The following is a 57,671-nucleotide window of genomic DNA, read 5'->3' on the forward strand; positions in this document are numbered from 1 at the left end:
GGTCGGTGAGCGGGAAGCCATTCGCCAGGGCGTGAAGAAGGTCGGCGAACTGCTCGCGCAGCGCGCCAAACGGTCCGGTAACGCGCTGGATGCGAACCTCAAGCTCCACCTGCATGAGCCGGTTCGTGCACGCTTCAGCCTGCAGGGGCTGGAATCGATCGAAGCCGTTCGCCAATCCGGCAAGGAGACCCTGTTGTTCAGCGGCGGGCGTCAGCTTGCCGAGCCGGTGGCGGTCGTGCTGGACGACAACCTCAGCGACGAGCAGATCCTACGCCGCTTCAACGCCTCGCTGGGGCAGGCCGGTATTCGCGCCGAACTGGCCCAGGGCGGCGAGCTGAAGTTCTCCGCACGTGAGTCCGACTGGCTGCGCCTGAAGGACCAGTTGGGCGTTCAGGGCGAAGGCAAGTTGTTCGCCAAGGGCCAGTACAGCCGGCTGCACAGCGAGCAGGAGCAACTGCTGGCGTTTCCGGATGATCTGCGGCTCGATTCGCTGCGCGAGATGCGTCGCGTGCTCGATTCGGTCGTCGCGGCGCTGGACAAGGTATCGGCCATGCGCGAGCAGCTTGGCCACCGCCAGGAGGAAATCCGTGAATTCCTCGCACGCCAGGCCGACGCCGATGAGCAGGAATGGGCGCTCGCCTATGCCCGCTCGGTCTTCGACCTGATGAACCGTAGCCCGTCGAGCTATGCCGCCGTCACCCAGACCGTGGTCGCCCAGGCCAATATCAGCCGGTTCTCCGTGGTCAGCCTGCTGTCCTGATCCTTCGCGGCCCCTTTGGGGTCTCTTCCCCCCTTCCTTCAGCGTCGATCACTTGCCGTCCCCCGCGGCACCTTCGTGCGGCCCGCTTTTTTTTGAGCGTCACTGTCGATTCATCCCTTCTGCGTTCGACTAGAGGTATCCAGTCATCGGTCGCACGGGGATACCGACGTGAAATACCTCTGCCTGATTCATCTCGATCACGATGCCTTCGCCCGTTTGAGCGGCGCGCAGTGCGTGTCGCTGGCCAGCGAATGCCTGGCCTACCGGGACGATCTTCAGCGTGGGGGGCAACTGATCGCGGCGGGATTTCTCCAGCCGCTGCGCGCGGCGACCTCGCTTCGCCTGCGGGGCACCGATCCTTGCCTCGACGCCGGGCCTTGCCTGCCGGCGCGCGACCCGCTCTGCGGCTTCTACCTGATCGAAGCCACCGACCTCAACGACGCGATCAGGCTCACCGCCCACGCGCCCTCGGCCCGCCATGGCTGCATCGAGATCCGAGCGGTGCATGGCGCCGCGCTACCGCTGCCGTTGCACTGACCACCCCGGCGTCGCCGCCGGCGACGCCTTACACCCGGAGGAACGCAAGATGAACACCGCAAACCACGAAGAAGCCCGTATCCGTGAGCTGACCGAGGCGTTCGTCGCCGCAGTGGGCGCCAAGGACCTGGATCGGATCATGGCCGGCTACGCCGACGACGTGATCGCCTTCGATGCCGTCGGGGAGTTGCAATTCAAGGGCGCGCAGCTATACCGAGAACACTGGCAGCGCTGCCTGTCGTTCTGCCAGGGCGAAGGACTCTTCGAGATCCATGACATGGACATTCAAGCCACCGGCGACCTGGCGTTCGGGCACTTTCTCAGCCACTGCGGCGGCCCTAACGAACAGGGCGAGATGCAGACCTGCTGGATGCGCGGCACCCGCTGCTGGCGCAAGCAGGGCGGCGAGTGGAAGGTGGTCCACGAACACTTCTCCGCGCCCTTCGACATGCAGTCCGGCGCGGTGCAGTTCAACCTGCAGCCGGAATCGGGCGCGACATCCAGGGAGCACGCATGAATTTTCTCTGCCTGATCTATTACGACGAAGCGAAGGTCGATGCCATGACCGACGAGCAATGGCTGGCCCTGGTCAGCCGGTGCTTGGCCTTTGGCGAGCGGTTGCGCGCCAGCGGGCACATGCTCGCCGGCGAGCCGCTGCAGTCGGTGCGTACCGCTAAGACACTGCGCAGCGAGGGTGGCGCGTTGTCCGTGGTGGACGGACCCTTCGCCGAAACCAAGGAGCAGCTGGCGGGCTTTTACATGATCGATGCGCCGGATATCGAGGCGGCGGTGGCGATCGCGGCGGAAATTCCGCCGGCTCACCTGGGCAGCATCGAAGTCAGGCCACTGCGCCAACTGCCGCAGCGCTGAGGGCGGGCAGCATCATGGCAGCGAGCACCGTCGAGGCGATCTACCGGCAGGAGTCACGGCGGGTTCTGGCCACCCTGATCCGCCTGCTGGGCGATTTCGACCTGGCCGAGGAAGCGCTTCACGAGGCCTTCATCGCGGCCGTCGAGCAGTGGCCGCGTGACGGTTTGCCCGCCAATCCGCGCGCCTGGCTGGTCTCCGCCGGCCGCTTCAAGGCGATCGACGGGTTGCGTCGGCGGGCGCGCTTCGATGCCTCGCTGGCGGCGCTGGCCGAGCAGCTGGCCGCGCCGGAGCGCGACGTGGATGAGCCTGGCATGGAAGACGACCGCTTGCGGTTGATCTTCACCTGCTGCCATCCGAGGCTGCCGGACGATGCCCAGGTGGCACTGACGCTGCGCGAGGTCTGCGGGTTGAAGACCGAGCAGATCGCGCGGGCGTTCCTCGTCGCGCCCACCACCATCGCGCAGCGCATCGTCAGGGCCAAAAGCCGGATCCGTTCGCTGGGCATTCCCTACGAGGTGCCGGGGGCGCAGGCGCTCGCCGCGCGGCTGGGCAGCGTGTTGCGTGTCATCTACCTGGTGTTCAACGAGGGGTACTGCGCCTCGTCGGGCGATGCGCTGATCCGCGCCGACCTGACCGGCGAGGCGATCCGGCTCGGCCGCCTGCTGACGGAGCTGCTCCCCGAGCCCGAGGCGTTCGGGCTGTTGGCCCTGATGCTGCTACAGAACGCCCGTCAGGCGGCGCGCACTGACGTCCACGGCCAGTTGGTGCTGTTGGAGGAGCAGGATCGCTCGCTCTGGGAGCCGGCCGCGATCGCCGAGGGCGTGCTGCTGGTGACTCGCGCCCTGATGTCGCGGCGTTTCGGCCCCTATTCGCTGCAGGCTGCGATCGCTGCGGTGCATGCCCAGGCCCGGCGTGCCGAGGCGACCGACTGGCGGCAGATCGTCGGGCTCTACGATGTGCTCCTGCAGCTGGAGCCCTCGGCGGTGGTCGAACTCAACCGCGCGGTGGCGCTGGCGATGTGCGAGGGGCCGGCGGCCGGGCTGGCGCACGTCGACGGGCTGCTGGCACGCGGTGAGCTGGACGACTACCACCTGGCCCACGCCGCGCGTGCCGATCTGTGCCGGCGCCTCGGGCGCACCCGCGAGGCCGGGGAGAGCTATCGGCGCGCGCTGGCGCTGGCGAGGCTGGAGCCGGAGCGGCGCTTTCTGCGCCAGCGGCTGGAACAGCTCGCGCGCTAGTCGTCGTCGCTGTCGGTGGGGCGGTAGTCGCTGCGGCTGAGGCCGTGGCGCTGCATCTTTTCATTGAGTGTGCGCCGCGGGACCTGCAGCAGCGCCATTACTTCGGTGATGTTGCCCCGGCACTGCAGCAGCGCGTTGTGCAGACAGCGCGCCTCGAAGGCTTCCATCTGCGCGCTGAGCGACTGGTCGCCTACCGAGGGTGCAACGGCGGGCGCCGTCGAGGCGGTCAGGCCCAGGGCATGGCGTTCGGCGGCGTTGATCAGTTCGCGCACGTTGCCTGGCCAGTCGTGGCCGAGCAGATGCGCCAGTTGCGCCGGGCTCGGCGGCGGCGCTTCCCGGCTGTGGCGCTGGGCGGCGCGCACGGCGAAATGCTCGAACAGCAGCGGGATGTCTTCGCGGCGTTCGCGCAGCGGCGGGATGCGCAGCTCGGCGACGTTGAGCCGGTACAGCAGGTCTTCGCGAAAGCGCCCGCCGCGCACTTCGTCCAGCAGGTCGGGCTTGGCCGCGCTGATGACCCGCAGGTCCACCTCGATGCTGCGGTTCGAGCCGAGCCGCTCGAGGGTTTTTTCCTGCAGCACCCGCAGCAGCTTGACCTGCTGCGCCAGGGGCATGCTTTCCACCTCGTCGAGGAACAGCGTGCCTCCGGCGGCGTGTTCGATGCGGCCGATGCGTTTGCCCTGCGCCCCGGTGAAGGCGCCGCTCTCGTGGCCGAACAGCTCGCTCTCGAAGATGGTCTCGGGGATTGCGGCGCAGTTGAGCGCGACGAAAGGGCCGTCGGCGCGGCGGCTGAAATCGTGCAGCGAGCGGGCGACCAGCTCCTTGCCGCTGCCGGTTTCGCCACGGATCAGGATGTTGACGTCGGTGCCGGCCAGTTCCAGCACCTGGCGGCGCAAGGTCTGCATCGCCCGCGAGACGCCGAGCAGCTGCGACTCGATGCGGCCGCTGCGGGCGAACTGGTCGCGCAGCTGGCGGTTTTCGCAGACCAGGCGGCGCTTGTCCTGCGCACGGCGCACGCTGTCGAGCAGGCGCTCGGGGGTGAAGGGCTTCTCGATGAAGTCGTAGGCGCCCTGGTGCAGGGCCTGGACCGCCATCGGTACGTCGCCATGGCCGGTGACCATGATCACCGGCAGGTCGGTATCGATCGCCACCAGGCGTTCGAGCAGGCTCAGGCCGTCGATGTCGGGCATGCGTACGTCGCTGATCACCACCCCGGCGAAGTCGCGGTCGATCAGCCCAAGCGCTTCGCGCGCGGTGGCGCAGCTGCGCACCGAAAAGCCCGACAGCTCCAGCCATTGCTGAACCGCCTGGCGAATCGCCGCCTCGTCGTCGATGAAAATGACCTGCCCGCTCACGCGCTGCTCCTGCTTGTTGGCTCTAGCCTGTTGATACCGGCCCGCAAGGGGCGAAGCAAGTGTCCGCTCATGTCACCGGCACCTGTGCCGGGGCGGCCGCGAGCCTCAGGGTGAACACTGCGCCCAGTTCGTCGTTGTTCACCTCCAGGCTGCCGCCCAGATCACGGACGATGCCATAGGACACCGCCAGGCCCAACCCCAGTCCCTGGCCGACCGGCTTGGTGGTATAGAAGGGCTCGAAGACCTTCTCCAGGTCGTCGCCAACGACGCCACCGCCGGTGTCGGCGACGCTGATGACCCAGCTGTCGCCCTCGCGGCGGCCGCTGATGCGCAGCTGCCTGCGCTCGCGGCCAGCCATCGCGTCGAGGGCGTTTTGTAGCAGGTTGATCAGGACCTGCTCCAGCCGGATGCCGTTACCGATCACCTCGGCGTCCTTCGGCATCCGGACGATCACCTCCACCGCGTCGCTGCGAATGCGCGGGGCCAGCAGCTGCAGGGCCTGGTCGAGCACGTGGGCCAGGTTCAGCCGTTCGTGCAGGCCGCCCGGGCTCTTGCGGGCGAAGGTCTTCAGGTGGCCGGTCAGCGCCGCCATGCGCTCGAGCAGACCCTCGACCTGCACAAGCCCGTCGCGGACCTCCTCGGTGCGCTGGTGATCAAGCAGCAGGCGCAGGCTGCCGAGCTGCATGCGCAGGGCGGTCAACGGCTGGTTGATCTCATGGGCCATGGCGGCGGACATCTGGCCCAGGGCCGCCATGCGCGCCGCATGAACCAACTCGTCCTGGGCGGTGCGCAGTTCGGCCGTGCGTGCGTGCACCAGCTGCTCCAGCTCGCTGCGGCTGCGCGCTTCGAGACGCCGGGTCTTGCGCCGCTGGGCCAGGAACAGCAGCAGGAAGGCGAGGGTCATCCACACCCCGGCGGCCGCCAGGCGATAGCTACGCACGCTCTCGGCGATGGTCTGGGGCTCCTGCAACAGGTGCAGGGTCCAGCCTTCCTCGACCAGCGACAGATGCTGCCAGAGGTAGTTGCGGCGCCCGTCCGGGCCGTTCACGCGGCGTCGTTCGCTGCTTTCGTCCAGGCGCGCCAGCAACTGGGATTCGAGCGGCTGCAGGTTCTGTTCGGCGTAACGGCGCGCGGCCACCAGGCGCTCGCGGTTGGCGTCGCTGAGCGGGCTGAGATGGCGAAAGCGCCAGGCGGGGCGGTTGGCGAGGATGACGATGTCCAGTGAGTCGGCGACCAGCAGGATGCCTGGCTGGCCAACCCAATCGCGCTGCATCTCTTCGAGCTCCAGCTTCACCACCAGCACGCCCAGGGTCCGGCCCTGCGCGTCCTTCACCGCGTGGGAGAGAAAGTAGCCCGGAATGCCCGTCGTGACCCCCACCGCAAAGTAGCGCCCCGCGCCATCGCTCATCGCGTCGCGAAAGTAGGGGCGGAAGGAATAGTTGTTGCCGACGAAGCTGGTCCACTCGCGCCAGTTGCTCGCCGCAATGGTCAGCCCCTGCGCGTCGAGCAGATAGAGCACGGCCGAGCCGGCGGCCTGGTTCTGCTGCTCGAGACGCTCGTTGAGCAGTTGGCGCAGCGCCTGATCGTCTGGCGACTCGAGCAGCTGCAGGATGTCGCTGTCCAGGGCCAGCAGTGCCGGCACCGAACGGAAGCGCTCGACCAGGGTATGAATCGCCTGGGCATACAGCTCGAGCTGGCCGCGCGCCTCCAGGCTGCGCTCGCTCCAGGCCCGGCGCTCGGCGAATTGCCCGGCCCCATAGAGGCTGATCGCCAGACCCAGGAGAATCAGCAGGGTGATCGGCAGGAACGAACGGCTTCTGGGCAGGACGGGCATGGGCGGCTCGGCGCGGGGGATCGGCGCATGGTAAGCCAAAGCCCCGCCGCCCGCCGAGCGTTGCGCCTTCAGGCCGGGGGATAGAGGTCGGCGCGCGTCCAGGGTAGCTCGTGGGAGCCGTCCGCCAGGGGCTTGCTGGCGAGGATCTGGTGCAGGTTGATCCAGTTGCGGCGGAAGCCGTAGGCACAGCCGGCCAGGTACAACCGCCAGATCCGCAGGGCGCGCTCGGGTACCAGCGCCCTGGCTTCGTCCAGGCGCGCTTCGAGCCGCTGGCTCCACAGCTCCAGGGTCTTGGCGTAGTGCAGGCGCAGGCTTTCGACATCGACGATCTCCAGTCCGGTCTCGCTGATGCAGGCACCGATGTTCACCAGGTGCGGCAGCTCGCCGTGGGGAAAGACGTAGCGGTCGATGAATTCGCCGGCGCCGTGGCCAACGGGCCGCCCGTCGACGTGGCGGGCGGTGATCCCGTGGTTCATCACCAGGCCGCCGGGCCTCACCGCGCCGAAAAGTTGCTTGCAGTAGAGCGGCAGGTTGGCGTGGCCGACGTGCTCGAACATGCCGACGCTGACCACCTTGTCGAAACCTTCGTCGGCGGGCAGGTCGCGGTAATCCATCAGCTCCAGGCGCACCCGATCTTCCAGCCCTTCGTCGGCCACGCGCTGACGCGCCAGGGTGAGCTGCTCGCGGCTCAGGGTGATGCCGAACACCTCGGCGCCGTACTCCCGCGCCGCGAAGCGCGCCAGCCCGCCCCAGCCGCAGCCGACATCCAGCAGACGGTCACCCCGCTTCAGGCGCAGCTTGCGGCACAGATGGCGCAGCTTGGCCTGCTGAGCTTGGTCGAGGGACTCGTTTCCGCTCTCGAAATAGGCGCAGGAATAGACCATGTCCTGGTCCAGCCAGAGGCTGTAGAACGCGTTGGAGAGGTCGTAGTGGTAGGAAATGGCCTTCGCGTCGGTGGCCTTGTCATGCTCTTCGCGCGGCGGTGCGGAGCTGGTGTGTCGCCCCAGCGCCTGAGTGAGTTCGTCGCCGATGCGGATCACCTCGGCGAGGGGCCCATGCAGGTCGATACGCCCCTCGACATAGGCCGAACCGAGCAGATCCAGGCTCGGATGGGCCAGTTGCGGAATCAGGTTGGGGTCGTTGATCGCCAGCGTGACACGTGGCGACGGCCCGAGGTCGAGCTCCTTTCCATCCCAAAGTCGCAGCCGCAGCGGCAAGGCAAGTTCACGCAGAGCGGGAAGCAATGAGGCCAACATGCAGTTCTCCTCCTGGTCACTGAAGAAATCCTAGTCCACGCGCGCGATACGTCAGGCCATCGAGACGAAAGGCGAGAGTTATCGAGCGCTGCGACTGACTGCTCGGCGAAAGACTGATTCAGGCCGTGAGAGTTCCCGGTTGTGGAGTGAAGGATCGGGGAAACTCGCATTGGATTTGCTAGATGTGCAAACTCTTGTTCCGCTCTGGTCGGCACGGCAAACCGCGTCGTTGTCGGTGTGTCAGGTGCGCGTGCTGGCAGTTTTTCGGTTTACGCCGATTTTTTTTGCCCTGTGGAGTTACGGTATAAATGGCGTTTTGCCAACCCCCTGGCGCTTTAATCCTAGCTGCCCGCCTGGAGAAATACATGGATGGTTCTACCACCAATACTTGAATGGCTTAGTACGACACATGGCTATGGTGCGCTATGCACAGTATGGTTGGGTGACAGTTTTGATATTGCTTTCTGGATAGCGAAACACGTAGGTGCACGCGAGAAAGCGAATGGTATGAAACGCCTTTGCGAGCGACAGTTGGGCTTTCTTGAACACGAAGCCTAGTTCGCTACTAATATATGGGATATATGGGATATATGGGAGGAAAACCAAAACAGAATTATGTATGCGTGCAATATCCAGAGGGAGGGTGAAGGTTATCGAGTCATCGCGCAATCGCAGCACGCCGAGATTCTAAAAAATACTGGTCGATGAAATTGCTGATGCTTTTGAAGGCGTGGAGTTGCTAATAAAAGAGCGGACGCCGTTTTCGATGTCGGATTTTCCGTCCTGTTGCTGCATTTAGTACGGGCTAAAGTTGCTGACATAAATACCAGCGCAAGGAGGCGTATATGCCAGAGTTACAGATCGGGGATGTGGCGACATGGTTGGCAACTGTGGTCGCGATTGTTTCCGCAATAGCAGCCACTAGACCATCAAAATCTGCTGACCGCTATCAGGGAGAAGCGGCGCAGCACGCACAGGTAAGCGCAGAATTACTTGAAAAAAGAACATCAGCTGAAGCAAAGCCCGCCTTAACCAAGCGCTAAACGATATGAATCTACTATTTTCCATTGTGATAGCGGTTGCGTTCTTTGCTGTAACAGGCATGGGCATGGAGTTAATGTTAGAAGTAGAGCGCGCATCATTGTGGTATCTGATTCCATTCGTGCTCAGCGTAGTTCTTTTGCTTATCACCTATGAGCTACGCTGGCGAGAAGTGGTGATACACCAAATGACGTTGGCTGGAGTACTTAAAATTGCGGCAAGCGTGGCGCTCAACGTTGTTAATATACTCGGTATACTTGTTTATATTCCCTTGCTGTTAGCAGTCGGCATGGCTCTGGGGTCCCCTGGGGTTGGGGAAGATTGGGAGCGTTGGCTGATTCCAATAGGTGCTTTTCTGTTCGGCCCTCTTTGTATTACCGGAGCGCTCTCTAAAAAACGCCCGTATCTGGGCTTCGTCGGCCTCGCGATTCTAGGATTTGCCGTCGGTGCAAGTGAAATGCTGCACTGATGGCAAACGAGTCGTCACCGCTTGAAAAGAAGGGGAAGATTTATTCTGATGCTAGGCCTGCTCTATAGGAACGTAAATGGCGGAAGGCAGTGGGAGTCGAACCCACCCGGGAACGGCTGCCGTCCCCAACCGGGTTTGAAGCCCGGCCGCACCACCGGGTGCGATTGCCTTCCAAGAGGCGACCGGCTGAACAGCCGGATGCGCAGCCTACCCGAGCTGCGCTGATGATGCCAAGGCGCTGTCGCGGCGGACCTTCCGTTCGTTGCCGAAGCGGCGTGTGAAGCCGATGCGGTCCAGGTGTTCGAGGAGCTGGATGCTGCGCTTGCGACCCAGGCCGATGCGGTCGCGGAACGCGGCGGCGCGGATCACGCCGCTGGCGGCTTCGAGGTCCAGGGCGATTTCGGCGAGGGTTTTGAGCGTCGTCTCCGGGTAGAACAGGTCCTTGACCACCTGTTGCAGCAGGCCGAGGCGGGCCAGTTTGCGCAACAGCAGGCGCATCCGGGCTTCCTCGACGGCGAGCTCTCGGGCCAGGTCCCGCACCCAGGGCGGGTCGAAGCGGCCGGCTTCGAGCAGTGGCCAGAGGCGTGCTTTGAGCGCTTCTTCCTCGTCACTCAGGCGCACCCGGTGGTCGGGGCGATGCAACCAAGGGCCGCTGGCCTCGATCTCTCCGTGCGCCATCGCCTGCTCGAGCAGCGCGATGAACAGCGGCCGCTCCAGTTGCGGCAGGGCGAAGCGGCGCAGGCGGTCGCGGTCCGGGCCGAGTTCGTCGGGCTGCTCTTCGTGAAAGCGCTGCAGCGCCTGGACGAGTTCGGCTTCCAGCTGTTGCCAGCGGCCGCGTTCCAGCAGCCGAGGGCCTACGCGGGTGCCGATCTCGACGGCCGAGTCGGGCAGCTGCCAGCCCTGTCGCGGGCGGTTGAACTGGCGTTCGAGCAGGAGCGGGTCAAGGCCGTTGTCGGACTCGCCGAGTAGGGCAGGCAGCGCCGCTTCAAGGCCTTCGCTGGTGAGCGCTCGCAACTGCGCCAGGCGTGCTTCGCGGCGGCGGTTGCGCGGCGGCGCGAAGGGGTCGAGCACGCGGGCACCGCCCAAGGTGCGCTGGGCCGACTGGTCGCGCAACACGACGCGGTCGCCATGCACCGCATGGGCCGGGGCGTTGAGCAGCAGCTGGGCGAAGCCGCGACCGCCGGGCGCCAGGCTTTCGCCTTCGAGCAGCGCAAGGCGCCCGGTGACGTCCTGGGCACCCAGGTGGATGTGCAGCGGGGTCCAGTGCTTGAGGTCGCGGGCCTCGCTGGGCAGCAGATCGAGTTCGACGTCGAGGCGGGTGGTCGGGGCGTGCAGCATGGGCGCCAGCAGCCAGTCGCCACGGTGGATCTGCTCGACGCTGAGCCGATCGCCGGCGAGGTTCAGGGCGACCCGCTGGCCGGCGCGGGCCTGGTCGGCTTCGCGGTTCTGCGCGTGCAGGCCGCGCACGCGTATGGTCTTGCCGGAGGGGCTCAGGGTCAGCTCGTCGCCTACTCTCACGGTGCCGGCGAAGCTGGTGCCGGTGACCACCACCCCGGCGCCGCTGACGCTGAAGGCGCGGTCGATGGCGAGCCGGAAGTGGCCCTGGTCGGCGCGCGCCTGGCAGGTCAGGGCGCGTTCTACGAGCGCCACGCGCAAGGCGCCGACGCCGGCGCCGGTCAGGCTCGAGACGGGGAAGTAGGGCGTGCCGGCGAGCGGTCCGGGCGCCAGCAGGGCGTCGACCTGTGCCTGCACCTCGGCGATGCGCGATTCGGATACCCGGTCGGTCTTAGTCAGCGCCACCAGCGCCTGGCCGATGCCCAGCAGTTCGACGATGGCCAGGTGCTCGCGGGTCTGCGGCATCACGCCGTCGTCGGCGGCGACCACCAACAGCACCAGGTCGATGCCGCTGGCACCGGCCAGCATGTTGTGCACGAATCGCTCGTGGCCGGGCACGTCGATGAAGCCGGTGAGGGTGCCTTCGCCCAGGGGCGCGTAGAGGTAGCCCAGGTCGATGGTGATGCCGCGCTCGCGCTCCTCGCGGCGGCGGTCGCCTTCGGCGCCGGTCAGGGCCTTGAGCAGGGAGGTCTTGCCGTGGTCGATGTGGCCCGCAGTGCCGACGATCATGCCAGGGCTCCGGCCAGCTCCGGGAGCTGGGCGAGGAAGGCGGCCTCATCGTCGAGCTGGCGCAGGTCGAGCCAGAGCGCGTCGTCCGCGATGCGCCCCAGCACCGGGATCGGCAGGCTGCGCAGGGCTTCCTCGAGCTGGCGCAGGCTGCGGCCCTTCAAGCGCTTTGACTGCTGAGGGCGCAGGCACAGGGCGGCGCTGGGCAGGCGCGCCACCGGCTGGGTGCCGCTGCCGATCATGCCCAGCGCATCGACCGTCTCGACCTGCCAGGCGCTGCCCAGCTGTTGCGCCAGCAGCGGAGCCAGCCGCTGCGCCTGCAGCCGAATGTCGGCCTGGGGCCGGCTGAGCAGGCGCAGGCTGGTCAGCCGTTCGGCGAGGCGATCCGGGTCACGGTAGAGGGAGAGAACGGCTTCGAGGGCGGCGAGGGTCAGCTTGTCGACCCGCAAGGCGCGCTTGAGCGGGTTCTTCTTGATCCGCGCGATCAGGTCTTTGTGCCCGACAATCAGTCCCGCCTGGGGGCCGCCGAGCAGCTTGTCGCCGCTGAAGGTGACGATGTCGGCGCCGTCGCGCAGCGCTTCCTGCACCGTCGGCTCTTTCGGCAGGCCCCAGCGCGGGAGGTCGACCAGGCTGCCGCTGCCGAGGTCTTCGAGCAGGGGCAGCTGATGGCGGTCGGCGATGGCTGCGATCTCGGCGGTGGCGACGCTGCTGGTGAAGCCCTGGACGGTGTAGTTGCTGGTGTGTACGCGCATCAGCAGGCCGCTGCGCGGGCCGATGGCGTTTTCGTAGTCGCGGGCATGGGTGCGGTTGGTAGTCCCGATCTCGTTCAGCTTCACACCGGCTCGGGCCATGATGTCCGGGATGCGGAAGGCGCCGCCGATCTCGATCAGCTCGCCACGGGAGATGATGCCTTCCTTGCGCGCGCCGAGGCTGTTGAGCGCCAGCAGCACCGCCGCGGCGTTGTTGTTGACCACGGTCACCGCCTCGGCGCCGGTCAGCTCGCGGATCAGGCCTTCGATGAGGTCGTCGCGGTCGCCGCGCTTGCCGGTGGCCAGGTCGAATTCCAGGTTCAGCGGGTAGCGCGCGGCATGGGCCACCGCTTCGATGGCTTCTTCGGGCAGCAGCGCGCGGCCGAGGTTGGTGTGCAGCACGGTGCCGGTCAGGTTGAACACGCGCCTGATACGGCTGCGGTGCCGGGCATCGAGACGTTCCCCGGCGCGTCCGGCCAGCATCGCTTCGCTCAGTTCGATTTCGCTGAGCTGGCCCTGTCGAGCCGGTTCGCGCAGCTCGTCGAGCAGCTGGCGCAGGGTATCGAGAAGGGGTTCGCGGCCGTAACGTTCGGCCAGGGGCTGGCACGCGGGGCTGCGCAGCAGGCGGTCAACGGAAGGCAGGCGGAAGACGGTCATGCGCCGAGACTCGGCAGCAGGCTGGAAGGCATTCAGATCACTCCGGCAATGGACCGAAGGATTGTAGGGCAATGTGGGCAGCAAGCCCAACGCAGGTTCCAGGCGGTGCCTGCACGGGGCAGGCACCGCTGGAGATCACTCGCCGCCGGGGGCGAGCAGCAGGTTCGGCGCCTGGCGCTGGAAGCCCTCGGCATCCAGGCGCATGTCCAGCGCCAGGCTCGCGAGGTCGGCCGACAGCGCTTCGGCATCGGCGTCCAGTTCCAGGTAGACCTGCTTGAAGTAGGTCTTGCAGCTCGGGCAGGTTTCGGCCTTGAGCGGGGCCTTCTCGGCGGTGACCTTGTCGGTCTCGAGGCTGACGTATTCCAAACCCTTGGTCGACTCGCAGCCGGTGCACTTGACCCGTACGAAGTGCCACTCGCAGGCGCACAGCGAGCAGACCAGATAGCGCAGGCCGTTGTGCTTGCCACGGTGGCGGATCACCCCGGCCATCGCCGGCGAGCCGCAGCAGGGGCAACGACCGCCGCTGCCGATGTCGGTCACGCTGTCTTCCGGCAGGTCGAGCAGCCAGTGGCTCCAGGCGAGCTGCAAGCCGGCGCCGAGGAAGGGCACCACGGCGGCGGGCACACCATCGTACTGTCCGGCCAGCAGGAGCACCGCCCAGGCGCGGCGCTGTCCTGCGTCGGCTTCCTTGAGTTGTTCCAGCGCCGCCTTGACCTGGGGGTTGTCCGGCGTGGGATAAGCCTTGAGCAGAGCGTCGAGCATGGTCAGCCAGGCGTCTTCACGCACCAGGGTGTCGGCTGCCAGCGGCGGCATGCCGTGCTTGCGGCTCTGCTCAAGGCGATTCTCGTCGCGCTCGGGCATGGCCGGCGGGTTGTCCAGCACCTGCTGCTGGGCACGACACAGGCCAGCCACCAGGCGCAGGTAGTCGCCCAGCGGATTGCCTTCGGCCAGGGTCTCCAGCCGTGCGGCGCGCAGGGAAAAGAGCTTCGCCGGCGGCAGATGGATGAAAGGGGGAGTGGCGGCCGAGGCTGCAATCTGCTCCGGCTCGAGGATCTGACCAGCCACGGAGGGCTCCTTTGAAAATGGATGGAGCCTGATCGTCAGGCTCCATGGATGTTATCAAGGCGGGTTCGGCTGTCATGCCCGTCGGCGTGCCGCCGGTCGCCTGGTGCTCGCCTCCCCGGTGCGGGGCGCGGGCGGAAGAGGGGGAGCGAAGGGCAGCGGGCTGCCCGTCGCGTCCTTTACTTGCGTTCCTGCTTGGTGACTTCGTCGTACCACAGTTCGTGGTGCTTCTTGGCCCACAAGCGGCTGACGCGACCGGACATCATGGCGCCGAAGGAGCCCTTGATCCAGATCGCCGCATAGACATGCACGATGATCGAAAGGACCAGCACGAACGCGGCTGCGGCATGCAGCAGCGCGCTCAGGCGGATCAACTCGATGCCGAACAGGTGGCTGAAGTACGCGCGCCAGATCACCACGCCGCTGACCAGCAGCACCAGCATCGTGACGACCAAGACCCAGAACAGCAGCTTCTGCCCGGGGTTGTACTTGCCGATCGGCGGTACGCCTTCTTCCTCGTTGCGCAGCACCTTGTTCAGGCTGCCCAGCCACTTGCGGTCGTTGCCGCTGAAGTAGTTGGAGCGCCAGAAACGCACCATCAGCCCGAGGAACAGGACGAACATCGCCACACCCAGGAACGGATGCAGGATGCGTGTCCAGGGACCGCCGCCGAACAGGTTGCTCAACCAGAACAGTGCCGGGTGGAACAAGGCCAGTCCGGAGAGCCCGGCGAGGATGAACAGGATCGCCACCGCCCAGTGGTTGCTGCGCTCGTTGGCGTTGTAACGCTGGATATCGTCTTTTCTCATGATTGCCGCTCCTGTGCGCGCCGCCCGGTCAAGGGCGGCGCACACGCCTCAAGGCTGCCTGGGGTCGAAGGTGTGTACTGCCGGGTCCTGTTTCTTGACGACAGGCTCGGCAGGGGCCTCGTGCTCCTCTTCCTCCTCCACGCGCTGGGGTCCGACCCGCACGTAGTGGAAGAAGCCGGCAAGTACCGCGGCGCCCATGGCCAGCAGCGCGAGCGGCTTGGTGACCCCCTTCCACAGGCTGACCATCGGGCTGATGGCCGGCTCGTTGGGCAGGTCGGCATAGAGCGACGGCTTGTCCGCGTGGTGCAGTACGTACATGACATGGGTGCCGCCAACGCCCGCCGGGTCATACAGACCGGCGTTCTCGAAGCCGCGGGACTTGAGGTCCTCGATGCGTTCTTCGGCGTGGTGCTTCATGTCGTCCTTGCTGCCGAAGACGATCGCCCCGGTGGGGCAGGTCTTCACGCAGGCCGGTTCCAGCCCGACGCTCACGCGGTCGTTGCACAGCGTGCACTTGTACGCCTTCTTGTCCTTCTCCGAGATACGCGGAATGTCGAACGGGCAACCGGTGACACAGTAGCCGCAGCCGATGCACTTGTCCTGGTTGAAGTCGACGATGCCGTTGGCGTACTGCACGATCGCACCCGGGCTCGGGCACGCCGTGAGGCAGCCGGGCTCGGCGCAATGCATGCAGCCGTCCTTGCGGATCAGCCATTCCAGATCACCGGCGGTGTTCTCGTGCTCGGTGAAGCGCATCAGCGTCCAGGATTCGGCCGTCAGGTCCGCCGGGTTGTCGTAGGTGCCATGGGTGTGGCCGACCTCGTCGCGCAGCTCGTTCCATTCCGAGCAGGCGACCTGGCAGGCCTTGCAGCCGATGCACTTGGACACGTCGATCAGCTTGGCAACCTCGTCGACCTGGCGGATCGACGGCGGGGTGGTGGTCGTCGCGGAGCGGGCAATGATGTTTTGCGTAGCCATTTATGCCTTCTCCAGGTTGACCAGGAACGACTTCGATTCCGGCGTCTGGGTGTTGCCGTCGCCGAGGTAAGGCACCAGCGTGTTGGCCAAAAAGCCCGGACGCGCGACGCCGGTGAAGCCCCAGTGAATCGGAATACCGACGTGGTGGACCGTCTGGTTGTTCACCTGCAGCGGACGGATCCGCTTGGTCACCACCGCGACGCATTCGATGTAGCCCCGCTTGGAGGTCACCCGGACGCGATCGCCCGCGACGATGCCCTTTTCCTTGGCCAGCGCTTCGCCGATCTCGACGAACTGCTCGGGCTGAACGACGGCGTTCAGGCGGCAGTGCTTGGTCCAGAAGTGGAAGTGCTCGGTCAGGCGGTAGGTCGTCGCCGCATAGGGGTAGTCCTTCGCCTCACCGAGGCTGTCCCACACCGAATCGAAGATCCGCGCAGCCGGGCTGCTGATGACCTTCTTGTTGTTCGGATGCAGCGGGTTGACCCCGATCGGCGTCTCGAACGGCTCGTAGTGCTCGGGGAAGGGACCTTCGGCCATCTTGTCGACCGCGAAGAAGCGCGCAACGCCTTCGGGGTTCATGATGAACGGGTTCACCCCGGCTTCCGGCGCCACGGTCGGACCGTAGTCGGGCACGTCGGTACCTGTCCAGGTGCTGCCGTTCCACCACACCGCCTTCTTGTTCGCCGCCCAGGGCTTGCCTGCCGGGTCCGCCGAAGCGCGGTTGTAAAGGATGCGGCGGTTCATCGGCCACGCCCAGGCCCAGCCCAGGTGCTGCTTCATGTGGTGCGGGTCGCTGTTGTCGCGGCGCGCCATCTGGTTACCCTGTTCGGTCCAGCTGCCGCAGAAGATCCAGCAGCCCGAGGCGGTGCTGCCGTCGTCCTTGAGCTGACCGAAGCCGGACAGCTGCTGGCCGGCCTTGACCACCGCGCCGCTGGCATCGGTGACGTCGGTGACCGCGTAGCCGTTGAATTCCTTGGCGATTTCCTCGGGCGACGGTTCGTGGGCGACCTTGTAGGGCCAATGCAGGTTCAGGATCGGATCGGCATAGGCGCCGCCTTCCTTGCGATAGCGCTCGCGCAAGCGCAGGAACAGCCCGGACATGATCTCGATGTCGGTACGCGCTTCGCCGGGGGCATCGGCAGCCTTCCAGTGCCACTGCAGCCAGCGGGTGCTGTTGACCAGCGAGCCGTCTTCTTCGGCGAAGCAGGTGGTCGGCAGGCGGAACACTTCGGTCTCGACCGAGGCGGTATCGATGTCGTTGAACTCGCCGGCGTTGCGCCAGAACTCGGCCGTTTCGGTCGCCAGCGGGTCCATCACCACCAGCCACTTGAGCTTGGCCAGCGATTTGAGCACGCGGTTCTTGTCCGGCAGCGAGGCGATCGGGTTGAAGCCCTGGCAGAAATAGCCGTGGACTTCGCCGCGCGACATCATGTCGAACATGCGCAGTACGTCGTAGCCGGCACCGCCGAAGTCGAGCTTGGGCAGGTAGTCGTAGCACCAGTCGTTTTCGGCGGTGGCGGCCTTGCCGTACCAGGCCTTCATCAGGCTGACGTGGAACTTGCCGTAGTTCTGCCAGTAGGACGTCTGGCCCGGACGTAGCGGCTTGAGAGCGCGTTTGTCGATATAGGTGCTGAAGTCCTGCTCGGCATCGCCGGCCAGGGTCATGTAGCCCGGCAGCAGGTTCGAGAGCAGGCCCAGGTCGGTCAGACCCTGGATGTTGGAGTGACCGCGTAGCGCGTTCACGCCACCGCCCGGCATGCCGACGTTGCCCAGCAGCAGCTGGACCATGGCCGCACTGCGGATGATCTGCGCGCCGATCGAGTGCTGTGTCCAGCCCAGGGCGTAGAGGATCGTCATGGTCTTGCCCGGTGCCGAGCAGGTGGCGATCTCTTCCCAGACGGTCAGCATCTTGTCCTGCGGCATGCCGCAGATCTGGCTGGCGAGTTCAGGCGTGTAGCGGCTGTAGTGCTGCTTCATCAACTGGAACACGCAACGTGGATGCTCGAGCGTTTTGTCGACCTTGGCGAAGCCTTGTTCGTCGAGCTCATAGCCCCAGGACGACTTGTCCGAGTAGGTGCGCTTGTCCGCGTCGTAGCCGCTGAACAGACCGTCCTCGAAGCCGAAGCCTTCCTTCACGATGAAGGACACGTCGGTGTAGTTGCGCACGTATTCGTGCTGAATCTTGTCGTTGCTGATCAGGTAATTGATCAGACCGCCCATGAAGGCGATGTCGGTACCCGTGCGGATGGGCGCGTAGTAGTCCGACACGGCGGCCGTACGCGTATAGCGCGGATCGACGACGATCAGGCGCGCCTTGTTGTGGGCCTTCGCTTCGGTTACCCATTTGAAGCCGCAGGGATGGGCTTCAGCTGCGTTGCCACCCATTACCAGAACCAGATCGGCGTTGCCGATGTCGGTCCAGGTGTTGGTCATGGCGCCACGGCCGTACGTCGGGGCAAGACTTGCCACCGTCGGGCCGTGTCAGACACGTGCTTGGTTATCGAATCCCACTATGCCGAGGTTGCGAACGACCTTGTGCGTCAGATATCCGGCTTCGTTGGAAGAAGCGGAAGCGGCGAGGAAGCCGACCGAGGTCCAGCGGTTAACCGTCTGGCCCTGGGCGTTCTGGGCGATGAAGTTGGCGTCGCGGTCTTCCTTCATCAGGGCGGCGATGCGGTCGAGCGCCTCGTCCCAGGAAATGCGCGTCCACTCGTTGGAACCCGGCTTGCGCACCTCAGGGTACTTGAGGCGGTTCGGGCTCTTGACGAAGTCCAGCAGGCCGGCGCCCTTCGGGCACAGGGTGCCGCGGTTGACCGGATGGTCGGCGTCGCCTTCGATGTGGATGATGTTCTGCGCGACGTTCTTGCCACCGTCACCCTGACTGTACAGGATCAGGCCACAACCGACGGAGCAGTAAGGGCAGGTGTTGCGCGTCTCTTTGGTGTGGGTCAGTTTGAACTGACGCACCTGCTCGGCGAAGGCTGGCTCAGGCGCCATGCCTAGTGCCGCAAGGCTGGATCCTCCAAGGCCGACGGCGGCGACCTTGAAGAATTGTCGACGGTTCATGTCCATCGAATACTCCTATCGGGCTAAAGGTCGCCGATGCTTTGCCGGCGCCAGAGTGCCATCTTAGCCAATCGCGACAATCGAGTGCGCTAAAAATTCCAAGATGAGAGCAATTCCCGGATAGACAAAAGCAAGGCTTAACGCCTTGAAATAGGGTGTTTTTTCCACGAAAAGCCTATTTCCGGCACGCCACGCGACGAGCGGTTAAGACTAAAGTCTAAAGGCGCGCATAAAAAAACCCGGGCATGGCCCGGGTTCTTGAAGCGTGGACGGATCAGCCGTTCTGACGGATGCCCGCCACCAGCCAGGGCTGGTTCTCGCCCTGGGCGCGCTCCATCCGCCAGCTTTCGCTGAAGGGCTCGCCCTGGTCGAAGCGCGAGGACTTGGATACGCCGATGAAGGTCAGCGTCGCGATGGTCTTGTCGGCCTGATCATCGACACCGTCGAGCTGGATCTGCAGGTCATCGATATAGGTCGACTGGTAGCCTTCGCCCAGCTCCGCACGCTCGCGCTTGAGGAAGTCGAGCAGCTGCGGGGTGACGAACTCGGAGATCTTGTCCATCTCGTTGGCATCCCAATGCTGCTGCAGCGAAAGGAAATGCTCGCGGGCCGCGGCAACGAAGTTCTGTTCGTTGAACCAGCTCGGCGCATTGATCACCGGCGCTGGAGCCACGCTGCTGGCGCTGCCGCCAAAGATCGACTGCTGCGGCATTTCACGCTGCATCGGCGCATGGCCGGCCATGGCAGGCTGCTGCTGGCGACGGCGTGCGGCGAGGAAGCGGAACAGCAGGAAGCCGATGACGGCGAAGATCAGGATGTCCATGAAGTTGATGCCTTCGAAGCCACCCCCCATGAACAGCGCGGCGAGCAGGCCACCGGCGGCCAGTGCGCCCAGCATGCCGAGACCACGGCTGGCGGCCGACGGTTGCTGGCGGCCGGCCTGAGCGCTGTCGGTGCGCTGGGTTTGCGGTTGCGCCTGACGTGATTGGTGGCTCGGCGCGGCGCCGAAGCTCTTGCCGCCACCGAAGCGCTTGGCGTTGGCGTCGAGACTGAGGGTCAGGCCGATACACAGCGCCATGAAAAGGCTAAGCACACGTTGCATTCTGTATTCCCACTGCTGACTAAAAAGGGCTTTACGTATGTCATCCTGCCCAGGCGGCCAGACATTTGACCAGAGGGAGTATGTTACCGGCTTTTGCCTCTCACTCCGCCGGGTCACTCGAGAGCGCCTATTACGCGCTCTGCGCCCCTCGTCGGCGGGCAAGACGACTACGCGTTGAAAATGAAACGGAGCCCTTGGGCTCCGTTTCTCTACAGCAGGCTCAACGCCAGTTGTAGAGCTCTTTCTCGGTGATTTCCTGCATTGGCTTGGCCTGCTCCTGGAACGCCTTCATCGACGCCCAGATGCGCCCGTTCAGTTCGCTCTGGCCGGCCAGAGCGCCCAGCACCTGCTCGGATTGCTCGTACATGGCGTCGAGCACCTCGTCGGGGAAGCGCTTGAGCTGTACACCCTGCTGCTTCAGCTCCTGCAGGGCAATGGCGTTGTGATAAACGTAATCGTCGGCCATGTCCTGGTTACCGGCGCGCGCCGCCTCGGTGACGATCGCCTGCAGATCCGCCGGCAGGCTGTCGAAGGCCTTCTGGTTGATCAGCATCTCGATCACCGCCTGCGGCTCCTGCCAGCCCGGGTAGTAGTAGTACTTGGCAGCCTTGTGCAGGCCGAACGCCAGGTCGTTGTAGGGGCTGACCCAGTCGGTGGCGTCGATGGCGCCGGTCTGCAGGGCAGTGAACACTTCGCCGCCGGGCAGGTTGACGGTGGTCGCGCCGAGGCGACTGAGCACTTCACCCCCCAGCCCCGGCATGCGGACCTTCAAGCCCTTGAGGTCGGCCAGGGAGTTGATCTCCTTGTTGTACCAGCCACCCATCTGCATGGTGGAGTTGCCTGCCGCAAGCGGCTTGACGCCGTAGGGGGCATAGGCCTCTTCCCAGAACTTCAGACCGCCGCCCTTGTTCAGCCAAGCGTTCATTTCAATCGTCGAGAGCCCGAAGGGCACCGAGGTGAAGAATTGCGCGGTAGGAACCTTGCCGCGCCAGTAATAGGCGGCGCCATGGCCGATTTCGGCGGTGCCGCGCGAAACCGAGTCGAAAACCTCGAGCGCTGGAACCAGCTCGCCGGCGGCGTAGACGCGGATGGTCAGACGCCCGCCGCTCATGGCGTTGATGCGTTCGGCCAGGCGCTCGGCGGAGGTGCCGAGGCCGGGATAGTTCTTCGGCCAGGCAGTGACCATTTTCCAGTTGTAGGTCTTGGCTTTGGCTTCGGCCTGGGTATCGCTGGCCGGGCCGGGTTTGTCGTCATTGCAGCCGGCGAGGCCGAAGGCGGCGAGCAGGGCAGCGGCAGCGCCGAACAGGTGGCGGCGTTTCATGGTGTCTCCGGTAATGTCGTGTAGGACTTTATTGTCTCGTTCGATGTTGGGCGGACCGGCCAGGTATGCAGCCATGCTCCTCGGTACGGCGGCACGGGTCGCCACCGTCTCACTGTCCCTCGCTTCTTGTGGAAGTCGGCGGGCTGCCACCGGAGCGTTCCGGCGGCGTTCCGGCATGCCGGACAATTCGTTGCGGCCCTGGAGCCGCGCAATCTGTACTTACAGCGCTTCGAGCTTGGCGTAGCTGAGCATCAGCCACTTGCTGCCTTCATCCTCGAAATTGACCTGCACCCGCGCCTGGGCGCCGGAGCCTTCGAAGTTGAGGATCGTGCCTTCGCCGAACAGCGAATGGCGTACGCGTTGGCCCAGGCTGAAGGGAGTTTCCGGCACGCCAGCTCCGGCGAAGATCGAAGAACTGCGCGTATCGAAAGAGCGGCTGACCGTATTGTTCAGGCGCACCTCGCTGATCAGCGCAGGCGGTATCTCGCGGACGAAGCGCGAGATCTTGTTGTAGGTCTCGCTGCCGTAGAGCCTTCGGGTTTCGGCGTAGGTCACGTAGAGGTGCTGCATCGCACGGGTGACGCCGACATAGGCCAGACGGCGCTCTTCTTCCAGGCGTCCGGCTTCTTCCAGGCTCATCTTGTGCGGGAACAGGCCTTCTTCCATGCCGACCAGGAACACCACGGGAAACTCCAGGCCCTTGGCACTGTGCAACGTCATCAGCTGGACGCTGTCTTCGTGGTCGCCGGCCTGCTGCTCGCCGGCCTCCAGCGAGGCGTGGTCGAGGAAGGCGGCCAACGGCGTCTGCTCGTCGTCGACGTCATCGCTGTAGTGGTCGAAGGCGCGGGCGGCCGAGACCAGTTCCTCAAGGTTTTCCACCCGCGCCTGGGCCTTCTCGCCCTTTTCGTCGCGGTGGTAGGCCAGCAGGCCGGACTGCTCGATCACCAGCTGCGCCATGTTGTGCAGCTGCATGCCCTCGACCTTCAGCGCGAGGGTGTCGACCAGCTCGACGAACGCGTTCAGCGCGCTGGCCGCGCGGCCGGACACCACCTTGGTGCCGACCGCCTGATGCACGGCCGCCCACATGGAGATATCTTCGTTGCGCGCCAGCTGCCGCAGGCATTCGACGGTCTTCTCGCCGATGCCGCGTGCCGGCACGTTGATCACCCGCTCCAGCGCCGCATCGTTGTGACGGGTCTGGATCAGGCGCAGGTAAGCCATCGCGTTCTTGATCTCGGCGCGCTCGAAGAAGCGCTGACCGCCGTAGATGCGATAGGGGATGCGCTCACGCAGCAGCGCTTCTTCGAGCACCCGCGACTGGGCGTTGGAGCGGTAGAGGATGGCGATTTCGCTGCGCGTCAGGCCGGTCTTGAGTGTCGACTCGATGGTTTCCACCACGTAGCGCGCTTCGTCATGTTCGTTGAACGCGGCGTAGAGGCTGATCGGCTCGCCTTCGCAGCCTTCGGTCCACAGCTCCTTGCCCAGACGGCCCTGGTTGTTGGCGATCAGCGCGTTGGCGGCCTTGAGGATGCAGGCCGTGGAGCGGTAGTTCTGTTCCAGGCGGATGGTTTCGGCATCCGGGAAGTCCTGGCTGAACTGGTGCAGGTTCTCGATCCGAGCGCCGCGCCAGCCATAGATCGACTGGTCGTCGTCGCCGACCACCATCAGGCTCTCGCCGCCCTTGGCAAGCAGCCGCAGCCAGGCGTACTGCACGGCGTTGGTGTCCTGGAACTCATCGACCAGGATGTGGCGGAAACGGCGCTGGTAGTGCTCCAGCAAGCCCGGATTGTCACGCCACAGGTCCAGTGCACGCAGCAGCAGTTCGGAGAAATCGATGACGCCGGCGCGGGCGCAGGCCGTTTCGTAGGCTTCGTAGATCTTCACCATGGTGGCGAGGAACAGGTCGCCGCCCGCCTGAATATGTTGCGGTCGCAGGCCCTCGTCCTTTTGGCCGTTGATCCACCACTGGGCCTGGCGCGCCGGCCAGCGCTGTTCGTCGAGGCCAAGCTCGCGGATCACCCGCTTGACCAGGCGCTGCTGGTCATCGGAATCGAGGATCTGGAAGTTCTCGGCCAGCTTGGCCTCGCGCCAGTGCGCGCGCAGCAGGCGGTGGGCCAGGCCGTGGAAGGTGCCGACCCACATGCCCTGCGGGTTGACCTTCAGCAGTTGCTCGATGCGGTGGCGCATCTCGGCGGCGGCCTTGTTGGTGAAGGTGACCGACAACACCGAATGCAGCGAGGCGCGTTCGACCTGGTGCAGCCAGGCGATGCGGTGCACCAGCACCCGGGTCTTGCCCGAGCCGGCACCGGCCAGTACCAGTTGACGGCCCAGCGGCGCGGCCACGGCCTGGCGCTGGGCATCGTTCAGGGAATTCAGGAGGAGAGAGAGATCGTCATGCATCGCGGCATTCTAACAGGGCGGCGCCTCGCCTGCCGACGCCATTCGCCGGCGTCTCTCCTCTGGTCTCAACGGTCGCCGACGGTGATTTCCAGCGTGCCGATGCCCTGTACGCCGCCGCTCAGCCGGTCGCCGGGTTCAACCGGGCCGACGCCGGCCGGGGTGCCGGTCATGATGAGGTCGCCGGGCTCGAGGACGAACAGCCGCGACAGGTAGGCGATCACTTCCGGCACGCTCCAGATCTGCGAGGCGAGGTCGCCTTCCTGACGTGTGTCGCCGTTGATGTTGAGCCAGATGCGGCCTTCTGTGGGGTGGCCGATCATCTGCGCCGGTACCAGCGCCGAGCAGGGGGCGGCGTGGTCGAAACCCTTGGCCACGGCCCACGGGCGGCCCATTTTCTTCGCTTCGGCCTGCAGGTCGCGGCGGGTCATGTCCAGGCCCACGGCGTAGCCGTAGACGTGCTCAAGCGCCTGCTCGACCGGAATGTCTGAGCCGCCGCGGCCGATCGCCACGACCAGTTCGATCTCGTGGTGGACGCTTTCGGTGGCCGGCGGGTAGGGGAATTCACTGCCGTCGGGCAGCAGGCTGTCGGGGTGCTTGGTGAAGAAGAAGGGCGGCTCGCGGTCCGGGTCGTGGCCCATTTCCCGGGCGTGGTCGGCGTAGTTGCGCCCAACGCAGTAGATGCGCCGCACCGGAAAGCGCTGGCCGCTGTTTGCGATGGCGAGGCTGGGGATGCTGGGGGTAAAGAGGTAGTCGCTCTGCTCGGACGAACTCATCGGGTGCTCCATGATTGACGGGTTGCTCGGAGCCGCCCCGCCACAGGCAGGGCGGCAAGGAAGGTGTTCAGCGCTGCTGCGGGATGCTGCCGTGCTCGTTGAGGCTGCGCAGGAAGTCAAAATCGCAGCCGTTGTCTGCCTGGGTGACGGTGTCCAAGAACAGTTTGCGATACCCGCGCCCATCCCCTTCGCGCGGCGCCGGCAGGCTGAGGGCATCGCGCCGACGGGCCAGCTCCTCGTCGCTGACCAGCAGTTCCAGGGCGCGCTCGCGCACGCTCAGACGCAGCCGATCACCACTTTCGATGAGCGCGAGCGGGCCGCCGACGGCCGCCTCCGGGGTCACGTGCAGAATGATGGTGCCGCCTGCCGTGCCGCTCATGCGGCCGTCGGAGATGCGCACCATGTCCTTCACCCCGGCGCGCGCCAGCTTGCGTGGGATCGGGATATAACCGGCTTCCGGCATGCCTGGCGCGCCCTTGGGGCCGATGTTCTTGAGCACCAGGATGTCGTCGGCGTTAACGTCGAGGTCCGGGGCGTCGATGCGCTGTGCCAGGTCTTCCAGGCCGTCGAACACCACCACGCGGCCCTCGTGCTCCATCAGCTCGGCACTGGCCGCCGATTGCTTGATGATCGCCCCGTCCGGCGCGAGGTTGCCGCGCAGGAAGGCGATGCCGCCTTGCGGGTAGATCGGGTTGTCCAGCGGGCGCACCACGTCCTGCGGGAAGGCCGCGACCGCATCGAGCTCCTCGCCCAGTGTGCGTCCGGTGACCGTCAGCGCGTCCAGGTGCAGGAACGGCCGCAGTTCGCGTAGCACGGGCGCCAGCCCGCCGGCCCTGTGCAGGTCTTCCATGTAATGCGTGCCGGACGGCTTGAGGTCGACCAGCACCGGAATGTTGCGGCCGAGCGCGTCGACCTCGTCCATGTCGATGCGGATGCCGCAACGGCCGGCGATCGCCGCCAGGTGCACGATGCCGTTGGTGGAGCCGCCAATGGCGAGCAACACCATCAGGGCGTTCTCGAACGCTTTTTTGGTGAGAATCCGATCAGGCGTCATGCCGGCCTGGATCATGGCCACCGCCTGGGTGCCGGTGCGCTCGGCGATACGGATGCGATCGGCGGTGACCGCCGGTGGCGTGGCGCCGCCGGGGAGCATCATGCCCAGCGCTTCGGTGACGCAGGCCATGGTACTGGCGGTGCCCATGACCGAGCAGGTTCCAACGCTGGCGACCAGCTGGTCGTTGACCTCGGCGATTTCCTGGGCGTCGATCTCGTCGCCGCGGTACATGCCCCAGAAGCGTCGGCAGTCGGTGCAGGCGCCTACGCGCACGCCGCGGTGCGAGCCGGTCAGCATCGAACCGCTGACCAGCTGGATGGCCGGCACGCCGGCGCTGGCGGCGCCCATCAGCTGCGCCGGGACGGTCTTGTCGCAGCCGCCGATGAGCACCACGGCATCGATCGGCAGGGCGCGGATCATCTCCTCGGTGTCCATCGACATCAGGTTGCGCAGGAACATGCTGTTGGGGTGGGCGAAGCTCTCGTGGATCGAGATGGTGGGGAAATCCACCGGCAGGCCGCCGGCGAGCATCACCCCGCGCTTGACCGCTTCGATCAGCTGCGGCGCGTTGCCGTGGCAAGGATTGAAGCCGCTGCCGGTGTTGGTGATGCCGACGATTGGCCGTTCCAGCGCATCGTCCGAATAGCCCGCGCCCTTGATGAAGGCCTTGCGCAGGAACAGCGAGAATTCCGCATCGCCATAGTTGGTCAGGCCCTTGCGCATGCCGCGGGCAGGGTTGTTGCCGGGGTTCTGGTCGTCGTTCACGGGGTGTACCTCTCGATTGTTGTTGTATGCCGAGGCGTACGGCAGGCGAGGTCTGGCCGGGCGGGAAGCCTTAGCCGGTGGGTTTGGGGGCCGGTCCCGAGCTGCTGCGCACCACCAGCTCGGTGCTGACCTCGATGGGGCCGCTGTGCGATTTGCCGGCCAGCGCTTCGAGCAGGCAGGCGCCGGCGCGTGCGCCGATCTGTTCGAGTTCGACGCGAATGGTGGTCAGTGGCGGCGACATGTGACGGGCATAGTCGAAGTCGTTGAAGCCGACCACCGAAATGTCCTCGGGGACGCGCACGCCGAATTCCCTGGCCGCCAGCAGGGCGCCGAAGGCCAAGAGATCGTTGGCGCAGATCACCGCGGTAGGACGCGTCGGGCCCTGCAAAAGGCGACGCATGGCGGCGATGCCGTCTTCCAGGGTCAGGTTGGTTTCCATCCGCCAGTGCTCGGGCAGTTCAAGGCCGACTTCGGTCAGGCGTGCGTGGGTACCGATGATCCGGTCGCCGACGCGGTCGTTGAATGCGGGTTCGCCGACGATCGTTGCAAATCGCTGGTGCCCGAGGGCGAGCAGGTGGTCGACCATTTGTCGCGCGACGGTGACGTTGTCGAAGCCGACGCTCGGACGCCTATGGTCCTGGGTCCAGGCCTGCACGCAGGGAATGCCCTTGCGCTCGATCAGCTCCCACATCTTCGGGTCATGGGTGCGGCCGACCACCATCAGCGCATCTACGCCATGCTCGAGCATGGTCTGCACTTCCTGAAGCTCGACCTGGGGGTCGAAACCGAAGCTGGCCACCAGCAGCGTGTAGCCGGCCTTGTGTACGGTCTGCTGGAAGGCCGCGAGCGGTCGCGAGAAGGTCTCGGTGGCGAGCGTCGGCACTACAGCGCCGATGGTCATGCTGCGCCGCGAGGAGAGGGTGCGGGCGGCGGCGTTGAGCACATAACCCAGCTCGTCGCAGGCGAGCTGCACGGCCTGCCGCTTGTCGTCGCTGACCGCGGCGCTGCCGTTCAGCACGCGCGACACGGTGGCGGTCGAAACCCCGGCGAGACGGGCAACGTCACGCAGGCCAGCGCCGGAAAGCAGGGAGGGAGTCGGACGGGCGGGTGAGCTCATTGGGCATCTTCGACAGGCACCGATCTGAATCGGCTGTTGACATTAGGAAAAACCGAAACTAGGTTTTTGTAAACGGTTACATCGCATTTTTGTGCAAATGTAAGCGGTTACAGAGAAGTCTCAAGGGAATCACCTGCTGCCTTCGAGGGCTCTGGAACCTGCTTTCCAGTGATGATGAAACCGGTTGCATCAGGCGCTTGCGTCCCTGTTCCACCGCCGAAAACAAGGAAAACAAGATGGCTGTCATTCGCTCCATTTCCGTCTGCGCGGCGCGCGTGCCGCTCGACCGCGTCACCTCATTCTCCAACCGCACCGTATCCGCACGTGACTACGGCCTGGTCAAGGTCACCTCCGAGGACGGCGTGACCGGCGTCGGCTTCTGCTACGTCGGCAGCGCCGGTGGCGAGCTGCTGCCGATCGCCGTGGAAAAGCTGCTGGCGCCGGTGCTGCTCGGCCGCGATTCGCTGGACGTCGAGGCACTGTGGCGGGAGATGTACCAGGAAGCCCTGCTGCAGGGCCGCGCAGGCGTCGTCATGCGCGCCATCAGCATCCTCGACACGGCCCTCTGGGACCTCAACGCGCGCAGCGCCGGCCTGCCGTTGCACCGTTATCTCGGTGCGGCCAGCGCCGACCGCGTGCCGGCCTACGCCAGTGGCGGTTACTACCTCGACGGCAAGACCCCCGAACTGCTCGGTGAGGAAATGGCTCACTACGTGTCGCTCGGCTTCAAGGCGGTGAAGATGAAGACCGGACGCCTCTCGCCCAAGGAAGAGGAGGCGCGGGTGGCGGCGGCGCGCGAGGCCATTGGCCCGGACGTCGAGTTGATGCTCGACGTCAACAACGGCTGGAGCGATGTCACCGAGGCGCTGCAGTACGTGCGCCGCTTCGAACGCTACAACCCGGCCTTCGTCGAGGAGCCGTTCCTGGTCGACGACATCGACAGCCACGCGCGCCTGGCCCGGGCCACGCCGATTCCGGTGGCTACCGGCGAGGTGGAGGTCGGCCGCTGGCGCCACAAGGAGCTGCTCGACAAGGGCGGCGCAGCCATTCTGCAGACCGATGCGGTGGTCTGCGGCGGCATCACCGAATGGCGCCGTATCGCGGCGATGGCCGCCGGTTACGGCGTGCCGATGTACCCGCACTGGTTCCACGACGTGCACGCGCCGCTGGTGGCCGCCACGCCGAACGCGCGTTACGTGGAGTTCTTCTGGGATGACCAGGTGCTCAACTTCCGCCGGCTGATCGACCGTCAGCTGGAGCAGGAGGACGGCTACATCAAGCTGCACCAGAGCCCAGGCCTGGGCTTCGATTTCGACGAGCAGGCCGTGGCGCGCTATTCGATCGCCGCCTCTGGCGGCCCGTGGCAGACCCTGCAGAAAAACCGCTGAGGGCGAAAAAAAGCTGTACCCGCTGAAGGGGTTCGCGGCGCTTGCGTCGCAGCCCTCTCGACACGTCCGGGTCGATTCGTGCCGGACGCCATAAATCCAACAAGAATGTGTGGAGTGAGCGAAATGAAGATCAACAAAAAAATATCCGCTGCCATCCTGACCGCCGCAACGGCGGTGTCCCTGTCCTTCTCCGTCCAGGCCGAATACGTTGCTGGCGAGGACGTCGCCGTGCTGCAGGGCTTCAAGCCCGGCGGTGGCAGCGACGTGCTGGCGCAGCTGGTGCAGCCTTACATCAGCAAGACGCTCGGCGTGAATTTCGTCAACGAATACATCCCGGGTGCCACCGGCGCGATCGCCTGGACCCGCCTGGCCAAGCAGTCGAAGAAGGATGGTTCGGTGATCAGCGTCACCAACACGCCGATGCTGATGACCAACTACATCATGAACGACGCGATCACCTACAACATCAAGGACCTGACCCCGATCGCCAACGTGGTCACCGACCCGGGCATCGCCGTGGTCGCCAAGGACAGCCCCATCAACACCCTCGAAGACCTGATCGCCGCGGCCAAGGAGAAGCCCGGCCGCATCACCGTCGGCAACTCCGGCATGGGCGGCGACGACTACTTCACCACCCTGATGGTGGAGAAGGCCACCGGCCTGTCGTTCAAGAAGGTGCCGTTCCAGGGCGACGGTCCCTCTGCCACCGCCGCCATGGGTAACAAGATCGACGTCAGCTTCAACAACGTCGGCACCGTCTACAGCCAGGTGCAGAGCGGCAACCTCAAGGCCCTCGCAGTGTTTTCCGAGAAGCGCATCGACAGCATGCCGGACGTGCCGACGCTCAAGGAGAAGGGCATCGATGTGGTGGCCGGTTCCTCGCGCGGCTACAGCGCACCGGCCGGCATTCCGGACGAGGCTCGCGATCAGCTCATCGCCGCATTCGAGGCGCTCAAAACCGACCAGGCATTCCTCGAAGACGCGAAGAAGCGGGCGCTGAGTATCGATATCGTCACCGGCGAAGCCTACGGCGAGATGTTCCAGCGCATGGAGAAGGAATTCCAGGGCATCTGGGAAGAAGTCAGCGCCAAGCAACAGTAAAGCGACCGCAAATGCTCCGGGAGGCGCCCCATGAATATCAACAGGTTGGTACTCGGACTCTTCGGCATTGGCATTGCCGCAGTGTTCTTCGTCAATGCCCAGGGCTATCCGAAGGCGGCGGCCGAGATGCCACTGATCTACTCGGTGACAGTAGCCCTGCTGTCCGCGGCCATGGTGTGCTCGGAGCTGCTGCGCTGGCGGGCCGCCAGCCGGCAGGCCATCGGCGAGAGCGAGGGCGAGGCTGTCGCCGAGCCGACGCTCAGGCCGCGCTATGGCGCGGCGGCTGTGGTCTTCGCACTCGCCTGCGGCTACGTCTTCGCCATCACCACACTTGGCTATCTGCTGTCGACGGCGCTGTTCATGGGGTTGGCGTTGGCGATGATCCGCACCGTATCGGTTCGCTTCGCCGTGATCGCGACGGTGGTGCTGGTGGCGATGGTCTGCGTGGTGTTCGTCCAGTTCCTCGGACTCCCCGTGCCGCTACTCCCCTTGGCGATCTCCTGATTGCCTCATTTCTTATGATTCGGCGAGGCCTTTCCAGTGGATAGTTCAATCGTCATGACAGGGCTGACCAATGTGTTCACCCTGTACAACATCGCCGCGATTCTCGGCGGCACGCTTCTCGGCCTGTTCGTCGGCGCCATGCCGGGCCTGTCGGCCACCATGGCGCTGGCGCTGCTGTTGCCACTGACCTTCAGCATGGATACCGCGACCGGCCTGAGCATGCTCGCCTCGCTCTATGTCGGCGCTTCCTACGGCGGTTCGATCGCCGCCATCCTGTTGCGCACGCCGGGTACGCCTTCAGCCGCCGCGACGGTGCTCGACGGCTTCCCGATGGCGCAGCAGGGCCAGGCGGGCAAGGCGCTGGGGATATCCCTGTTCGCTTCCTTCATCGGCGGTAGCATTAGCGGCATCGCGTTGCTGATGGCGGCACCGCTGCTTGGCAGCATCGTGGTCGAGTTCGGGCCCATCGAGCTGTTCGCCATCGCCTTGCTCGGTATCACCATCATCGGCTCGCTGGCCCAGGGCTCGGTGGTCAACGGACTGTTTTCCGGCGGTGTCGGGCTGCTGATCAGTACCGTGGGCATGGACCTGACCACCGGCACGCCGCGGATGGCCTTCGGCAACATCAACCTGTTCTCCGGCATCAGTTTCACGGTGGCGTTGATCGGGCTGTTCTCGATTCCCCAGGCGCTGTCGCTGATCGAAAACTCCAATGCTCCCGCCAAGGTCGCCAGTCGCATCACCGACCGGCTGATTCCGAAGTTTTCCGAGTTGAAGGCGCTGATGCCGAACATTCTGCGTTCCAGCGGTATCGGCGTCATCGTCGGGCTGATCCCGGGCACGGGCGGGGACACCGCCAGCTGGTTCGCCTACAACGAGGCCAAGCGTTTCGCCAAGGACAAGAGTCGTTTTGGCCAGGGCGATCCCGCCGGGGTCGCCGCGCCGGAGGCGGCGAACAACGCGGTGGTCGGCGGTGCGTTGATCCCTACCATCGCGCTGGGGATTCCCGGCAGCTCGGCCACCGCGATCCTGCTCGGTGCGCTGATGGTGCAGGGCATCCTGCCGGGGCCGAACCTGCTGACCGACTATGGCGACGTGACCTACACGCTGATTTGGGCGGTGATCTTCGCCAACGTCGGGCTGCTCGCCGTTGGCCTGATGTTCACCAAGGCCAGCGTGGCGGTCACTCGCATCCCGGACGGCTTCATCGCCTGCGCGATCATCGCGCTGTGCATTATCGGCGCCTACGCGATCAACAACAGCCTGTTCGAGGTGGGCCTGATGCTCGGCTTCGGGCTGTTCGGCTATTGGCTGGCCAAGGCCGGTGTGTCGCCAGCGCCAATGGTCATCGGGCTGATCCTCGGACCGGTGATGGAGAACAGCTTCCATCAGTCGATGCTGATCGGCAATGACGACTACCGCATCTTCCTGTCCAGCCCGATTGCGGTAGTGCTGCTGTGCATCGCCGCCTTCTCGATACTGCAGGCAACGCCGGTGTTCCGCTGGCTGCTGGCGCCTTTGCGTCGCGGCACCCAGCCGACCTGAAATCACGACCCGGCGGCCTCTGACGGCGGCCGGATAACCGAAAAAAGGAGAGAAACATGAGTCATGCCACGGGTCGCGTCTGGTCCCCGGTGATCACCCCCTTCACCGCGGAACTCGCGCCGGACAGGGAACGCTTTGTGGCGCAGTGCCGCTGGCTGCTGGACAACGACGTCGGGCTCGCCGTGTTCGGTACCAACTCCGAAGCCAACTCGCTGTCGGTGGAGGAAAAGAGCCAGCTGCTCGACGCGCTGATCGAGGGTGGCATTCCGGCCGCGCGGCTGATGCCGGGCACCGGTGCCAGCGCCCTGCCCGATGCGGTGGCGCTGACCCGCCACGCGGTCGCCCAGGGCGTGGAAGGCGTGCTCATGCTGCCGCCGTTCTACTACAAGGGCGTCTCCGACGAAGGGTTGTTCCGCTACTTCTCCGAGGTGATCGAGCGGGTCGGGGATGCGCGCCTGCGTATCTACCTCTACCACATCCCGCCGGTGTCGCAGGTGCCGCTGTCGCTGGCCCTGATCGAGCGCCTGCTCAAGGCCTATCCGAAGAACGTGGTCGGAGTGAAGGACAGCTCCGGCGACTGGAGCAACACCCAGGCGATGATCGACAACTTCGCCGCCGACGGCTTCCAGGTCTACGCCGGCAGTGAGCACTTCCTGCTGCAGACCCTGCGCGCTGGCGGTGCCGGCTGCATCAGCGCCACCGCCAACGTCAATCCGGGTCCGATCTCTGCCCTGGCGAAAGCCTGGCAAGGGGCCGATGCCGACGCCCAGCAGGCTGCGCTGACCAACACCCGCAAGCTGTTCGAGCGCTTCCCGATGATCCCCGCGCTGAAGGCCGCCGCTGCCCGTTACAGCGGCATCGAGGAGTGGGCGCAGGTGCGTCCGCCGTTGGTGGAGCTGAACGAACAGCAGCGTCAGGACCTGTTCGCCATCCTCGATGAGGCCAGCTTCGACATGCCTGGCCTGAAAGACGGCTGAAAGGAGGCGTACCGATGGAGAGGAAACGGATCGTCGCCCTGCGACGCCTGAAGGAGCCGCAGCTTCAGCGCTTGCGCGAACAGTTCGAGGTCGAGTATTTCGAGGAGCCCGAGCAGCATGCCGAGGCGGTCGCCGCCGCCCTGCGCCAGGCGCACGGGCTGATCGGCGGCAAGCTGCAGGTCACCCCGGCGATGCTCGACGAGGCGCCAGGGTTGGAAGCCATCGCCACCATTTCGGTGGGTTACGACAACTTCCCGGTGGCTGAACTCAGCCGCCGCGGCATCCTGCTGACCAACACCCCGGACGTGCTTACCGAGACCACTGCCGACACCGGCTTCATGCTGATCATGGCCAGCGCCCGGCGGCTGGTGGAGCTGGCGACCATGGTGCGCGAGGGCCGCTGGACCCAGCACGTCGGCGAGTCGCACTTCGGCAGCAACGTGCACGGCAAGACCCTCGGCCTGGTCGGGCTTGGGCGCATCGGCCGGGCCATCGCCCGTCGCGCGCTGGGCTTCAACATGCGCGTCCTTTACAGCAACGCCTCGCCCAAGCCCGAGCTGGAGACCGAGTGGGGCCTCCAGCGGCGCAGCTTCGAAGCGCTGCTGGCCGAGTCCGACTTCGTCTGCCTCACCGTGCCGCTGACCGAAGAGACCGAGCACCTGGTCGGCTACGAGCAGTGCCGGGCGATGAAGCGTTCGGCCTTCCTGGTGAACATTGCGCGGGGCAAGGTGGTCGACGAGGCCGGGCTGATCCGCGCGCTGGAAGAAGGCCTGATCGCCGGCGCCGGGCTCGACGTGTTCGAGCAGGAGCCGGTTTCGCCCGACTCGCCGCTGCTGCGCATGGACAACGTGGTGACCCTGCCGCACATCGGCTCGGCCACCCACGAGACCCGCGAAGCGATGGCCAGCTGCGCGGTGGAAAACATCTGTCAGGCCTTGCAGGGCGAACGCCCGCGCGACCTGGTCAATCCCGAGGCCTGGGCGATCCGCCAACCCCATCATCTGCAGTAGGACAAACGGACATGCCGGGTAAGTATTCGCGACGCTTGGCGTCGATCTTGAACCTGCACGATCTCGATCGTGCAGCCAAACGCCTTCTGCCACGCCCCCTCTACGGATACATCGCCAACGTGGCCGAAGACGGTCACACCGCCCGCGCCAACCGCAGCGCCTTCGACGATTACGCCTTCCTGCCGCGTGCGCTGGTCGACGTGTCTAAGGTCTCGCTCCAAACCGAGCTGTTCGGCCAGCGCTACGCATTGCCCATCGGCATTGCGCCGATGGGCATCAGTGCGCTGTCGGCCTACCGCGGCGACCTGGTGCAGGCGCAGGCGGCAGCCAAGGCCGGCATCCCGATGATCCTCAGCGGCAGCTCGCTGATCCGCATGGAAGACGTGCTCAACCAGGGCCAGACCGACTGGTTCCAGGCCTACCTGCCGGGCGATCACGCCGGGATCGAGGCGCTGATCGAGCGGGTGCGCAACGCCGGCTTCGACAAGCTGGTGATCACCGTCGACTACCCGGTGCCGCCGAACAGCGACAACAACACCCGCTCGGGCTTCTATTCGCCGCTGCGCCCCAGCCTGCGCCTGGCCTGGGATGGCCTGATACGACCGCGCTGGCTGTTCGGTACCTTCCTGCGCACTTTGGTCAACCATGGCCTGCCGCACTTCGAGAACAACTACGCGACGCGTGGCATCGCGGTGATCTCGCGCAACGTCAAGCGCGACTTCTCCGGTCGCAGCCACCTGAACTGGAGCTACCTGGAGCTGGTGCGCCGGTTGTGGCCCGGCAAGCTGGTGGTCAAGGGCATCCTCCACCCCGACGATGCACGCAAGGCACGCGACATCGGTGCCGATGCGCTGATCGTATCCAACCATGGCGGCCGCCAGCTCGACAGTACCGTCTCCGCGCTGCGCGCACTGCCGGGCGTGGTGGCGGCGGTCGGCGATCTGCCGGTGATGGTGGACAGTGGCTTCCGCCGCGGAACCGACGTGCTCAAGGCGCTGGCACTGGGCGCGCGCATGGTGTTCATCGGCCGGCCGTTCAACTACGCCGCGGCCTACGCCGGCGAAGCGGGGGTGAGCCATGCCATCGGCCTGCTCGCCGGCGAGCTGCAACGGGACATGGCGCTGCTCGGCGTTACCCGGGTCGAGGAGATCACCGAGCAGTGCCTGGTGCGCAACTGACCTGGCGCTAGAGCACGATGTGCAGCGCCCGTGAAGCGGGGTCTACACCAGGACCGTTCGAATCGTCCGCGCGAAACTGAAGCGCTGCTACGCGCGGCGCGCCGAGGCCGAGCGCAACGCCTGGCCGGCGGTTGACATCGAAGGGATTGCCCTGAGCCTGATCGCCTTGACGGCAGCCCGCCAGCGATCCGTCCTTTGGGCCTGCCCTGCGGATCGGGGCTCTGGTTGCCATCCGGCGGTGAGCCCCGGAGCCTTCAGGTCGAGGGCACCGTGTGCGGGGCCGTCGGCGCGGGTGTGCCGGTGGTCGGCAGCCAGGCGGTGCTTGCTCTAGCGGTAACGATGGGCTTTATTGAGTTAGGGGGCTAGCGTCATGCCATCATGTGCTGATGCCCCTGCCGCTTCGTGGCTGTCGGCACTGACGATAAGAACAATGGCCCAGATGACAGATCCGGTAATCGTTTCCCCGACGCGTTCGGACACCTTCGGCGAGCTGCCCCACACGGCCCTTGCACGGGACGCCGAGCGCACCCGCCTGCTGTTCAGGGGCGCGCGGGTGCCCGCCCTGCTGATGATCTTCACCGGCCTCGGCTGCGTGGTACTGCTCTGGGGCGTGTCGCCGGCTTCGCAGCTGTTCTACTGGCTGCTGTGGATCGTCGTGCTCGCCGGTCTGCGGCTGCACCAGGGACGACAGATCGAACAGGCGCCCACCGGCCGCCAGGCCGCGCCCTACTGGCGCCGTCATTTCATGCTCAACAGTATCGCCTCGGCGCTCGCCCTGGCCTATGCCTGCGTCTGGCTGGTTCCGCCGGGCGGCTTCTTCACCCAGGTGATGGTCTACGGGCTGATCGGCTCGGTGGTGCTGGCCGCGAGCATCGCTTATGCCGTCAGCCTGCCGGCCTTCTTCAGCTTTGCCGTGCCCTGCCTGCTGCCGAGCGGCTTGCTCCTGATCGCCAGCGACGTGCCGCAGCTGCGCGGCTGGGGCATGCTGGCGCTGATCGTCCTGGCGACCCTCAGCCTCATTGCCTGGCAGGTCAACCGGCTGTTCGGCGACGGGCTCGAACAGCGCCTGCAGAATGCCCAGCTGATCGATCGCCTGCGCCAGGCGGGCCGCGACGCCGAGGCGCTCAACCGGGAGCTCGGGCGAGAGGTGGAACAGCGTAGCCGGGCCGAAGCCGAGTTGCGCCAGGCATACGACGGTCTCGAACAGCGGGTCGCCGAACGCACGGCCGAGCTGGCGCAGAGCGAGGCACGGCTGAATCTGGCGCTGGAGGCCAGCGACCTCGGTCTGTGGGACTGGGACCTGGAGAAGCATGAGGTACACCGCTCGCGGCTGGGGATGATATTCGGCTTCGACCATCGTGACGCGGCGTCCGGCCTGGTTCGGCCGGAGGTCCACGTCGACGATCTCGAGCTGGTGCGCGAGGCACTAGTCGCCCATCTCAAGGGCTACACCGACATCTACGTCGTGCAGTACCGCGCACGGGGCGCCGACGGTCGCTGGCTGTGGCTCGAGGACCGCGGCCAGGCCATCGAGCGGGGGCAGGACGGGCGCGTCAGGCGGATGATCGGTACGCGCAGGGACGTCACCGCGCTGCGCCAGCAGGTCGAGCAGCAGAAGCTCGCCGCCACCGTGTTCGAGGCCGCCGGCGAGGGTATCGTCATCCTCGACGCCAGCTACCGCGTGCTGGCGGTGAACCAGGCCTGCTGCACGCTGTCGGGCTATCGCCGTGAAGAGCTGCTCGGACGCAGCGTGGCGCGGCTGGCCAGCTCCGAGACGTCGCAGCGGCAATACGCGGCGGTGCGCGAGGCGCTGGAATCCCATGACCGCTGGGAGGGCGAACTGATCGAGACACGGCGCAACGGCGAGGTCTATCCGCAGTGGGTGCAGCTACAGGTGGTGCGCAACGAGCAGGGACGCGTCGCCCATGTGGTCGGCTTCATCTCCGACCTGAGCTTGCGGCACAAGGTGGAGGAGCGGCTGCGCTACCTGACCTTCTACGACGATCTGACGGGGCTTGCCAATCGCAGCCTGCTCAAGGTGCGCCTGCAGGAGGCCTGCCAGCGGGTGCGTCAGAACGGGCGCAACCTGGCGGTGCTGTACATCGATCTCGATCGTTTCAATCTGCTCAATGAAAGCCTCGGCCACGAGATTGCCGACGAGTTGCTGGTCGAGGTTTCGCGGCGCCTGGCGCACAGCCTGTCTGAGGCCGATACCCTGGCGCGGCTGTCGGGTGACGAGTTCGTCGTATTGCTCGATACCTACGCCAGCCTGTCGAGCCTTGCCCGGCTCGGCAGCCGACTGCTGTCGCGCATCCGCAAGCCGATTACCGTGGGTGGCCATGAGCTGGTGGTCAGCGCCTCGATCGGCGTCAGTCTGATGCCGGACAACGCTCGCGAAGGCAGCGCGCTGCTGCGCCAGGCGAACATGGCCGTTCAGCATGCCAAGCATCTGGGCGGCAACACGTTGCAGTTCTTCACCGAGCGCTTGCGGGCTTCCAGCCTGGAAAGCCTGCAACTGGAGAATCAGCTGCGCAAGGCGCTCGACGAGGGGCAACTGGAATTGTTCTACCAGCCTCGGTTGTGCCTCGCCAACGACCGGCTGGAGGCGGCGGAGGCGCTGGTGCGTTGGCGTCACCCGCAACAGGGACTGATCGGCCCGGCCCAGTTCATCCCGCTGGCCGAAGCCACCGGATTGATCATCCCGCTGGGCGAGTTCGTCCTGCGCCAGGCCTGCGCCCAGGCGCGGCGCTGGCAGCAGCAGGGGCTGGCGGAACTGCGCATTTCGGTGAATCTGTCGGTCAAGCAGCTGCGCCAGGGCAATCTCGTCAGTCTGGTGCGCCAGGTGCTCGAGGAGACCGGCCTGCCCCCCGGGCTGCTGGAGCTCGAGCTCACCGAAAGCCAGATGCTCGACGACATCGAGAACGCCATCGACACCTGTCGGCTGCTGCGTGCCCTGGGCGTGAGCCTGGCGATCGACGATTTCGGCACTGGCTATTCCTCGCTCAGCTATCTCAAGCGCTTCCCGGTAGATTACGTGAAGATCGACAAATCGTTCATCGCCGAACTCGAGCAATCCGGCGAAGACGCCGCGATCATCCGGGCGATCATCGCCATGGCCCACAACCTGGAGCTGAAGGTTGTGGCCGAGGGCGTCGAGACTCAGGGGCAGATGGACTTTCTCAAGGCGCATGGGTGCGACGAGATCCAGGGCTATCTGTTGAGCCCGCCGGTGGAGCCCGAACGTTTCGTCGAGATGCTGACGTGATTCAGCCGCGCGTGGTGGCGCCGTCGAGCTCGCGCATCAGCAGGCCGTAGCGCAGGTCCACGCCCTTGGGTACCGGCAGGTAAAGCACGTGGCCATCGCCGGGCGCAACGTCGGTGCGCTCGCCGCTCTTCTTCTGCAGGCGGTCGAGGGTGAAGTTGAGGTTGCCCTGGGGCGTCATCAGCTCCAGGCGGTCGCCGACGGCGAAGCGGTTCTTGACGATCACCTCGGCGAGGCCGTCGCGGCGCTCGCCGGTCAGCTCGCCGACGAACTGCTGGCGCTCGGAGAGCGAGAAGCCGCGTTCGTAGTTCTGGTATTCGTCGTGTACGTGGCGACGCAGGAAGCCCTCGGTGTAGCCGCGGTGGGCGAGGGATTCGAGGGTGTCCATCAGCGATCGGTCGAACGGCCGGCCGGCCACCGCGTCGTCGATGGCCTTGCGGTAGACCTGGGCGGTGCGCGCCACGTAGTAGTGGCTCTTGGTGCGGCCTTCGATCTTCAGCGAATGCACGCCCATTTGCACCAGCCGCTCAACGTGCTGGATGGCGCGCAGGTCCTTGGAGTTCATGATGTAGGTGCCGTGCTCGTCCTCGCTGACCTCCATGAGTTCGTCGGGGCGGCTGACGTCTTCGAGCAGGAATAGCGCGTCGGTCGGCGCGCCGACGCCCAGGGTCGGTTTGGCCGGTTGTACCACGATGGGTTCATAGCGCTGCACGGCGTTGCCCAGTTCGTCTTCCTTCGCCTCGTGGGTCTTGTATTTCCAGCGGCAGGCGTTGGTGCAGGTGCCCTGGTTGGGGTCGCGTCGGTTGATGTAGCCCGACAGCAGGCAGCGCCCGGAGTAGGCCATGCACAGCGCGCCGTGGACGAACACCTCCAGCTCCATGCTCGGTACCTGCTCGCGAATCTGGCCGATCTCCTCCAGCGACAACTCGCGCGAAAGGATCACCCGGCTCACGCCCTGGGCCTGCCAGAACTTCACCGTCGCCCAGTTCACCGCATTGGCCTGGACCGAGAGGTGGATGGTCATTTCCGGGAAATGCTCGCGCACCAGCATGATGAGGCCTGGGTCGGACATGATCAGCGCGTCCGGACCCATGGCCACCACTGGCTCCAGGTCCTTGAGGAAGGTCCTGAGCTTGGCGTTGTGCGGCGCGATATTCACCACCACATAGAACTGCCTGCCCTGGGCATGGGCCTCGTCAATGCCCAGGCGCAGGTTGGCATGGTCGAATTCGTTGTTACGCACCCGCAGGCTGTATCGCGGCTGGCCGGCATAGACGGCATCGGCGCCATAGGCGAAGGCGTAGCGCATGGATTTGAGGGTGCCGGCGGGGGACAGGAGTTCGGTGCGTGGTAGGGATGACATGCTGCGGGCTCAAAGGCTTGTAAAAAGTGTGGGATTGTACGCTACGGTCGTGTTGCTGCTCCCGATGGCGAGTCGTTTCGAGGGTTTCGGGACTGTGGGGAATTGCCGCAGGACGCACCGGTCTCTTATTAGACGAGGGCTGCGCCTCACCGGGAGGTGCAGCCGAGAGCGAAACAGGAGGTCAGCATGCCGGACCGAGTCGTCGCCAGTGCCAACGGGTATTACGTGTTCGAGTGCCGCACCGGCGTTGCGGGCGATACACAGGTTCACTACGAGGCGCGGCAAGGAGCCCGTTGCGTCGAGCGCTTCGAGCGACTCGACGATGCCCAGCGGTACATCGAAACCGTCCATATGCGCGAAGAGGACAATTACCGCGAGTAATTCGATCCGGCCGCTAGCCATGGCTCCGGTGGTGCAGCCGAGCTTCTCGGCGCCGAGCCGTTCGCGGTCGAGACCGCTCCCACAGGCACGCAGCCGATCGTCATAGCGCCTCACTCCTGGGAGCGGCGTTGCCGCGAATACGAACGGGAATGTCCCACGCCACCGTGGGAGCGGTCGGGGACGCCCAGTCTTGACCGCTAATAATCTTCGGTCTTTCTGCAAGTCCAGCCACCGTGCGCCGGCCATTCGGCTCCCGAGGTGATCAGGCGGGCCGATGTGCGTCGAGCATCGGCAACGGATCACAGCGCGCCCCGTGGTTTTCGTTACTATCGCGGGCTCTCTTCTCTGCTCCGATAAGGACATCGACATGCTTTCGACCCTCATCTTCCTGGCCATCCTGGCCGTGGTGGTTTTCTACGTCATCGGCATCTACAACAAGCTGGTGAGCCTGCATAACCGCTACCAGAATGCCTTCGCCCAGATCGAAGTGCAGCTCAAGCGCCGCTACGACCTGATCCCCAATCTGGTGGAAACCGCCAAGGCCTACATGGCACACGAGCGCGAGACTCTCGAGGCGGTGATCGCTGCGCGCAACGGCGCAGTGGCTGGGCTCCAGGCCGCCGCGGCGCAGCCGGGCAATGCCCAGAGCATGGCTCAGCTGGCCGGCGCCGAAGGCCTGTTGCAGAACGCCCTGGGTCGCCTGAACGTGACGCTCGAGGCGTACCCGGATCTCAAGGCCTCGCAGAACATGCAGCAGGTCAGCGAAGAGCTCAGCAGCACCGAGAACAAGGTGGCTTTCGCCCGGCAGGCCTTCAATGACGCGGTGATGGACTACAACACCTACAAGCAGAGCTTCCCGCCGGTAGTCCTGGCGCCAACCTTCGGCCATGGGCAGGATGCCAGCCTGCTTGAGTTCGCCGACAGCGAGGTGATCCAGGCCGCACCCAAGGTCTCGTTCTAACGTCTCTGCGCACGGATGCCATGATGAATTTCTTCGAACAGCAGGCACGTGCCAAGCGCAACAGCGGCCGCCTGATCATGCTACTGGCGCTGGCGGTGGTGGGTCTGATCGCCCTGACCAGCGTGGCCCTGGGATTCGCGCTGCGTCTGCTTGGCCAGTACGACAGCTATGCCCTGAGTCAGGGCGTCGGCATCGACTGGCAGTTGATCGGTCTGGTCAGCGTGGTGGTAATCGGCGTGGTGCTCTTGGGCAGCCTGTTCAAATCGGTACAGCTGAGCCGCGGCGGCAAGGCGGTGGCCGAACGCCTGGGCGGGCGGCTGATCAATCTGGAGCCCCAGGGCTTCGAGGAGCGCCGGTTGCTCAACGTGGTCGAGGAGATGGCCATCGCTTCTGGCACGCCGGTGCCGCCGATCTATGTGCTGGACGATTCGGCCATCAATGCCTTCGCCGCCGGGCTGACGCCCCAGGACGCGGTGATCGGCATCACCCGTGGCGCCATCACGCTGCTGACCCGCGAGGAGCTGCAGGGCGTGATCGCCCACGAGTTCAGCCACATCTTCCATGGCGACATGCGCCTGAACACCCGGCTGGTCTCGGTGCTGCATGGCATTCTGCTGCTGGGGCTGATCGGTGAGTTCGTGCTGCGCAGCGGCGGACGTTCGAGCCGCAGCCGCAGCAACCGCGGCAATGGCGTGGCCGCCGTGCTCGCCATCGGCGGCACCCTGATGGTGATCGGCTATGCCGGTACCTTCTTCGGCAACCTGATCAAGGCAGCGGTCAGTCGACAGCGGGAGTTTCTCGCCGATGCCGCGGCGGTGCAGTTCACCCGCGATCCGTCGGGCATTGCCGGTGCGTTGAAGAAGATCGGCGGGCATCTTGGCGGTTCACGGCTGCAGTCAGCCAACGCCGCCGAATTCAGCCACATGTATTTCGGCCAGGGCGTCTCGGCCGGGATCGCCGGGCTGATGGCCACCCATCCGCCTCTGCCGGAGCGGATTCGCCGCGTCGAACCCGGCTGGGACGGGCAGTTTCCCTATGTCGATCCGAGTGTGACGGGGTCACCGTTCAGACCTGATCCCGCCGTTGCCGGCCTCGCTGCGGGCGGCTCGGCGGCCGAGGTGTACGCCCAGGCGGATGCCGAGCAGGCGATCGCCACCATCGGCGATCCGCAGCCGGCCCATCTGCAGGCCGCCCGCGATACCCTCGACCGCCTGCCGCCGATGCTGGTCGACGCGGCGCACCGTTGCCATGGGGCCGAGGCGCTGGTCTACGGCCTGCTGATCGACGCCGACCCGGCCGTGCGGGGCCGTCAGATCGATCTGCTGGAGACGGCGCCGAGCGATGTCCGCCAGGTCATGGCTCAGTTACAGTCGGCGCTGGATCGGATACGTGAAGGCCAGCGGCTGGCACTGCTGGAGCTGGCCATCCCGGCACTCAAGCAACTCGAGCGCGAGGCCTTGATCAGGCTCAAGCAGAACCTCGGTGCGCTGATCCTCTCCGACCGGCAGGTGAGCCTGATGGAATGGAGCCTGCTGCGCATCGTCGAGCGCAACATCGCCGGTCCGCGGCGGATCGATGCCCGCTATTCGCTCGAGGCGGTCAAGGACGAGGTGGCGGTGCTGCTGTCGGCGCTGGCGCTGGCCGGACATGATGAGCTGGACGAAGCACGTCAGGCCTTCGACGCGGCGCAGGTGGAGCTGCCATTCACGCTGACGATGCGCGAAGGTGAGGCCGCAGGTCTCAAGGCACTAGACGCGGCGCTCAAGCGCCTGGTGTCGCTCAAACCGTTGCAGAAACCGCGTCTGCTCAAGGCCATGGCGCGCTGCATCGGGCACGACGGACGCATCAGTGCCACCGAGGCCGAGCTGATGCGGGCCGTGGCCGATAGCCTCGACTGCCCGATGCCGCCGCTGCTGGCGCCCTGAGCCGGCGCGGGCCGCCGAGCGGCGGCGAACCGGCAATACCCGTCGGCGGTCACTTGGACTCCAGTGTCACGTGGAGTCGACCATGGCCGAGCCGCCTGCTTCCAACCTCGCGTTGCCGCGCCGCTCGCTGCTTGCGGCACTGCTCATCGGTATCGGCCTGATGGCCGCGGTGGACGAGATCCTCTTCCACCAAATTCTCGCTTGGCACCATTTCTTCGATCGCTCCACGTCTGCCGTCGGGCTGCTCTCCGACGGTTTGTTGCATGCCGCTGAAGTGATCCTGCTGGTCGCAGGCTTCTTTCTCTATGCCGACCTGCAGCGCAGCGGCCAACTGGTGCGTGGCCATGCGTGGGCGGGCCTGTTCCTCGGCATGGGCGGCTTCCAGCTGTTCGACGGATTGGTCAACCACAAGGTGCTGCGCCTGCATCAGGTGCGCTATGTGGACCCATTGCTGCTTTACGACCTCGCCTGGAACGGCGCGGCGTTGCTGCTGCTGGCGATCGGTCTGGTGCTGCTGCGTCGTGCGCGCCTTACGTCAGGGGCGCGGGGCTAAATGTTGCACACCTTCGCCTGGCTGTTGCCGACGCTCCTGCTCGGCACCTACCTGACTGGGGTCGTCGTGCGGCTGCGCGCCGGCGGCGAGTGGGACGGGCTCCGGCTGGGGAGTTTCGTCGTCGGTTGTGCGTTGCTGGTGCTGGCCTTGTTGCCGCCGCTGATGGCGTGGGCGCACGCCGACCCGCGCGGGCACATGCTCCAGCATCTGCTGCTGGGAATGTTCGCGCCGCTCGCTTTGATGCTCGGCCGGCCGCTCAGCCTGCTGTTGCGCACCCTGCCGCAGCGCCATGCACGGCAAGCGGTGCTAGTACTCGGCTCGGCGCCCATGCTGGCGCTGACCCACCCGGTGACGGCGCTGCTGCTGGATGTCGGCGGGCTCTATCTGCTCTACCTGACGCCGCTGTTCGCCGCCAGCCTGGAGGACGCGCTGCTGGGCGGCTGGCTGCATCTGCATTTCCTGCTGGCCGGCTACCTGTTCGCCTGGTCGATCGCCGGCCCCGATCCGGCGCCGGCCCGTCCAGGTTTCGGGTTGCGGCTGGGCGTATTGTTCGTCGCCATCGCCGCCCACGGCATCCTCGCCAAGCTGATGTATGGCTACGGATTTCCTCGCGGCACGGCGTTCATGCCCGAGCAGCTGGAGGCGGCTGCCCGCCTGATGTACTACGGCGGCAGCCTGGCCGAACTATTGCTGGTAGCGTTGCTGTTCGCCGGTCGGCAGGGCAGGCGCTGGCGCGCCGGTGTACTTGCACCACAAGGCCTGTCGCGCTGATCAGGCCGCGGCGATCACATCGCCGTGGTTCTCCGGCTCGATCAGCGCTTGATGCAGCGCGGCGACGGCGGCGGCGTAGTCTTCCTCGCGCACCACGCATTGCATTTCCACCTGGCGGATCGACTGGTGCACCGCCTGCACGCTGATGCCGGCGGCGGCGAGCGCCGCGACGGTTCGGGCGAGGATGCCGTTGACCTTCATGTCCGAGCCGATCGCCGAGACGATGGCCAGCTTGTGCACCCGCACCTCGGCGGCCGGGTAGCGCTCCTCGATCAGCCGGGTGGCGCGGTTGATCAGCTTGCGCGAGCCATCGGCATAGTAGGTGATGCTGTTGGCGTCCGAATCCTTGTTCACCACGTAGAGCTTGAGCTGCTTGAGCAGGCGGCTGATCTCCATGTCGTAGCCGACGTCACCGAGCATCTCCTGATCGAACACCTCGATGCCGAACACGTCGTTGCGCCCGGCGATGATTTCGACGCAGGGCCGCTCGCTCTTGTAATCCTGGCTGATCAGCGTGCCGCCGTGCTCGGGTTCGAAGGCGTTCTTGATTCTCAACTCCACGCCGGCCCGCCGCAGGGTACGCGCCGCCTTCGGGTGGATGGCCTCCATGCCGAGATTGGACAACTGGTCGGCGACGTCATAGTTGGTCCGGCCGATGGTCACCACGCGGTCGGCACCGACCAGGTTCGGATCGGCGCTGGAAAGGTGGAACTCCTTGTGGATGATCGCCTCTCGCGCACCGGTGGCGGCGGCGATCTGGGCGAAGGTGATCTCGCTGTAGCCGCGGTCGAAGGTATTCATCAACCCTTCGCTGCAATGGGTGTAACCGGTGGCCACCGCCAGCTCGCTGGCCAGGTCGATGCCCTCGAAGCTCTCGCGGATCATCTGCTCGAACGGTTGCGGCGACTCCAGGTGCCAGCCGGTGAGGTCCACCAGCCGAGCACGGACGCCGCGCCCCTTGAGGGCGAGCACGGTGTTGAAGGCGCTGTGCGCCTCACCGAGCGAGGCGAGCATCTCGCGGACCTTCATCAGGTGTTCGCTGAGCTGGAAGTGGCCGTAGCTGCACAGCTGCTGCAGGCTTTGCATGCAGGCGCGTACGTCGTCGATGCGGGCGTTGATGAAGGCATTGGCCGACTGGCGTTCGAACTGGCCGCCGAACAACTCGGCGTTGCGTGCGAGCATGCGCAGGCGCACGCCTTCGAGCGCATCGAGCCAGGCCCCCTCGCTGTGGGCGTCGGCGAAGCGCTGGTAGACGCCCGGCTCGCCGGTCTTCTTGTGTTCGAGCAGCAGGTTGGTCATGCCGGCGTAAGCCGAGACCACGAACACCCGCTGATAGAGCGCGCTGCCCTGGCGTCCGCCGACGAGGATGTTGTCGAGGACTTCTTCGAAGCGGCTCATGGAGGTGCCGCCGATCTTTTCTACGGTGTGCATGGTGTTCCCATTGTTCAGGCCTTCGCCGACCCTGTCGGGGTGCTGGGCGGAGGCGCTCGATGAATTCGTCCTCCCGGCAGGCAGCGGCCGGGCAGGCGGTGCGGGCGCCATGCCCGCCAGCGTCTTCAGCGGTAGCGTTGCGGTGCGATGGCGAGCGGTGCGAAATCGTCGCGCTCGGCGACGAAGTCAGGGCGTGGACTGCGTCCGCAGAAGGGCGCCCGCACAGCGTTGTCGACCGCGTTGTAGACGTAGAACAGGTTGCTGCGCGCGCTCGGGGTGATGTTGCCGTTGGAGCCGTGCATGGTGTTGCAATCGAAGAACACCACGCTGCCGGCCGGGCCGGTGGCGGTGTCGATGCCGTAACGGTTCGCCAGCTCGGTGAGGCTGTTGTCGTCCGGCACGCCGATTTCCTGCTTGCGCAGGGAGTTTTCGTAGTGATTCTCCGGCGTTTCGCCAACGCAGCGGATGTAGTGCCGGTGCGAGCCGGGAATCAGCATCAGCGGGCCGTTATGCGGCTCGTTGTCGGTCAGCAGGATCGAGCAGGACAAGGCGCGCATGCGCGGCATGCCGTCTTCGGTGTGCCAGGTCTCGAAATCCGAGTGCCAGTAGAACTCCTTGCCGTTGAAGCCGGGTTTGAAGTTCATCCGCGACTGATGCACGTAGAGCTCGCCGCCGAGGATGAAGTGGGCGATGCCGGCGGTGCGCTCGTCCCGGGCGATGCGGGCGAACAGCGGGTTGTCGCTGTGGATGTCGAATACCGAACGGATGGCGCCGCTGCCGGGCTCCTTGATGGTCTTGCCGGAGTCGGCGACGGCCGAGTCCTGGCGCATGCGGTCGAGCTCCTGGCGAAACAGCGTGACTTCTTCGGCGCTGAACAGGTTCGGTATCACGAGGTAGCCGTCGCGCTCGAAGCGCTCGATCTGCTCGGGCGAAATCGGCGCGTTTTCCAGGTCGTTGCGATAGACCACCGGGTCCAGACGCTCCTGCCAGCTCGGCTGGGGCTGCTGGCGCGAGGGGTAGAGGTCTGCTTGCACGGGATTCACTTCAAGTTCTCCTTGGATTCCTTCGGATCTGTAGGGCGGGTGCAACCCGCCGCAGCGATACCTGGGTGGTTCCGTGCTGGCGGGTTTCACCCTCCCTACGCTCTGGCACGCAATGGGCGAACCCGTTATCAGGCGACGGTTTCGGCTTCCAGCGGGTAGACGCCGGTCTCGTCGTGCACTTCCTTGCCGTTAAGTGGCGGGTTGAAGACGCAGGCCAGCTTCATCTCTTCGCTGCCGCCGCGCAGCAGGTGCTCGTCGTGCTTGTCGAGGACGTACAGGGTGCCGGGCTCGATCGTGTAGATCTTGCCATCGGCAATGGTCTCGATTTCGCCGTTGCCGCTGATGCAGTACACCGACTCCAGATGGTTCTGGTAGTGGATATGCGTCTCGGTGTTGGCGTAGATCGTGGTGATGTGGAAGGAGAACCCCATCTTGTCGTCCTTGAGCAGCATGCGGGTGCTGTCCCAGGTTTCGGTGACGATCTTGCGGTCCGAGTTTTCGCACTCAGCGAGGGTACGTACGATCATGTTCTGTTCTCCTTTTTTAAGACGCTTGGTTGGCGGCCTGCTCACCCATCACCGCGGCGAACGCGCGATCCAGGATGCCGAGTGCCTTGTCGATCTGCTCGTCGCTGATGATCAGCGGGCAGAGGCACTTGACCACTTCGCTGTGGGCGCCGCTGGTTTCGATCACCAGGCCGTTCTCGAAGGCGTGGCGGCAGACCGCGGCGGCGGTATCGCCGTCCGGGCAGCCGATGCCGAGCATCATTCCGCGCCCCTTCAGATGCAGGGAATCTGGGCCATGGCGGCGGACGATGCGTTGCATGCCATCGGCGATGCGCTTGCCCTTGGCGCGCACGCTGGCGGCGAACTGATCGTCCTGCCAGAAATGCTCGATGGCCGCAGCGGCAGTGACGAAGGCGTGGTTGTTGCCGCGGAAGGTGCCGTTGTGCTCGCCCGGCTTCCACTGATCCAGCTCCTTGCGCAGCAACAGCATGGCGAACGGCAGGCCGAAGCCCGACAGCGACTTGGACAGGGTGATCATGTCCGGCTTGATGCCCATCTCTTCGAAGCTGAAGAAGGTTCCGGTGCGGCCACAGCCGGCCTGGATGTCATCGATGATCAGCAGCATGTCGTGCTTGCGGCAGAGCTTTTCCAGCTTGCGAACCCAGTCGGCCGAGGCGGCGTTCAGCCCGCCTTCGCCCTGGACCACCTCGACGATCACCGCGGCGGGCTTGTCGATGCCGCTGGAAGGGTCGGACAGCAGTTTGTCCATCATCGCGACCGTGCTGACCTTCTCGCCGAAGTAGTTGGCGTAGGGCATGCGGCTCACGTCGCTCAGCGCGACGCCAGCAGCGCCTCGATGGTGGCCGTTACCGGTCGCTGCCAGGGCGCCGATGCTGCAGCCGTGGAAACCGTTGGTGAAGCTGATGACGTTGTTGCGGCCGGTGACCTTGCGCGCCAGCTTCAGCGCCGCCTCGACCGCGTTGGTCCCGGTCGGGCCGGTGAACTGCATCAGGTAGCCGTCCATGCCGCGTGGCGTGAGAATCAGTCGGCTGAAGGTTTCGAGGAAGCGCTCCTTGGCGTCCGAATACATGTCCAGGCCGTGGGTGATGCCGTCGGCGCTGATGTAGTCGATCAGTGCCTGCTTGAGCACCGGATGGTTGTGGCCGTAGTTGAGCGTGCCGGCGCCAGCGAGGAAGTCGATGTAGCGCTTGCCTTCGCGGGTCACCAGCTCGGCGCCCTGCGCCTGCTTGAACACCACCGGGAAGGAGCGGCAATAGCTGCGGACGGATGATTCGTGCAGTTCGAAAATGTTCATGGAGTCTCCTCTCGTTGTTCTTCTGGGGATGTCGCTTTCACCCGTGGCCGGCTGCAGCGGACCTGCTCGATAGAGGACTTCGTCCTCGTGGCGGCCGGCGAAATGCTCGGCGCGGGAAAATAGCGTGCGGATGCTGTGCTGCACGCCCAGACGGGCAAAGGCGCGTTTGAACAGCGCTTGCGAGGCGCCGTTGTCCGGCGAGATGGTGGTTTCGAGAAAGCGCACGCCCTGGGCGGCGACCCGCTCGGTCAGCGTCAGCAGCATGCGCAGGGCCAGGCCCTGACCGCGCATCGACGCATCGACCGCGACCTGCCAGACGAACAGGGTGTCCGGGCGCGAAGGGGGGCGGTATCCGGAAATGAAGCCCACCAGTTCGCCCTGGGCGTTTTCCGCGGCGATGGCGGTGTCGGCGAAATCGGAGCACTGCAGCAGGTTGCAGTAGACCGAATTGGTGTCCAGCGGCTGGCAGCGAGCTACCAGTGAATGAAGGTCGTGGCCGTCGCCGTCGGTAGGGCGACGGAGGGTGACGGGTACAGAAATCAAAACAAGTTCCTTGGTTTTAGTTATCGAATCCTTTTTAAGGTTAAACACATCGAAGCGATTATCTCAACCCAAGGACTGCTATCGCCTGCTGATATCCAGTAGTTCATTGGCTTGAATTAACGCGGCGCGGTTAATTGATTGCGCGTTCAATATGCGCGTTGCGTTGCGATAAATAATGGCGCAGCGGACAAGAGCCTGTTCAGTCATTGTCGCGCAGAAACAGTTCAGCTTTTGTGGCCCATGGTCACGGCGGATTTTCCCGGTCTTTCGCTCTGTAGGCGTTGATTTTACTGGGCTGCTGCCGTTCGTCGATCCGGCTGGTACAGTCGGGTAGTTCGCAATGGAGCGCACGCGGATATAGGCCCGGAAACTACCGTGGCGGTGCGCTTGATAGTCGGCTCTGCTAACGGCCTGATCTGAGCGAGAGATATCGGCTGAACTAAGCGTTCTCTCAGGAAGTTCACCTTCGCTGCGCGAGGAGTAAATAAAGCTGTAACCGAATCTTGTCAGCGGTGCGTATAGATAGTTGTTTATGGCGATCGAACGGCCAATGAAAATATCCAGTTTGAAACAGTGCATGAACGGGCCGCAGCCCGCATGAGCGCGGGCTATCGGCGATGCAGGGCAGGCGGCTTTTTCAGACGGCGGTACCGCTCATTGCCACCAGCGAAAGCCCTTGCGCTCCAGTAGCTGGTGCGCCTGCTCGGGGCCGTCGCTGCCGGCAGGATAAGGTCGCGGTTTGCGGTAATGTTCCTGCCAGCCCTTGAGGATCGGGTCTACCCAGCGCCAGGCCGCTTCGACTTCGTCGCGGCGCATGAACAGTGTGGAGTCGCCTTCGATGACGTCCAGTAGCAACCGCTCGTAGGCTTCCCAGCGGCGGGTCTGGCGAAACGCCTGGGCCAGGTTGAGGTCGAGCTCGACGGGTTCGAGTTGCATCCCTTTGCCGGGCGCCTTGGCCATCAGCTGCAGGCTGATGCTTTCTTCCGGTTGCAGACGGATGACCAGGCGATTGACCTGGCCGTTCTGGAACAGCATGTGCGGCACCGGCTTGAAGGTCACCACGATCTCCGAGCTCTTCTTCGCCAGGCGCTTGCCGGTACGCAGATAGAAGGGCACACCGGCCCAGCGCCAGTTGTCGACTCCAGCCTGAACGGCGACGAAGGTTTCGGTATCGCTGTCGTTGTCGACATTTTTTTCGAAGTAGTAGGCCGGCACGTCATGTCCGCCGATGCGTCCGGCGGTGTATTGGCCGCGTACGGTCTTGTCCATCACGTCCATGCCGGTGATCGGCTTGAGCGCTTCGAGCACCTTGACTTTCTCGCCGCGCACCGACTTGGCATCGAAGCGCACCGGGGCCTCCATCGCCACCAGGCACAGCAGCTGCAACAGGTGGTTCTGCAGCATGTCGCGCATCGCACCGGCGTGGTCGTAGTAACCGCCGCGATTCTCGACGCCCAGGGTTTCCGACACGCTGATCTGCACGTGCTCGATATGGCCGGCGCGCCAGATGGGCTCGAACAGGGCGTTGGCGAACCGCAGCGCCATGAGGTTCTGCACGGTCTCCTTGCCCAGGTAATGATCGATCCGGTAGATCCGCGACTCGGCGAACACCTCGCCAATGGCCTCGTTGATTTCCAACGCCGAGTCCAGAGAATGGCCGATGGGCTTCTCCAGCACGATGCGCGACGCCTGACCGGCAAGGCCCGCGCTTTCCAGATGCGAGGCGATGTCGCGGAACAGGCGTGGTGCGGTGGCCAGGTAGTAGACGCGGATCCGTCCGTCCTGCTGCCCGAGGTGGTGGGCCAGGCGAACGAACTCGCCCCGCTGGGTGGCGTCGAGCGTGAAGTAATCGAGGCGCTGGGCGAAATCCAGCCAGGTTTCGGGCTGAAAGTCGGCCTGGGCCACCTGAGCGCGGCAATGGCGCTCGGCCAGGGCCAGGTAGGCGTCGCGGTCGAGTTCCTGGCGCGCCAAGGCGAGGATGCGCACACCATCATTGAGCCGCTTGTCGCGGTGCAGGTGATAGAGCGCGGGAATCAGCTTGTGCAGGGCCAGATCGCCGGTGCCGCCAAACACGAGCATGTCACAGGATGTGGACATCGAATGCTTCCCCCGGAAGGTTGGGTGGGCGCTGGCCGCCAGCTTGTAGTATAACTACAAGCCCACTACACCCAGCCGGCAGCTATTGGCGTACGTTACAGCCCGTGTCGCCCCGTCTGCCAGCCGTCGAGCATAGCGAGACCGCACCGTGAATCTGCTGCAACACATCGCTCAATCGAGAAATCTGCTGCGCAAGTCGGAACTCAAGGTAGCCGATCACGTGCTGCTCGATCCGGCTGCGGTGATGCACAGTTCGATGGCCGACCTGGCCCAGGCGGTAGGGGTCAGCGAGCCGACCATCGTGCGCTTCTGCCGCGCCATCGGTTGCGTCGGCTTTCAGGACCTCAAGCTCAAGCTTGCACAGAGTCTGGCCGCCGGGGCCAGCTTTGGCCAGTTCGCCATCAGCGAGAACGACTCGGTCGCCGACTTCAGCATGAAGATCTTCGACACCACGCTGCACACCCTGATCGAAATCCGCGAAAAGCTCGATCCGGTGGCGCTGGAGAAGGCCATCGGCCTGTGCTCCAAGGCACAGCGCATCGAGTTCTACGGTTTCGGCGCCTCCGGGGCGGTGGCCGCCGATGCCCAGCACAAGTTCTTCCGCCTGCTGCTCAACGCCGCGGCCTACTCCGACCCGCACATGCAGGCGATGTCGGCCATCACCCTCAAGCCGTCGGACGTTGCCGTCTGCATTTCCCAGTCCGGGCGTTCCAAGGACCTGCTGATCACCGCCAACGTGGTGCGTGAAGCCGGTGCATCGCTGATCGCCCTGTGCCCGGGGCAGACGCCACTGGCCGACCTGGCCACGGTGAACCTGGCGATCGACGTGCAGGAAGACACCGAGATCTACACCCCGCTGACCTCGCGTATCGCCCATCTGGTGGTGATCGACGTGCTGGCCATGGGCGTGGCGATGGCGCGCGGCCCGAGCCTGGTGAACCACCTCAAGAGCGTCAAACGCAGTCTGCGTAGCCTGCGTCTGTCGCCCAAGACGATAAAGCCCCAGGAAGACTGAACGCAACGCCGCACGGCAGCTGTCATCGCAGCGTCATGGCGGCGTCCTCGCCCTGTCATTTCAAGCTCCGATGCTGAGACTCCCACAACCGCTTCCGGGAGAATTGGCATGCATTCCTCGAACGATTACACCGCCACGCTCGATTCCAAGGGCCGTCGCAAGTTGCAGGACGAGCGCCGCATGCGCTATCGCCGGGCCATCGAGCTTTACGCCGAGCAGCGCCGCTTGCAGGCCGAGCTGGTGGATGACCTGGACGAGCTGCTTGCCGGCCATGGTCGCCGCGTCGCCTGAGAATCTTTTTTTTTGCGGGATGCAACAGCCGAGCGGCGTCGGGCCCCCTGTCGCAGGGGGTTACGGGCCTTGCCGGATTTTCAACGGCAATCAATTTGTAAAGAAGTTCAGTGGCTAACCCCGCCGAACCACAAAATCGGGTACAAACGCTTCTTCCGTATCCCATGAATTGACGAACAGGCGGCCTGTCTACCGCGCCTGCTCGCCGAGAACGAGAAGAAAGAAAGGCATGGCAGCCACGCGTGTTATCCCCATCGTTGCGCTACTTGGTGTGCTCGCTGGCGGCGCCTATTGGTGGTTGTCGCGCCCGGCGCCAGCTCCTGTGGTGACCTCTGGTGCCATTCCGGTGACCCTGGCCCCCGTGACCCGCGGCGATGTTCCGGTGCTGTTGCGCGGCCTCGGCCGGGTACGCGCACTGCGCAGCATCGAAGTTCGCCCGCAGGTGGACGGCACGCTCGTCGAACTGCCGGTTGCCGAAGGGCAACGAGTGCGCAAGGGCGACCTGCTGGCGCGGATCGACGATCGCAGCATCGCCGCCGCGCTGCGCCAGGCCGAAGCCGAGCGTGATGTCACCCGCGCCGAACTGGACATCGCTCGCATCGACCTGCGCCGCTACCAGAACCTGGTCAAGGAGCGCGCCGCACCGGCGCAGACCCTCGACCAGCAGAAGGCCCTCGTGGCGCGTCTGCAGGCGACCCTCGGCACCCGCGAGGCGGCCGTCGCGGCGGCCCGGGTGCAACTGAGCTACACCCGCATCCATTCACCCACCGATGGCCGCGTCGGCATTCGCAACGTCGACGAGGGTGCGCTGGTGCGCAGCGGCGATGCCCCGGGTCTGTTCTCGGTGGTGCAGACCGACCCGATCCACGTTGAGGCGACCCTGCCGCAGGCGCGGTTGCCAGAGCTGCAGCGCATTCTCGCGCAGACCCCCGACGCGCCGGTGGTGGCCTACCGCGAGGATGGTGGCGAGGCGATCGCCGAAGGCCGCCTGGAGCTGATCGATAACCGTGTGGCGCTGGAGTCCGGCACCATTCGCGTCAAGGCGCGGTTCGACAATGCCGACGAGCGCCTGTGGCCGGACCAGTCGGTGGTGATGAGCCTGCAGGCGCGTCTGCTCGAAGGGGTGCTGAGCATCCCGCTGCGGGCGATACGCCAGGGCGCCGAGGGCACCTTCGTCTGGCGTGTCGTCGAGGGCCAGGCGCAGCCGGTGCCGGTGCGGGTGGTCTACCAGACCGCCGACGAGGCCGTGGTCGAGGGGCTCGAGGTTGGCGAACAGGTAGTTACCGACGGACAATCGCGGCTGCGTCCGGGCATCGCCGTACGCGAGGCCGACGAGCCGATCGCGGGGGCGCACTGATGCAATCGCGCGGTTTCTACGCGCTGTGCATCGGCCATCCAATCGGTATCGTGTTGCTGGCCGTGGCGCTGCTGCTGTGCGGGGTGATCGCCTTCACGCGGCTGCCATTGGCGCCGTTGCCGGAGGTGGACGCGCCGACCATCGAGGTCACCGCGCAGATGCCTGGCGCCAGCGCTGACACCATGGCCTCGTCGGTGGCGACGCCTCTGGAGGTGCAGTTCAGCGCCATCCCCGGCATCGAAGACATGACTTCCACCAGCTCGCTGGGCCGGGTCGAGCTGATTCTGCAGTTCAACCTCGACAAGGACATCGATGCCGCCGCCCAGGAAGTTCAGGCGGCCATCAACGCGGCGTCCTCCCGGCTACCGGCGGACCTGCCCGAGCTGCCGGTGTGGCGCAAGATCAACCCGGCCGACACGCCGATCATCATCCTCGCGGTCAGCTCGCAGACCTTGTCGCCTTATGAAGTGAGCGACCTGGCCGAGTCGGCTATCGCCCGCCAGTTGAGCCAGATCCAGGGCGTCGGCATGATCCGCCTCAACGGTCTGCAGCGCCCGGCGATCCGCATCCAGGCGCGGCCCGAGCGGCTGGTCGCGGCGGGCATCACCCTTGCCGAGATTCGCAGCGCGGTGCAGGGTACCAGCGGCAACCGGCCGACCGGCGCGCTGGTCGGCGAGTACCGGCTTTCCACCCTGAACAGCAACGGCCAGCTGTTCGAAGCCTCCGACTATGCTGACCTCATCGTCGCCTACCGCGGCGGCGCGCCCGTTCGCCTCGGCGACGTGGCGAGCGTCAGCCTCGGCTCCGAGAATGCTTACACCCAAGCCACGCCCAATGGCATTCCTGGCGTCGCGGTGGTGATCCGACGCCAGCCCGGCGCCAACATCGTCGCGACCGCCGAGGCGGTGATCGCCGCGCTGCCGGAGCTCACCGCCGAGCTGCCGGCGGACTTGCAGGTGGAGGTGCTCAACGACCGTACCCGCACCATTCGCGCCTCGCTGCACGAGGCCGAGCTGACCCTGCTGATCGCCGTGGTGCTGGTGGTCGGCATCATGGCGCTGTTCCTGCGCCAATGGTCGGCGACGCTGGTGGTCTTCTCGGTGCTCGCCACCTCGGTGGTGGGCGCCTGCGCGGCGATGTATCTCTTCGGCCTGTCGCTGAACAACCTGACGCTGGTGGCGATCATCATCGCCGTGGGCTTCATCGTCGACGATGCCATCGTCGTGGTGGAAAACATCCATCGGCACCTCGAGCGCGGCGTCGGGCGAGTGCAGGCGGCCCTCGAGGGCATTCAGGAGATCGGTTTCACGGTGGTCTCCATCAGCCTGTCACTGGTCGCGGTGTTTATCCCGTTGTTCTTCATGAGCGGCTACATCGGCCGGCTGTTTCGTGAGTTCGCCCTGGCCGCGACTTCGGCGATCCTGATTTCGGTGGTCATCTGCCTGACCCTGGCACCGGCGCTGGCGGCGCTGTTCATGCAACCGCTGCCGCCGGGGCATGGCCGTGGCGGGCTGATGGACCGGGTGATCGGCCGCTATGATCGGGCGCTGATCTGGGCGCTCGACCATCAGCGCATCACCCTCTCGGCGTTCGGCCTGTGCGTGCTGCTCAGCGTCGGCGGGTTCGTGCTCATGCCCAAGGGCTTCTTTCCGCTGCAGGACACCGGCTTCATGAACGGCACGGTGCAGGCGTCGGCCGACATTTCCTACGAGGCGATGCAGGTCAAGAGTCGCCAGGTGGTACAGATCCTGCGCAATGATCCGGACGTGATCGCCTTCAACGCCGACATCGGCAACGACGGCACCTACAGCGTGGGCGGCCTGGCGGTGGTGCTCAGCGACCCCGACGACCGTGACGCGACGGTGGAGCAGATCATCGACCGGCTGCGGCCACAGTTCGCCGCGATACCGGATTTGCGGGTGACGCTGCGCGCGGCGCAGGACATCAACCTCGGCTCCCGGGCGTCGCGCGCGCAGTACCAGTACGTGCTGCGCAGCCGTTCGCTGGACGAGCTGGCGGTATGGACGCCGCGCCTGACCGAACGGCTGCAGGAGCACCCGCTGTTTCGCGACGTCAACACCGACCTGCAGTTCGACGCCGCGGTGACACCGGTGCGCATCGACCGCGAGGCCGCGGCGCGCTACGGATTTTCCGCCAGCGACGTGGACAACGCGCTCTACGACGCCTTCGGCCAGCGCCGCATCAATGAAATCCAGACGGAGGCCAACCAGTACCGCGTGGTGCTCGAACTCAGCCGCAGCCAGCGACAGCAGGTCCAGAGCCTGGATCTGTTCCAGCTGCGCTCGCCGACCACCGGCCAGCTGGTGCCGCTGGGCACCTTCGCCAGCGTCCAGCCGCAGCACGCGGCACCGGTGAGCATCAACCACAGCGGCCTGCTGCCGTCGGCCAACATTTCCTTCAACCTTGCCGCGGGCGTCGCGTTGGGCGATGCGGTGGCCGTGCTGCGCCAGATCGAGCAGGACCTCGGCATGCCGGCCACCATTGGTGGGCGCTTCAGTGGCGCAGCCCAAGCCTTCCAGCAGACCCTGGCTTCGCAGCCGCTGCTGATCCTGGCGGCGCTGGTGGCGGTGTACATCATCCTCGGGGTGCTCTATGAGAGCTTTATCCACCCGCTGACCATTCTCTCGACCATCCCCTCGGCTGGCCTCGGCGCGCTGCTGCTGCTGTGGCTGTGGGGCCTGGATTTTTCCATCATGGCGCTGATCGGGTTGATCCTGCTGATCGGTATCGTCAAGAAGAACGGCATCCTCCTGATCGACTTCGCGCTGCAGGCGCAACGCCAGGGAATGGCCCCGCGCGATGCGATCCACCAGGCCTGTCTGACGCGCTTCCGGCCGATTCTGATGACCACCCTGGCGGCGATGTTCGGGGCGTTTCCGCTGATGCTCGCCTTCGGTACCGGCGCCGAGCTGCGCGAGCCGCTGGGCGTGGCGGTGGTCGGCGGGCTGATGCTCAGCCAGGTGCTGACCCTGCTCACCACGCCGGTCATCTACCTGATGATGGATCGCCATTTCCTCGCCGGACGCCGCGAGGCGCAGGCCCGCGCCGCCGCCGGAGAAAGCGCATGAGAATGCTTGCCATGCTGTGCCTGGCGCTGCTGGTGGGCTGTGCGGCGCGTCAGGATCAGAAACCACCGCCGCCAGTGGACGAAGCCCTGGTCGCGCTGCCGCTGCAGTGGTGGGACGGACTCGGCGATCCGGCACTGGCGCGGCTGGTGGAGCTGGCGCTGCAGGACAACCTCGACCTGGCCGTCGCCAGCCAGCGCATCCGCGAGCAGCGCGCACTGCGCCGACAGACCACGGGCGCACTGTTTCCCGGTCTCTACGGCACCGGTCGGCACGAGAAGGGACGAGGTACCAACGGCCACGACGAATCGTATTTCTACGGGCTGGAGCTGGCCTGGGAGCTCGACCTGTTCGGCCGTCTGCGGGCGCTGGATCGCGCCGCGCAAGCCGACTTGCAGGCTGCGCGCGCCGATTACCAAGCGCTGCGCCTGAGCCTGATCAGCGAGGTCGCGACGACCTATCTGCAATACCGGCTGGCCCTGGCGCAGGCGCAGATCGCCGAGCAGGCTGCCGACAGTCAGGCCCAGGTGGCGCGCATCACCCGGGTCCGCTTCGATCAGGGCACCGCCAGCGGGCTGGATGTCGAGCGGTTCGACACCCAAGTCGCCATTACCCGTGCCGCGGTGCCCCGGGCGCGGGAGCAGGCCGCTGCAGCGCGCTATGCCCTGGGCTATCTGCTCAATCGCGATCAGGCCGAGATCGACGCGCTGCTGGGTACGGCCACCGAACTGCCGGCG

The 57,671-nt window shown here is 65.5% G+C and carries 47 protein-coding genes, 1 tRNA gene and 1 pseudogene (2 of these 49 running past the window's edge); 25 read left to right on the top strand and 24 right to left on the bottom strand.

What is annotated here, in order from left to right; genetic code table 11:
- From G7026_RS15980 to G7026_RS16000, 5 genes are all read left to right on the top strand, one after another.
- Positions 1–760: the 3' portion of a hypothetical protein gene (locus G7026_RS15980; RefSeq protein ID WP_181071909.1), read on the top strand. Its footprint begins 284 nt before the window's first position; 760 of the gene's 1,044 nt are visible here — the last part of the coding sequence; the start codon falls outside the window, past its left edge; its stop codon occupies positions 758–760.
- A gap of 168 nt (positions 761–928) precedes the next feature.
- A complete protein-coding gene (locus G7026_RS15985; RefSeq protein WP_181071910.1) occupies positions 929–1,297 on the top strand; it encodes a YciI family protein in 369 nt (122 codons plus the stop codon).
- A gap of 49 nt (positions 1,298–1,346) precedes the next feature.
- Entirely contained in the window at positions 1,347–1,814 is a 468-nt protein-coding gene (locus tag G7026_RS15990; RefSeq protein WP_181071911.1) for a YybH family protein, read from the top strand.
- Entirely contained in the window at positions 1,811–2,167 is a 357-nt protein-coding gene (locus G7026_RS15995; RefSeq protein ID WP_181071912.1) for a YciI family protein, read from the top strand. Before G7026_RS15990 ends, G7026_RS15995 begins: the two co-directional genes overlap by 4 nt.
- A gap of 14 nt (positions 2,168–2,181) precedes the next feature.
- Positions 2,182–3,405 carry an RNA polymerase sigma factor gene (locus tag G7026_RS16000; protein ID WP_181071913.1) on the top strand — a complete coding sequence of 408 codons (1,224 nt, stop codon included), beginning with the start codon at positions 2,182–2,184 and terminating at the stop codon, positions 3,403–3,405.
- Here G7026_RS16000 and G7026_RS16005 read toward each other — a convergent pair.
- The 3 genes from G7026_RS16005 to cfaB form a co-directional block, all read right to left on the bottom strand.
- Positions 3,402–4,757, bottom strand: coding sequence for a sigma-54-dependent transcriptional regulator (locus G7026_RS16005; RefSeq protein WP_181071914.1), 1,356 nt, complete (start codon positions 4,755–4,757; stop codon positions 3,402–3,404). The two genes, G7026_RS16000 and G7026_RS16005, sit on opposite strands and share 4 nt — an antisense overlap.
- Positions 4,758–4,824: 67 nt before the next feature.
- Positions 4,825–6,591: a sensor histidine kinase gene (locus tag G7026_RS16010; RefSeq protein WP_181071915.1), complete on the bottom strand. Its 1,767-nt coding sequence runs from the start codon at positions 6,589–6,591 to the stop codon at positions 4,825–4,827.
- 68 nt (positions 6,592–6,659) lie between these two features.
- A complete protein-coding gene (cfaB, locus tag G7026_RS16015; protein WP_181071916.1) occupies positions 6,660–7,847 on the bottom strand; it encodes a C17 cyclopropane fatty acid synthase CfaB in 1,188 nt (395 codons plus the stop codon).
- A gap of 845 nt (positions 7,848–8,692) precedes the next feature.
- On the opposite strand from cfaB, the gene G7026_RS16020 reads away from it, so the two are divergent.
- On the top strand, positions 8,693–8,890 hold the full coding sequence (locus G7026_RS16020; RefSeq protein WP_181071917.1) for a hypothetical protein: 198 nt from the start codon (positions 8,693–8,695) through the stop codon (positions 8,888–8,890).
- A 5-nt stretch (positions 8,891–8,895) separates the two neighbouring features.
- Complete coding sequence (locus G7026_RS16025; RefSeq protein WP_181071918.1) at positions 8,896–9,357, top strand: hypothetical protein; 462 nt, start codon at positions 8,896–8,898, stop codon at positions 9,355–9,357.
- A gap of 77 nt (positions 9,358–9,434) precedes the next feature.
- Here the strand turns inward: G7026_RS16025 and G7026_RS16030 are convergent.
- From G7026_RS16030 to G7026_RS16090, 13 genes are all read right to left on the bottom strand, one after another.
- A tRNA-Sec gene (locus tag G7026_RS16030) sits at positions 9,435–9,530 on the bottom strand.
- Positions 9,531–9,564: 34 nt separating this feature from the next.
- The gene (selB, locus tag G7026_RS16035; protein WP_181071919.1) at positions 9,565–11,481 is read right to left on the bottom strand and encodes a selenocysteine-specific translation elongation factor; all 1,917 of its coding nucleotides are present in this window, start codon (positions 11,479–11,481) and stop codon (positions 9,565–9,567) included.
- On the bottom strand, positions 11,478–12,884 hold the full coding sequence (selA, locus tag G7026_RS16040) for an L-seryl-tRNA(Sec) selenium transferase (protein WP_181071920.1): 1,407 nt from the start codon (positions 12,882–12,884) through the stop codon (positions 11,478–11,480). Before selA ends, selB begins: the two co-directional genes overlap by 4 nt.
- 135 nt (positions 12,885–13,019) lie before the next feature.
- Complete coding sequence (gene fdhE / locus G7026_RS16045) at positions 13,020–13,949, bottom strand: formate dehydrogenase accessory protein FdhE (RefSeq protein ID WP_181071921.1); 930 nt, start codon at positions 13,947–13,949, stop codon at positions 13,020–13,022.
- A 176-nt stretch (positions 13,950–14,125) separates the two neighbouring features.
- Positions 14,126–14,755: a formate dehydrogenase subunit gamma gene (locus G7026_RS16050; protein ID WP_181071922.1), complete on the bottom strand. Its 630-nt coding sequence runs from the start codon at positions 14,753–14,755 to the stop codon at positions 14,126–14,128.
- A gap of 48 nt (positions 14,756–14,803) precedes the next feature.
- Complete coding sequence (gene fdxH / locus G7026_RS16055) at positions 14,804–15,733, bottom strand: formate dehydrogenase subunit beta (RefSeq protein ID WP_181071923.1); 930 nt, start codon at positions 15,731–15,733, stop codon at positions 14,804–14,806.
- Positions 15,734–18,805 (bottom strand): formate dehydrogenase-N subunit alpha, encoded by a 3,072-nt coding sequence (fdnG, locus tag G7026_RS16060; RefSeq protein ID WP_181071924.1) that lies wholly within the window; start codon positions 18,803–18,805, stop codon positions 15,734–15,736. It abuts the gene before it with no gap.
- Between the two features lie 268 nt (positions 18,806–19,073).
- A complete protein-coding gene (locus G7026_RS16065) occupies positions 19,074–19,901 on the bottom strand; it encodes a Tim44 domain-containing protein (RefSeq protein WP_181071925.1) in 828 nt (275 codons plus the stop codon).
- A 220-nt stretch (positions 19,902–20,121) separates the two neighbouring features.
- On the bottom strand, positions 20,122–21,222 hold the full coding sequence (locus G7026_RS16070) for a TRAP transporter substrate-binding protein (RefSeq protein WP_181071926.1): 1,101 nt from the start codon (positions 21,220–21,222) through the stop codon (positions 20,122–20,124).
- Between the two features lie 219 nt (positions 21,223–21,441).
- Positions 21,442–23,622 (bottom strand): DNA helicase II, encoded by a 2,181-nt coding sequence (gene uvrD / locus G7026_RS16075; RefSeq protein WP_181071927.1) that lies wholly within the window; start codon positions 23,620–23,622, stop codon positions 21,442–21,444.
- A gap of 65 nt (positions 23,623–23,687) precedes the next feature.
- A complete protein-coding gene (locus G7026_RS16080) occupies positions 23,688–24,395 on the bottom strand; it encodes a fumarylacetoacetate hydrolase family protein (RefSeq protein WP_181071928.1) in 708 nt (235 codons plus the stop codon).
- A 67-nt stretch (positions 24,396–24,462) separates the two neighbouring features.
- Complete coding sequence (locus G7026_RS16085; protein WP_181072070.1) at positions 24,463–26,172, bottom strand: IlvD/Edd family dehydratase; 1,710 nt, start codon at positions 26,170–26,172, stop codon at positions 24,463–24,465.
- Positions 26,173–26,284: 112 nt separating this feature from the next.
- Positions 26,285–27,331: a LacI family DNA-binding transcriptional regulator gene (locus tag G7026_RS16090; RefSeq protein ID WP_181071929.1), complete on the bottom strand. Its 1,047-nt coding sequence runs from the start codon at positions 27,329–27,331 to the stop codon at positions 26,285–26,287.
- A 236-nt stretch (positions 27,332–27,567) separates the two neighbouring features.
- On the opposite strand from G7026_RS16090, the gene G7026_RS16095 reads away from it, so the two are divergent.
- The 8 genes from G7026_RS16095 (at position 27,568) to G7026_RS16130 (ending at position 38,299) form a co-directional block, all read left to right on the top strand.
- A complete protein-coding gene (locus G7026_RS16095) occupies positions 27,568–28,719 on the top strand; it encodes a mandelate racemase/muconate lactonizing enzyme family protein (RefSeq protein ID WP_181071930.1) in 1,152 nt (383 codons plus the stop codon).
- 123 nt (positions 28,720–28,842) lie between these two features.
- Positions 28,843–29,820 (top strand): Bug family tripartite tricarboxylate transporter substrate binding protein, encoded by a 978-nt coding sequence (locus G7026_RS16100; protein ID WP_181071931.1) that lies wholly within the window; start codon positions 28,843–28,845, stop codon positions 29,818–29,820.
- 30 nt (positions 29,821–29,850) lie between these two features.
- The gene (locus G7026_RS16105; RefSeq protein WP_181071932.1) at positions 29,851–30,324 is read left to right on the top strand and encodes a tripartite tricarboxylate transporter TctB family protein; all 474 of its coding nucleotides are present in this window, start codon (positions 29,851–29,853) and stop codon (positions 30,322–30,324) included.
- Positions 30,325–30,360: 36 nt separating this feature from the next.
- Positions 30,361–31,869, top strand: coding sequence for a tripartite tricarboxylate transporter permease (locus tag G7026_RS16110; protein WP_219858468.1), 1,509 nt, complete (start codon positions 30,361–30,363; stop codon positions 31,867–31,869).
- A gap of 56 nt (positions 31,870–31,925) precedes the next feature.
- Entirely contained in the window at positions 31,926–32,846 is a 921-nt protein-coding gene (locus G7026_RS16115; protein WP_181071934.1) for a dihydrodipicolinate synthase family protein, read from the top strand.
- A 14-nt stretch (positions 32,847–32,860) separates the two neighbouring features.
- Positions 32,861–33,856 (top strand): 2-hydroxyacid dehydrogenase, encoded by a 996-nt coding sequence (locus tag G7026_RS16120; RefSeq protein WP_181071935.1) that lies wholly within the window; start codon positions 32,861–32,863, stop codon positions 33,854–33,856.
- 47 nt (positions 33,857–33,903) lie between these two features.
- The gene (locus tag G7026_RS16125; protein WP_258190310.1) at positions 33,904–35,034 is read left to right on the top strand and encodes an alpha-hydroxy acid oxidase; all 1,131 of its coding nucleotides are present in this window, start codon (positions 33,904–33,906) and stop codon (positions 35,032–35,034) included.
- A 439-nt stretch (positions 35,035–35,473) separates the two neighbouring features.
- Positions 35,474–38,299 carry a putative bifunctional diguanylate cyclase/phosphodiesterase gene (locus G7026_RS16130; protein ID WP_181072071.1) on the top strand — a complete coding sequence of 942 codons (2,826 nt, stop codon included), beginning with the start codon at positions 35,474–35,476 and terminating at the stop codon, positions 38,297–38,299.
- 1 nt (position 38,300) lies between these two features.
- On the opposite strand, the gene trhP is transcribed toward G7026_RS16130, so the two are convergent.
- Positions 38,301–39,659 (bottom strand): prephenate-dependent tRNA uridine(34) hydroxylase TrhP, encoded by a 1,359-nt coding sequence (trhP, locus tag G7026_RS16135; RefSeq protein WP_181071937.1) that lies wholly within the window; start codon positions 39,657–39,659, stop codon positions 38,301–38,303.
- A 186-nt stretch (positions 39,660–39,845) separates the two neighbouring features.
- Between trhP and G7026_RS16140 the strand changes: the two genes are divergently transcribed.
- From G7026_RS16140 to G7026_RS16160, 5 genes are all read left to right on the top strand, one after another.
- Positions 39,846–40,040, top strand: a complete 195-nt coding sequence (locus G7026_RS16140; protein ID WP_181071938.1) for a hypothetical protein — start codon at positions 39,846–39,848, stop codon at positions 40,038–40,040.
- Positions 40,041–40,407: 367 nt separating this feature from the next.
- On the top strand, positions 40,408–41,001 hold the full coding sequence (locus G7026_RS16145; protein ID WP_181071939.1) for a LemA family protein: 594 nt from the start codon (positions 40,408–40,410) through the stop codon (positions 40,999–41,001).
- Between the two features lie 23 nt (positions 41,002–41,024).
- The gene (locus G7026_RS16150) at positions 41,025–42,926 is read left to right on the top strand and encodes a M48 family metallopeptidase (protein ID WP_181071940.1); all 1,902 of its coding nucleotides are present in this window, start codon (positions 41,025–41,027) and stop codon (positions 42,924–42,926) included.
- A gap of 82 nt (positions 42,927–43,008) precedes the next feature.
- Positions 43,009–43,479 (top strand): DUF2243 domain-containing protein, encoded by a 471-nt coding sequence (locus G7026_RS16155; protein WP_181071941.1) that lies wholly within the window; start codon positions 43,009–43,011, stop codon positions 43,477–43,479.
- Positions 43,480–44,250, top strand: a complete 771-nt coding sequence (locus G7026_RS16160; RefSeq protein ID WP_181071942.1) for a cytochrome c oxidase assembly protein — start codon at positions 43,480–43,482, stop codon at positions 44,248–44,250. It abuts the gene before it with no gap.
- On the opposite strand, the gene G7026_RS16165 is transcribed toward G7026_RS16160, so the two are convergent.
- The 7 genes and pseudogenes from G7026_RS16165 to zwf form a co-directional block, all read right to left on the bottom strand.
- Positions 44,251–45,681, bottom strand: a complete 1,431-nt coding sequence (locus G7026_RS16165) for an aspartate kinase (protein ID WP_181071943.1) — start codon at positions 45,679–45,681, stop codon at positions 44,251–44,253.
- Positions 45,682–45,806: 125 nt separating this feature from the next.
- The gene (gene thpD, locus G7026_RS16170) at positions 45,807–46,715 is read right to left on the bottom strand and encodes an ectoine hydroxylase (RefSeq protein WP_181072072.1); all 909 of its coding nucleotides are present in this window, start codon (positions 46,713–46,715) and stop codon (positions 45,807–45,809) included.
- Between the two features lie 137 nt (positions 46,716–46,852).
- Complete coding sequence (locus G7026_RS16175; protein ID WP_181071944.1) at positions 46,853–47,251, bottom strand: ectoine synthase; 399 nt, start codon at positions 47,249–47,251, stop codon at positions 46,853–46,855.
- A 16-nt stretch (positions 47,252–47,267) separates the two neighbouring features.
- Positions 47,268–48,545, bottom strand: a complete 1,278-nt coding sequence (ectB, locus tag G7026_RS16180; protein WP_258190321.1) for a diaminobutyrate--2-oxoglutarate transaminase — start codon at positions 48,543–48,545, stop codon at positions 47,268–47,270.
- 63 nt (positions 48,546–48,608) lie between these two features.
- Positions 48,609–49,136, bottom strand: a pseudogene (ectA, locus tag G7026_RS22665) (diaminobutyrate acetyltransferase); the annotation flags it as partial.
- A 30-nt stretch (positions 49,137–49,166) separates the two neighbouring features.
- The gene (locus G7026_RS16185) at positions 49,167–49,667 is read right to left on the bottom strand and encodes a hypothetical protein (protein ID WP_181071945.1); all 501 of its coding nucleotides are present in this window, start codon (positions 49,665–49,667) and stop codon (positions 49,167–49,169) included.
- A gap of 75 nt (positions 49,668–49,742) precedes the next feature.
- Complete coding sequence (zwf, locus tag G7026_RS16190) at positions 49,743–51,185, bottom strand: glucose-6-phosphate dehydrogenase (RefSeq protein ID WP_181071946.1); 1,443 nt, start codon at positions 51,183–51,185, stop codon at positions 49,743–49,745.
- A 148-nt stretch (positions 51,186–51,333) separates the two neighbouring features.
- Here zwf and hexR point away from each other — a divergent pair, with 148 nt between their 5' ends.
- The 5 genes from hexR to G7026_RS16215 form a co-directional block, all read left to right on the top strand.
- A complete protein-coding gene (gene hexR / locus G7026_RS16195) occupies positions 51,334–52,200 on the top strand; it encodes a transcriptional regulator HexR (RefSeq protein WP_181071947.1) in 867 nt (288 codons plus the stop codon).
- Between the two features lie 108 nt (positions 52,201–52,308).
- The gene (locus tag G7026_RS16200; RefSeq protein WP_181071948.1) at positions 52,309–52,491 is read left to right on the top strand and encodes a PA3496 family putative envelope integrity protein; all 183 of its coding nucleotides are present in this window, start codon (positions 52,309–52,311) and stop codon (positions 52,489–52,491) included.
- Between the two features lie 229 nt (positions 52,492–52,720).
- Positions 52,721–53,848 carry an efflux RND transporter periplasmic adaptor subunit gene (locus G7026_RS16205; RefSeq protein WP_181071949.1) on the top strand — a complete coding sequence of 376 codons (1,128 nt, stop codon included), beginning with the start codon at positions 52,721–52,723 and terminating at the stop codon, positions 53,846–53,848.
- Positions 53,848–56,937 carry an efflux RND transporter permease subunit gene (locus tag G7026_RS16210; protein WP_181071950.1) on the top strand — a complete coding sequence of 1,030 codons (3,090 nt, stop codon included), beginning with the start codon at positions 53,848–53,850 and terminating at the stop codon, positions 56,935–56,937. Before G7026_RS16205 ends, G7026_RS16210 begins: the two co-directional genes overlap by 1 nt.
- Positions 56,934–57,671: the 5' portion of a TolC family protein gene (locus G7026_RS16215; protein WP_181071951.1), read on the top strand. The gene runs 588 nt beyond the window's last position; only the first 738 of its 1,326 coding nucleotides appear in the window; its start codon is at positions 56,934–56,936; its stop codon lies off the right edge, out of view. The genes G7026_RS16210 and G7026_RS16215 overlap by 4 nt, the downstream gene beginning before the upstream one ends.

The sequence above is a fragment of the Stutzerimonas azotifigens genome (genome assembly GCF_013522725.1).
In the GTDB taxonomy this organism is placed as follows: domain Bacteria; phylum Pseudomonadota; class Gammaproteobacteria; order Pseudomonadales; family Pseudomonadaceae; genus Stutzerimonas; species Stutzerimonas azotifigens_A.

What these genes read in the sequence shown, in the direction of transcription:
- G7026_RS15990 (WP_181071911.1), top strand. Translation starts at nt 1,347, where the DNA reads ATGAACACCGCAAACCACGAAGAAGCCCGTATCCGTGAGCTGACCGAG.
- G7026_RS15995 (WP_181071912.1), top strand. Translation starts at nt 1,811, where the DNA reads ATGAATTTTCTCTGCCTGATCTATTACGACGAAGCGAAGGTCGATGCC.
- G7026_RS16000 (WP_181071913.1), top strand. Translation starts at nt 2,182, where the DNA reads ATGGCAGCGAGCACCGTCGAGGCGATCTACCGGCAGGAGTCACGGCGG.
- G7026_RS16010 (WP_181071915.1), bottom strand. Translation starts at nt 6,591, where the DNA reads ATGCCCGTCCTGCCCAGAAGCCGTTCGTTCCTGCCGATCACCCTGCTG.
- cfaB (WP_181071916.1), bottom strand. Translation starts at nt 7,847, where the DNA reads ATGTTGGCCTCATTGCTTCCCGCTCTGCGTGAACTTGCCTTGCCGCTG.
- G7026_RS16020 (WP_181071917.1), top strand. Translation starts at nt 8,693, where the DNA reads ATGCCAGAGTTACAGATCGGGGATGTGGCGACATGGTTGGCAACTGTG.
- G7026_RS16025 (WP_181071918.1), top strand. Translation starts at nt 8,896, where the DNA reads ATGAATCTACTATTTTCCATTGTGATAGCGGTTGCGTTCTTTGCTGTA.
- selB (WP_181071919.1), bottom strand. Translation starts at nt 11,481, where the DNA reads ATGATCGTCGGCACTGCGGGCCACATCGACCACGGCAAGACCTCCCTG.
- selA (WP_181071920.1), bottom strand. Translation starts at nt 12,884, where the DNA reads ATGACCGTCTTCCGCCTGCCTTCCGTTGACCGCCTGCTGCGCAGCCCC.
- G7026_RS16050 (WP_181071922.1), bottom strand. Translation starts at nt 14,755, where the DNA reads ATGAGAAAAGACGATATCCAGCGTTACAACGCCAACGAGCGCAGCAAC.
- fdxH (WP_181071923.1), bottom strand. Translation starts at nt 15,733, where the DNA reads ATGGCTACGCAAAACATCATTGCCCGCTCCGCGACGACCACCACCCCG.
- G7026_RS16065 (WP_181071925.1), bottom strand. Translation starts at nt 19,901, where the DNA reads ATGCAACGTGTGCTTAGCCTTTTCATGGCGCTGTGTATCGGCCTGACC.
- G7026_RS16070 (WP_181071926.1), bottom strand. Translation starts at nt 21,222, where the DNA reads ATGAAACGCCGCCACCTGTTCGGCGCTGCCGCTGCCCTGCTCGCCGCC.
- uvrD (WP_181071927.1), bottom strand. Translation starts at nt 23,622, where the DNA reads ATGCATGACGATCTCTCTCTCCTCCTGAATTCCCTGAACGATGCCCAG.
- G7026_RS16080 (WP_181071928.1), bottom strand. Translation starts at nt 24,395, where the DNA reads ATGAGTTCGTCCGAGCAGAGCGACTACCTCTTTACCCCCAGCATCCCC.
- G7026_RS16085 (WP_181072070.1), bottom strand. Translation starts at nt 26,172, where the DNA reads ATGCGCAAGGGCCTGACCAACTATGGCGATGCGGAATTCTCGCTGTTC.
- G7026_RS16090 (WP_181071929.1), bottom strand. Translation starts at nt 27,331, where the DNA reads ATGAGCTCACCCGCCCGTCCGACTCCCTCCCTGCTTTCCGGCGCTGGC.
- G7026_RS16095 (WP_181071930.1), top strand. Translation starts at nt 27,568, where the DNA reads ATGGCTGTCATTCGCTCCATTTCCGTCTGCGCGGCGCGCGTGCCGCTC.
- G7026_RS16100 (WP_181071931.1), top strand. Translation starts at nt 28,843, where the DNA reads ATGAAGATCAACAAAAAAATATCCGCTGCCATCCTGACCGCCGCAACG.
- G7026_RS16105 (WP_181071932.1), top strand. Translation starts at nt 29,851, where the DNA reads ATGAATATCAACAGGTTGGTACTCGGACTCTTCGGCATTGGCATTGCC.
- G7026_RS16115 (WP_181071934.1), top strand. Translation starts at nt 31,926, where the DNA reads ATGAGTCATGCCACGGGTCGCGTCTGGTCCCCGGTGATCACCCCCTTC.
- G7026_RS16120 (WP_181071935.1), top strand. Translation starts at nt 32,861, where the DNA reads ATGGAGAGGAAACGGATCGTCGCCCTGCGACGCCTGAAGGAGCCGCAG.
- G7026_RS16130 (WP_181072071.1), top strand. Translation starts at nt 35,474, where the DNA reads ATGACAGATCCGGTAATCGTTTCCCCGACGCGTTCGGACACCTTCGGC.
- trhP (WP_181071937.1), bottom strand. Translation starts at nt 39,659, where the DNA reads ATGTCATCCCTACCACGCACCGAACTCCTGTCCCCCGCCGGCACCCTC.
- G7026_RS16140 (WP_181071938.1), top strand. Translation starts at nt 39,846, where the DNA reads ATGCCGGACCGAGTCGTCGCCAGTGCCAACGGGTATTACGTGTTCGAG.
- G7026_RS16145 (WP_181071939.1), top strand. Translation starts at nt 40,408, where the DNA reads ATGCTTTCGACCCTCATCTTCCTGGCCATCCTGGCCGTGGTGGTTTTC.
- G7026_RS16150 (WP_181071940.1), top strand. Translation starts at nt 41,025, where the DNA reads ATGAATTTCTTCGAACAGCAGGCACGTGCCAAGCGCAACAGCGGCCGC.
- G7026_RS16155 (WP_181071941.1), top strand. Translation starts at nt 43,009, where the DNA reads ATGGCCGAGCCGCCTGCTTCCAACCTCGCGTTGCCGCGCCGCTCGCTG.
- G7026_RS16160 (WP_181071942.1), top strand. Translation starts at nt 43,480, where the DNA reads ATGTTGCACACCTTCGCCTGGCTGTTGCCGACGCTCCTGCTCGGCACC.
- G7026_RS16165 (WP_181071943.1), bottom strand. Translation starts at nt 45,681, where the DNA reads ATGCACACCGTAGAAAAGATCGGCGGCACCTCCATGAGCCGCTTCGAA.
- G7026_RS16175 (WP_181071944.1), bottom strand. Translation starts at nt 47,251, where the DNA reads ATGATCGTACGTACCCTCGCTGAGTGCGAAAACTCGGACCGCAAGATC.
- ectB (WP_258190321.1), bottom strand. Translation starts at nt 48,545, where the DNA reads ATGAACATTTTCGAACTGCACGAATCATCCGTCCGCAGCTATTGCCGC.
- G7026_RS16185 (WP_181071945.1), bottom strand. Translation starts at nt 49,667, where the DNA reads ATGCACTGTTTCAAACTGGATATTTTCATTGGCCGTTCGATCGCCATA.
- zwf (WP_181071946.1), bottom strand. Translation starts at nt 51,185, where the DNA reads ATGTCCACATCCTGTGACATGCTCGTGTTTGGCGGCACCGGCGATCTG.
- G7026_RS16200 (WP_181071948.1), top strand. Translation starts at nt 52,309, where the DNA reads ATGCATTCCTCGAACGATTACACCGCCACGCTCGATTCCAAGGGCCGT.
- G7026_RS16205 (WP_181071949.1), top strand. Translation starts at nt 52,721, where the DNA reads ATGGCAGCCACGCGTGTTATCCCCATCGTTGCGCTACTTGGTGTGCTC.
- G7026_RS16210 (WP_181071950.1), top strand. Translation starts at nt 53,848, where the DNA reads ATGCAATCGCGCGGTTTCTACGCGCTGTGCATCGGCCATCCAATCGGT.